Raw genomic sequence first — 41,881 nt, 5'->3', positions numbered from 1 at the left:
TTAATGGCCCGCTTTTTTGTCCGAATCTTAGCGCGGGGGATCAGGTGTCCCTCAGAATCCATATTCAGCAGAGGACAGATGCCGAGCATCGTGCCGATAAAGCCTGAGGTCTTGGAAATCCTTCCTCCGCGGATGTAGGATGTGAGATCTGTGGAGAAAAACCAGTGGTGGATCTTCAGTCTGTTGGAGACAGTCCATTCATACACATCCCGGATGCTGTCCCCGCGGTCTCTCAGATCTGCGGCCATATCTACGAGCAGTCCATAGCCAGAAGATGCGCCCAGAGAATCCACAAGAAGGATTTGACGGTCTGGGTAGATTTCTAATAGTTCCTCTCTGGCAATATTGGCAGAATTAAATGTACCGGAGATTCCGGAAGACAGGCTGATATGCAGGATATCCTGACCATTCTTTAGGAACGGTTCGAAAAATTCGATATATTCTTCTACATTTACCTGGGAGGTGCCTGCCAGAGCACCTTCCTGTATTTTCTTATAGAACTCTTCAAACGAAATACTTTTTCCCAGATCATCCATGTAATCCTTGCCGTCTAAATTAACATGAAAACATACATAAGGAATATTACGCCGTTCAAAATAATTTTTTTCCATATCTGCTGTGGAACAGCAGGTCAAAACAAATGGTTCCATAGTAATCCCTTTTCTCTTTCTTTAAGTCATTTATCTGTTGTTTCCTATTATAAAGGAAATTCCAGAAATTATCAAACCGGTGCCTGTATACAGCGAAAACTTGTCTTGTTAATAAAATATGAATAATTATTACGAAAATATTACAAAATGCTTTACAATATTATTACGACGTGCTATAATTCATAAATGTAAACGAAATGTAATAATTACGTAATATATAGAAAGAAATTGAGTGAGGATACAATGAAAGCAATCGCAAAGAGAACCGCAATGTTTGCAGTTGCATGTTTAATGATAACAGGTACGGCGGCAGCATCGCTTCCGGAAAAAGAAGTGCAGGCAGCCTCGGGTTATACCGGATATATTAAAAGTGCGACTACAAGTTTAAAAAGGAGCAAATCAAAAAAGTCAAAGACATTGGCCAGAATCAAAAAGGGAAAGAAAGTCACCGTTTATTATACAAGCGGCAGCTGGAGGAAGATTTCCTATAAGGGAAAGAAAGGATTTGTCCCGAAAAAACGTGTAAAGATAAGCACAAAAGCACCGAAGCTCAAGGGAAGCAAAAAAACAAAAGGAAAGACAGTGGCAAGTTTCGCCAAAAGGTTTGTAGGAAATCCTTACCGCTGGGGCGGAACAAATTTAAATACAGGAGCAGACTGCTCCGGCTTTACAAAAGCCGTCTACCGTTCTTTTGGATATAATATCCCGAGAACTTCCTCCTCTCAGAGAAGAGCGGGGAAAAAGGTTTCTTATAAGAAGAAACAGCCGGGAGATCTGATCTGCTACAGCGGACATGTAGCCATCTATATCGGAGGCGGAAAGATCGTACATGCAAGTTCCAGAAAGACCGGCATCAAGATCTCACCAAAAGCGAATTACAGGAAAGTCGTCTCTGTACGGCGGATTGTAAGATAAATACCGGGAGATAAATATCAAACCGGCTAAAGAAAAAAAGCCCATGGAATCATTACCCCCTATCCTAAACTTATGATTCCAGGGCTTTTTTTCCATGTTCAGAAAGGGTTAGGCGTAGTAAAATAGAGAAAACATTCGCTAATTTTAAAAATTATACTAATTGTACCGATATAAGTGCAAAAACTGATTTTATGAGATATATACAAAACCGGTGAAGGATATTATGATTAATACATAAGCAAGACGCTTGCTTAACTTCATCGGTTTTATTCATTGAAGGAGGCCTACGAGATGAATAATTTACAGGAAAAAGTAATACGTAGAATGATTGATACGTATGGTTTTTTCACCACTGATGAACTTTCTGAAATGACAGGAGTTTCTGTCAGCAGCATCAAACACTCTTTAAGCGATATCAGCCGTGAGATAGAGAAGTATGAAGCAAAACTATTGACGGCACCGCGAAAAGGACTGTGTTTGGTCGCAACGGAAGAACAGAGGGAAATGATCCTGGATGACCTCAATGAATATGCCAACAAAGATCCGGAATCATTCTACTACCGAAAGAACTACATATTAGATACGTTATTTTACTATCCGGCCAAATATACGATTCAGCTTTTCTCCGAAGAGCTGTGTGTGAGCAGGAATATCATTCAGAAAGATCTGAAGCATATTGAAGACTATTTAAGTGAGTTTAACCTGACACTTACAAAAGTAAGGAATCAGGGGATTCAGATCAAGGGAGATGAATTTGATCTAAGACAGGCAATTGTGGATTCTGAAAACAAAAAGTATTGGAAACACGCCTATATTGAAAAACTGCCTGAAAACTTAGACTACCGAATCAGCAAACGGGCCTACACCTTTTTTACCGACCATTATCCAAAAGAAAACATTATGAAGGTGCAGGACAGCCTCCGGAAGGCAGAGGAGTTTTTAAATCAAATCTTTGTGGATATCTCTTTTTGCCGGCTGACGGAATATTTATTACTGACAATCAACCGTATCGGGGAAGGGAAAATCCTCCAAAACGCGGGAAGCCGAAAGATGACCAAGTTAGATACTTCTTTCCTCGATGCGGCTCGGTTGATATTAGATGAAATTATTCCTCAAGACGGAGACATGTCATTAGAATACCAGTTTCTGGCCGCTAAGCTGATGGTTGCAAAGACCTGCGGACACGGAATACGCCCTAAGGATGAAAAATATGAGAACATCGCACTGGACTATCTTTCCATTGTTCTGGCCGTGATGAAGAAAGAGAATGTATTAAAGAATGAAGTTCTTATCAATGACATCAGTTCATTTTTAGAAAAGATCACAATCAAACGTGATTACAAATTAGTGGAATGGGACGACCTGCACAGAGATGTGCAGCATCAGCTGCAGGATGTATATGCGGCATGTATGACTTATATTTTTGACATTGAAGGTAAGCTTTCTGTGATATTGACCCAGGACGAGATTGCATGGATCGCACTGCTGATCCACAATGCGATGATGGACAGCAGGGAGGGACGTGAGGCGGTGCTTCTTACTGCCACAGATCCTCACACCGCAAGGTACCAGAAGATTAAGATTGAGAATGCAGTTGAAGGGCTTGAGATTATAGACAGCATTCATATACGGGACTTTCACCCGGAAACAATGAAAGGACAATTATTGATTTCTACGGTTCCCCTAAAGGAGCCGAGGGAAAATACAATCGAAGTAACAAAACATATCGATCAGGCGGATATCAATAAAATCGCCGTGAGTCTGGATGAGCTCGATCATGACAAAAAAATGACGGATGCGCTGGAGACGACAAAGAAATCTTTCAGAGAATCTTTGATCTTAACCGACGTTAATGTCATGGAAAAACAGGACGTGATACAGCTCGCAAGCGACCTTTTGTATGAACAGGGTTTCATAGAGAAAGGATTCAGCCAGGAAGTGTGGAAACGGGAATTAAAAAGGCCGTCCACCGTCGGGAGGGGCATCGTAATGCCGCATATTTACAAAGATTATGTGAAGCAGAGCGGCGTTGCGGTCGTAAGGCTGAAATATCCGATTTCATGGACACCCAACGAAAAGGTACGGCTGATGTTCCTGATTGCGATTGATTTTGAAACTTCGGAGGAAATTCTAAGGTTTTTCCAGTATTTCTATGGGATGATCGGCAATAAAGAACTGATCGGACATCTTCTGGATGCGGAGGGACCAAAAGAGTTTTATGAAATTTTAATGAGTGAAGCAGGGTAACAATGGCCGAAAGGCATCTAATTTAAAGGAGGAAGCACTATGTTAGTAAACATGAAAGAAATTTTAGAGATCGCAGAGAAGGAGCAGTATGCAATTCCATGTATCAACACCCCGAACGTGGAAACTATCCGTGCAGTCATTGGTGCGGCAGAAGAATTAAACACACCGATCATCATTGACCATGCACAGGTACATGATCCGCTCATTCCGATCGAGAGAATCGGGCCGGAAATGTTAAAATATGCGAAGGCAGCATCTGTACCGGTTTGTGTACACTTAGACCACGGCAGTGACTATGATTTTGTACTTAGAGCTTTAAAAGTTGGATTCCCGTCTATCATGTATGACTGCAGCGCACTTCCTTACGAAGAAAACTTAAAGAGAGTTAAAGAATTCGTAAAGATCGCTCATCCTGCAGGAATCACAGTAGAGGCTGAACTGGGAGTTATGGCATCTACCGCAGAGGATACTCATGGAGAAGAAGACGCAGAGAGCCGTGTTCTGACAAACGAAGACATCAAAGAATTCTTCACAGAGCCGGAAGAAGCAAAAGCATTTGCTGAAGAGACAGGATGTGATGCACTGGCTGTATGTTTCGGAACGATGCACGGAATTTACGCAGAGCCGCCGGTACTGGACATTGACAGAGTGAAAGCACTCCGCGCAGCGATTCCGGATACATGCCGTGTCGTAATGCATGGGGCTTCAGGAGTAGAATTCTCTCAGGTACAGGAAGCGATCACAGCAGGATGCTCAAAAGTAAATTACTACTCTTACATGGCAAAGGCAGCAACAAAATTCGTAGCTGACCGTGTTGCTGAGACAGACGGCAAGATTGCATACCATGAATTACAGGAAGAAGCTTTCGAATTCATGAAAGGATATGCAAAAGACGTAATCAAGGCGTTTAAAAACGGGAAATAGGATTCCGTAAAGGGAGGGAATACATTTCATGAACAGTGTGGACTTATCCGAAGTGCTGCTCGATGAAATGGTGATCCTTGACCGGGAACCGTTTAAGGACAAAGATGATATGTTCAATGTGATGACCAGACAGTTTGAAACGGCAGGACTCGTTTCAGACGCCGGGGCATTCAAAAAGGCTTTGGATTTTCGGGAGACTTTGGGGCCGACTTACATGGGCAATATGATTGCCATCCCTCACGGGAAATGTAAAGAGGTCCTGACACCCGGAATCGGGTTCTGCAGATGCAGAGAGCCGTTCATTTATGAGTCTGGCGGGGAGTCAGGCGAAGTAAAGTACATCTTTGTTCTGGCGATTTCTGAAAATCAAGAGAATGATTACCATTTAAGAGTGCTGGCAACTTTGGCAGGATTTCTGGCTCACGACGAGTTTTTGGCATTATTAGAAAAGGCTGAAAGTTATGATGACTTGATCAAAGGGATCAAAGAACTCTAGAGAAGGAGGGATGTATCATGAAAGTTGTAGCAGTGACATCGTGCGCGACAGGGATTGCGCACACCTACATGGCGGCAGAGGCGATTCAAAAGATCTGTAAACAGAAAGGATACAAGTGTAAGGTTGAGAAACAAGGTGCACTTGGAATCGAAGACAAGTTGAGGGACCGTGACATCAAAGAAGCTGACCTGATCGTATTTGCGAATGATGTAGGAATTACAAAGGCAGAACGTTTTACACCATACCAAGACAAGATTTTTCAGACAAAACCACATGCAGTGATCAAAGACCCGAGTATTATTTTTAGTGAAGTAGAAGAGTAGTAGAAGAGAGAATTAAAATATGAAGGGATGGATGAAAAATGAGAGACGTAGTAGATGATATTAAAGAAGCGTTTTTAACCGGTGTTTCCTATATGCTGCCGTTTGTAGTGGCAGGAGGTATTTTAGTAGCTTTAGGGTTCCTGCTGGGAGGATACGATATCCCCAATACAGTAGAACCGGGAAGGAATTTTGCATCAACCATTTTCTGGATTGGTAAGATTGGTCTGGGAACTTTCATGGTGCCGATCTTAGGTGCGTATGTAGCATTCTCAATCGCCGACAAACCGGGAATCTGTGTCGGAATGTTCGGTGGCTGGCTGGCAACTGACCCATGGGGAATGGGTTATTCCTCAGGATTTATCGGAGCGCTGATTGCAGGTATTATCGCGGGCTATCTTGTAAATGCGTTAAAGAAGATTCCGCTTCCTAATGCAGTGAGATCCCTGCTTCCAACCTTAATTATTCCGGTTATCGGATGTGCGGGCATTTGTTTATTGATGCACTATGTGATTGGAGGACCTTTAGGAGCATTAACAGGAGCGTTGACAACAATGTTAAACAACCTGGGAACAGGAAACCTGGTGCTCTTAGGAATTGTTCAGGGATGTATGCTGGCATTTGACATGGGAGGCCCATGTAACAAAGTTGCTTACGCATTTGCACTGGCATGTATGGAAACAGGAAACTATGCACCGATGGCAGCAAACTTTATAGCCTGCTGTGCACCACCACTTGCAATGGCATTTGCTATGTTGATTGCACCTAAGAAATTCACTAAGGAAGACAGAACAGGAATCGCAGGATGTTTTGCAGGAGCATTATGCATGATCACAGAGTTTGCGATCCCATATGCTGCAAAGAACTTAAAATACATTCCGTGCTTTATGGTTGGATCCGCAGTCGGATCTGTGATGTCTTACTTATGGGGAATTACAATCCGTGCACCTCACGGCGGAGTCTTCGTAGTATTTGCAATGAACAAAGTGCTTCCATTCTTTATCTGCTTAATTGTGGCAGGAGCTGTTTCAGCTGCACTGATCGTACTTGTTTCTAAAACGAAAACGGAAGAAGAATTAGCAGCAGAGTAAATAAAATTAAAACAAAACAGGAGAAATAAAATGGCAAAGTTATTTGATATTATGGGAAAATTCCCTTTTGCACCAGACGACAAGAAACCGATGTTAATCCGCAAGCAGGATTACTCTACAGCACTGTATCCGCCGGATAATGCATTTACATCCGACAATACATTTACAATGATCACAACGGATACCTTCATGCTTGGTATTTATGAGTTAGGACCGGGCGGAGTATTTGCACCACTTGACATTCATCCTGGAGATGAGTCTTACTACATCTTAAACGGACCGGTTGTTCAGAGAAGCGGAAACGGACAGTTTGCTTACTTAGAGACAGGAGAGGGACTGTTTATGCCGGAAGGTGCTTGGCACTGCTGCCATAACTTCTCAGACCAGAAGGCAAGAATCCTTTACTTCATCACTCCAAAAGCATGGAGCGAGTCCATTCCTCCGGCAGTTATCCCGACAGAGGAAGAGACAAAGTTCTACAAAGGACCGAACAATGATAACCTTCCGGATATGAGAGACAAGATCCAGGATATCTCCCGTCAGGGATGCACCGATGATATCGGATGCTGGCCGGTAGATCCGACAGAAGCAAGAAAAACCGGAGCTGTTTACGCAGTGCGTGATTTTGAGAAATTAAACAACGTACACGGAACAACTCATCCGATGCTTATGAGATTTATCACAAGCAACGATTACGGACACTTCGGCGAGATGATCCTTCCGGCAGGAGGATACGGACCGAGATGTTCAGATCCTGACACACATGCAGGAGACGGAGCACTCTACTGTGTTGACGGACCGGTAACCGTAAACCTGGTTGACGCTCAGGAAAGCTTCGTTATGGAACCGGAAGATACGTTCTTCCTTCCTGCAGGAACGAAATATCAGTTAGTGAACTTTGAAGCAAAACCAGTAAAAGTTGTATTTGCAGTAACTGAATTATAATCCCATCCATGAAATCACGATAAGATATACATAAATCATCCAGGCATAGAACCGCCGCAGTGATTGGTGTATAATTAAGAAGAACACATGGTGATTTGCCTAGAAAGATTCTTTGCGGCATGCCGTGAAGAATCTTTTTGGCAGGAAAGGGGATAAACGATGGGACAATACAAAGGCATAATTTTTGACTTGGACGGGACACTTCTTGATACAATCGGAGATCTTACGGACTCCGTCAATGAGGTGATGGAGAAGTTTGGATTTCCTCTCCACGGGCCGGAAGACTACAAGAAAAAAGTAGGAAATGGGTTTAAAAAGCTTGTGGAGAGAAGCCTTCCTGAGGATGCCAGGGATGAGAAGACCATTGATGACGCAGTGGCTGCCTTTGTAGAAGCCTATGACCGGAGGTATCTGGATAAGACTGCTCCCTATGAAGGAATTTTGGAACTGCTGGCGAAGCTTTGTGAGAAAGGGATCGCCCTCGGAGTCAATTCCAACAAGAGATCGGACTATACCAGTGCACTGATCAAAAAGTATTTCGCACATATTCCGTTTGTGGATGTGTACGGAGAAAGAGAGGGAATACCCAAGAAGCCTGATCCGGCAGGGGCGCTGAAGCTTTTGGAGCTTATGGGTCTTGAAAAGGAAGAGGTGCTTTATATCGGGGATTCCAATACGGATATGCTGACAGGAAAAAACGCAGGCCTCGATACGGTCGGCGTTTCCTGGGGATTCAGGGGAAGAGAAGAACTGGAAGCATATGGGGGAACTTTTGTGGTAGACAGGCCGGAGGAAATACTCGGTCTGCTGGAAAGGAGCGAGCAATGAAAATTTCTTTAGGATGTGACGAGGCAGCATTTGACTTGAAAGAGGCGATTAAAAAGCATCTGGAAGATGCGGGACATGAAGTGGTAGACAACGGCGTGGGACCGGGGGAAGTGGAACTTTACCCGGATGTGGCAGTACGCACCTGTGAAAAGGTAACCAGCAATGAATGCGACAGAGGAATCCTTGTATGCGGAACAGGAATCGGCATGGCGATGACAGCCAACAAGGTGCCGGGCATCCGCGCGGCAGTCTGCCATGATCCATTCTCAACAGAGCGCTCTATCCTGAGCAACGATGGAAATGTGATGTGTATGGGAGCAAGAGTTATCGCACCTCAGCTGGCATTATATTTACTGGATATCTGGATGGGACTTACCTTCAAAGACGGACCGTCCACTGAGAAAGTAGAACGGATTACATATTACGAAAAACAGTTCAGCAAATAAAGCCAAGTACATAAACAAGGAGGGTTTTCTATGAAGTTTAAATTTGGAGTGGATACGTTTATCTGGGCAGAAGCATATGGAGAAGAACATCTCTGGATCATCCCTAAGGCAAAAGAACTGGGATTTGAAGTCATTGACTTTGCGATCTCCAACCCATTCACATTTCCTGTAGAGAAAGTGAAGGCAGAGCTAGAGAGAGTGGGAATCGACTGTGTCTGCACTACCACGCTGACACCCGAGACCAATCCGATCTCTCCGGATGCCGAGATCCGTGCGGCAGGCGTAAAAGCTATGAAAAAATGTGTGGATATCTGCAATGAACTGGGCGCGCCGATCTTAGGCGGTGTAAACTATGCAGGCTGGGGATATCTCACGAAAAAACCAAGGACCGAGGAAGAGTGGAACTGGGGCGTGGAGTGCATGAGGGAAGTTGCCGAGTACGCAAAGGAAACCGGAGATGTTACCATCTGTGTGGAATGTGTCAACCGTTTTGAAACACATTTCTTGAATATTGCAGAAGATGCAGTTGCATTCTGTAAGGATGTTGGAACAGGAAATGTCAAGGTTCATCTCGACTGCTTCCACATGATCAGGGAAGAAAAGAGCTTTGCAGGGGCAGTAAAGACCTGCGGCAAAGAATATCTCGGATACATTCATGTCAATGAAAATGACAGAGGTATTCCTGGAACAGGGCTTGTGCCGTTTAAAGAATTTTTCAATGCATTAGTAGAGATCGGGTATGACGGACCTTTGGTGATCGAATCTTTTGATCCGAGCTTTGAAGAACTGTCCGGCAACTGTGCGATCTGGAGAAAATTTGCCGATACCGGAGAAGAACTTGCGATTGAAGGGCTGAAAAATCTGAAAGCCATCGCTGCTGAGATATAGGAGGGAGAACAGATGAATCGAATTGTAAACAATCCTGATTATGCTGTTGAGGATATGCTGAAAGGATTTGTAAAGACACATAAAGACATTGTGGCACCTACGGAAGATCCTCGTGTCCTGAAATATAAGGATGCACCTGTGGAAGGAAAGGTAGGAATCGTCACCGGGGGAGGCTCCGGGCATAAACCTGCATTCATCGGTTATATCGGTAAGAATATGTGTGATGCAGTAGCCGTGGGAGAAATTTTTTCATCACCGACTGCAAAGGCTTTCTTAGATGCCATGAAAGAGGCTGATTCCGGAAAAGGTGTTGCGTGCCTTTACGGAAACTATGCAGGCGATAACATGAACGTCAAGATGGCTATGAGAAAAGCAAAGAAGCTTGGAATTGAAGTAAAGACTGTTGTGGCAAATGATGACTGTGCGTCTGCACCGAAAGATGAACTGGAAAAACGCCGCGGTGTTGCGGGCGAAGTGCTCATGTGGAAAGTCGGGGGAGCGAAGGCTTCTATGGGTGCTGATCTGGACGGAGTCATCGCAGCGGCACAGAAAGCGATCAACAACACGAGATCCGTAGGAATCGGAACTGCACCGTGTACCATCCCTGCTGTGGGGCATCCGAACTTTGAGATCAAGGACGGAACGATGGAAGTTGGAATCGGACACCACGGGGAGCCGGGAATCAATGTACAGCCATTAAAGACTGCAAGTGAGATCGCAGACGAGATGCTGGATATTATCCTTCCGGACCTGCCGTTTGCAGAGGGAGACGAAGTGGTAGTGCTTCTGTCAGGCCTGGGGGCAACTCCGGTGATGGAACAGTACATCGTCTATGACCGTGTGGAAGAAGTTCTTGCAGAAAAAGGAATCAGTGTTCACAAGGCATATGTGGGTAATTACTTTACTTCCCTTGAGATGATGGGTGTGACACTTACTGTGATGAAGCTTGATGATGAACTGAAAGAATGCATCGACATGCCCTGCGACTCTGTCGGTTTAAAACAGCTGTAAGTCCGGCGTTTTCCATAAATTTGGAGCATCACTGGACCCAAAACAAATTGAAAAGTGTGATCCTTATGTTACAATAAATAACAGAAGGAAGCAGTCTGAGTTTAAAGTGAGGAGAAGAATTATGTCAAGTTTTAAAAATGCAGAAGCAGGAATCATCGTAGATAAGCTCATCAAGACGATTCAGGAGCAGAGAGATTATCTGAGCGAGATTGACGGAAAGATCGGCGATGGTGACCACGGCATTAACATGAATAAAGGTTTTACCATGTGTGAGGAAAAGCTCAAGGGACAGACCTATAATATGAGTGAAGGACTCTGTACTCTCGGTGAGACTTTACTGGAGGATATCGGCGGTTCTATGGGACCTCTTTATGGTCTGTTGTTTGATGAACTCTCTGCGGCAAGCGAAGATAAAGATGAAATCGATGCTGAAGTATTCGGAGAGATGATCAGCGGAGCCGTGGAGGGAATCCAGGAAATCAGTCCGGCAAAGGTCGGCGACAAGACTCTGCTGGATACTCTGATTCCGGCAAAGGATGCTTTTATGGAAGCGAAAGATGCAGGCAAAGACTTTGCTGAGTGTCTGGATGCTATGAACGAAGCGGCAAAAAAGGGATGGGAATCTACCAAGGACCTGGTTGCAAAGATTGGACGTGCAAGCCGCCTTGGAGAACGTTCCAGAGGAGTTCTGGATGCGGGAGCTACAAGCTGTTACTTTATTGTGACCACGCTTGGAACGGCTGCAAAAGAACTGTTGAGTTAATCAGAATTTAAGAAAAATGTGAACTGTTATAGAAAAATGCACTGGATTTTGCCGGTGCATTTTTTGTGCAGAGAGATGTTTTATAATATAGAAAAAGTAAATTTTGAACCTGAATATAATAAAAAAATAGGATATGATTCATGGGAGGTTTTTATACGTTTTTAAATAAGGGTAAAAACAACTGAAGTACTATTTGACTTATGGTTTTTCTCGTGATATGGTAATTAAATGATAGCAATTATCAAAAAAAGGAGGAGCCTATGAGTTTAACAGACGGAGTTATCCTGATTTTAGCGGCGGGAATCGTTCTTTTTGTGCTGTGGAGATTTATTTCACGTATCCGCAGGGGAGAAACGGGGTGCGGCTGCGGATGTGACGGCTGCTCTAAATCCTGTGCATCCAGACAAAAAGAAGACTCAAAGTAAGTGAGTAAAAGGCTGTGAGTATTATCACAGCCTTTTGTAATTTATATCTTGACATGTAAAAATATGTATGATATATTATCAACATAGAAAGCACCATACGGTTTCTCTTTTCTGAACCTCATTCAGCAGGATCTATTTCATCTTTCCTTTGGCATTCGCCAATCATACCCCAGTGATAGACCTTTAGAACCAATAGTCAGTTAAGAAAGCAACGATTCCTTATTTATTTTTCATCAAGAGGAGAGGAATACTGTACCGGGTGCTTTCTTTTTGTGGTATAATATCTATATCTGAGTAAAAATTTATTTTAAAATTCTACTTGTTAGAAAAAATGAGGTGGACTTGTCCGCTTTGCTATTACTTAGGAAAGACCTTGTCACGCTAATGCGTGAAAGTCTTTCCTAAGTAATAACAAACGCTCCGCGGGTTGTACACAGATGCGTAAGGAAATCATTTGACTACGTCAAATCGCATCTGGTACGCAAAGTTGTCAAGCCCCTCAAAGAGTGAGGGGTTGGGGAGCTGAGGTGGGCTTGCCCACTTTGTTCAAATATGATATTATAACATTTTGTAATTATTAGAACTTAGGAGGAAAAATCATGCCAGTAAAATACGTGTTTGTCACCGGCGGTGTTGTTTCAGGTCTTGGAAAAGGAATCACGGCAGCATCTCTGGGACGATTACTGAAAGCGAGGGGTTATCACGTAACCAGCCAGAAGTTTGATCCATACATCAATATTGACCCGGGAACTATGAATCCAATCCAGCACGGAGAAGTTTTTGTGACAGATGACGGAGCGGAGACAGATCTTGATCTGGGACATTATGAGAGATTCATCGACGAAGGGCTGAACAAAAAATCAAACGTGACGACAGGAAAGGTTTACTGGAATATTTTACAGAAGGAACGGCGCGGTGACTACGGCGGGAATACCGTACAGGTGATCCCCCATGTGACCAACGAGATCAAGAGCCGTTTTTATAGAAATGAAGAGGCGACGGAGCAGGAGGTAGCCATCATAGAGATCGGCGGTACGGTGGGAGACATTGAGAGCCAGCCGTTTTTAGAGGCACTGAGGCAGTTTCAGCATGAAGTGGGACATGAGAACTGTATTTTGATCCATGTGACCCTGATCCCTTATTTAAAGAGCTCAGGAGAACTGAAAACAAAGCCGACCCAGGCCAGCGTCAAAGATCTTCAGGGCATGGGAATTCAGCCGGATATTCTTGTGTGCAGATCAGATTATCCTCTGGATGACGGCATTAAGAGAAAGATTGCACAGTTCTGCAACGTGGAAAAAGAGCGTGTCATCCAAAATCTCGATGCAGAAGTTTTATACGAAGTACCTCTGATGATGGAAAATGAACATCTGGCACATGAGGCCTGTGCCTGCCTTCATCTTCCGTGTCCGGAACCGGATCTTTCAGAGTGGCGCAAGATGATCGACAACTGGAAGCATCCAAAGCATAAAATAGAAGTGGCTCTCGTCGGAAAGTATGTATCACTCCACGATGCCTATATCAGCGTGGTAGAATCTCTGGAACATGCGGGTGTTGCCAATTCGGCAGATGTCACCATCCGGTGGGTGGATTCCGAGCGTGTCAGCTCTTACAATGTGGACGAGATGCTGGGCGGTGTCCAGGGTATCATTGTTCCGGGAGGATTTGGAGACAGAGGTATTGAGGGCATGATCTGCTCCATTCAGTACGCAAGGGAACACAAGATTCCTTATCTGGGACTGTGCCTTGGCATGCAGCTTACCATCGTGGAGTTTGCGAGAAACGTCCTTGGCTACGCAGATGCCCACAGTAAAGAGTTTAATGAAAATACGGAACATCCGATGATTCATATCATGGCAGATCAGGATGGAGTGACCAACATCGGGGGTACACTGAGACTCGGATCTTATCCTTGTGTATTGGCAGACGGTTCCAAAGCCGAAGAACTTTACGGAACAAAAGAGATTTCAGAGCGCCACCGCCACCGATACGAGGTAAATAACAAGTACAGGGATGTACTTCAGGAAAACGGTATGATGCTTTCAGGGTGCTCACCGGACGGGCGTATTGTAGAGATGATCGAGATTCCGTCTCATCCGTTCTTTTTGGCAACACAGGCACATCCGGAGTTTAAATCAAGACCAAACAAGGCACATCCTCTGTTCAGAGGATTTATTGAGGCGTCACTGAAAAACGGAGGAATGATCTGAGAAAGGGGTGCGGCAGTATGAAGCATGAAATCATCGGACAGACAGTACCAGCAGTAGAAGTGGAACTTGACAAGGGGGAAGCAATGTTCACCCAGTCAGGAGCTATGGCATGGATGGACCCCTCGATCAAAGGGGAGTCTAAGATGGAGGGTGGATTTTTAAAAGGGATCGGAAGGAAGTTTGCCGGAGAGTCACTCTTCATGGTAACTTACTCTTCTGACAAAGATGGAGCAAAGATTGCTTTTGCATCAACTGTTCCCGGGACGATCCTTCCGCTTCAGTTTCAGGGGACCGGAGGAATGATCTGTCAGAAAAAGGCTTTTCTGTGCGCTCAGAGGAGCGTTTCTCTGGAGACTATTTTTACCAAAAAGCTGTCAGCAGGAGCCTTCGGAGGAGAGGGCTTCATACTGCAGAGACTTTCCGGAGACGGCATGGCATTTCTGGAAGTCGACGGAGATGCGGTGACGAAGGAACTGGCTCCGGGAGAGACCATACTCGTTGATACCGGAAATGTAGTAGCTTTTGAAGACGGTATCAGTTATGAGATTGAGCGGATCAAAGGCGTTAAAAATATCTTTTTCGGGGGCGAGGGATTATTTCTCACAAAGCTCACCGGTCCTGGAAAGATTATATTACAGACACAGAATTTCAATGATTTTGCAGGAAGGATTGCATCGCTGATACCTTCCGGCAGCTGATCAGAGCATACAGAAGACAAAAACTGCCCCGTTAATTTACAGGGCAGTTTTTTTGTGGTTTAAAGGAGCAGCAGTGTGGAAATGGAAAAGTTTTATAATATATTAAAATTGTATTGCTAAATGAAAATAAAAGTGTTATGATATTTTCATAATAAAAAGAAATGAAAACACATGAAAATCTCAAGGAGGGCATTATGCAGGTTAAAGGTGTAAGATTGTACGGAGTAGATGACATCAGATTAGAAGAATTTGAACTGCCGGAGATCAAAGATGACGAGATCTTGGTAAAAGTTGTAAGTGACAGTATCTGTATGTCAACATGGAAGACAGTAAAACAGGGAGCCGGACACAAAAGGGTGCCGAATGACGTAGCAGATCATCCGGTTTTGGTAGGACATGAATTTGCCGGTGATATTGTGAAAGTTGGTAAGAAGTGGCAGGATCAGTTTAAGCCGGGGCAGAAATTTGCTCAGCAGCCGGCGATCCCGGGACAGATGGAGTCTCCCGGATATTCTTATCAGTACTGCGGCGGTGCTGCAACCTACTGTATTTTCCCAAATGATATCATTGAAAAGGGATGTGTATGGACATTTGAAGGAGACAGCTACTTTGATGCTTCCGTGGCAGAGCCGATGTGCTGCGTCATTAGCGGTTACCATACAAATTACCACACGGTTCCGGGAAGCTATGAGCACGTGATGGGTACAAAAGAAGGCGGAAATATCCTGATCCTCGGCGGATGCGGACCTATGGGGCTGGGCGCCGTAAGCTATGCGTTGGCTTTTGAAAATAAACCGAAACGTGTTGTAGTTACAGACATCAGCGATGACCGTGTAGAACGGGCAAAACAGGTGATCTCTATTGAAGACGCAAAGGCAGCAGGCGTAGAACTTCACTATGTGAATACTGCGGCTATGGAAGATCAGGAAAAAGAATTGATGGATATTACAGAAGGGCATGGATATGATGACGTATTCGTATATGTTCCGATCACTGGCGTTGCAGAACTTGGAAATAAGCTGCTCGCTTACGACGGATGCATGAACCTGTTTGCAGGACCGACAGATCCAAAGTTCTCAGCGAACATGAATCTGTATGACTGCCATTACTCCAGAACCAAAATTTTGGGAAGCACCGGAGGAACCATTGAAGATATGAAAGAGGCGATCAACAAGGCGGCATCCAAGGAAATTAAGCCGGCGGTTATGATCACACATATCGGAGGTATCGACGCTGTTGCTGAGACAACCAAGAATCTTCCGGACATCCCAGGAGGAAAGAAACTTACTTATATGCAGTTTGACATGCCGCTCACAGCGATTGATGATTTCAGAAAACTTGGAGAAACAGATCCTCTTTATGCTAAGCTTGCCGATGCATGTGACAAACACAACGGCCTGTGGAATGCAGAAGCAGAGAAGATCTTATTCGATCATTTCGGGGCATAAGAAAAGATATGAGGGGTGCCAATGTTTGCAGAGGAAAGAAGAGAACAGATTCTATTATATTTGAAAAAGCATAAGCGGGCTGAGGTGAAAGAGCTCATCGAAGAGTTTCAGGTTACCGGGGCGACCCTGCGGGCTGACCTGCGGGCGATGGAAGAAGAGGGGTCCATCGTCCGTACCCACGGCGGTGCATTGCTGAAAGAAGATGTTTTACAGAAAGAAGACTTCTTATCACTCAGAAGAGGGCACGAAGAAGAAAAGAAAGCCATTGCCAGAATCGCCAGAGCTTATGTGAAAGAGGGAGACGCGGTTATCTTGGACAGCGGAAGCACTACGCTGGAGCTTGCGCTGCTGTTAAAAGATGTGAAAAACATCAAAGTTATCACCAACGATCTTCAGATTGCGTTGGAACTGCAGGAAAATCCGTGGATTGAACTCTATATTGTCGGGGGAAAAGTGAGAAATAATTTTCGACTGACTCAGGGAGCCATCGGTACTGACTTTCTTAAGAGTATAGCAGTGAATAAAGTATTTTTGTCTCCGAATGCTCTGTCTGTCTTTGAGGGGGCGACTACGAGCAATGAAGAGATGAAAGAGCTTAAGCGGGCTATGATGAAAGCGGCAGGAGAAATCTATATGCTCTGCGACAGCTCAAAGATTGGGCAGAGAGCTTTTTGTAAGTTTGCCAGGCTGAGCGAATTTAAATTAATGCTCACGGATTCCGGAATTTCCAAATTAGATAAAACAGCGATCGAAGAACAGGGACTTGAAGTAAAGATCTGCAAATGAGGGGGAACATTTGCACGGAAATGAAGGAGATGGATATATGAAAAACGCAGTACAAAAATTTGGGAAATTTTTGAGTGCAATGGTGATGCCGAATATCGGTGCATTCATTGCATGGGGACTGATTACAGCACTGTTTATTGAAAAGGGCTGGTTCCCGAACGCAAAACTTGCAACAATGGTCGATCCGATGCTGAAGTACATCCTTCCGGTTCTGATCGGTTATCAAGGCGGTAAGCTTGTGGCCGGAGAACGGGGCGGAGTTATCGCAGTTATCGCTATTTTGGGTGTTATCTGCGGAAGCAACGAAGTTATGTTCATGGGAGCCATGGCTATGGGTCCGTTTGCGGGATGGGTCATTAAAAAGTTTGACAAGGCAGTGGACGGACATATCCCGGCAGGGTTTGAAATGCTGGTCAACAACTTTTCCGTAGGTATCATCGGAATGATATTAGCAATCATCGGATATTACCTGATCGGGCCTGTTATGACAGCGATCCTTACAGTGCTTACAGCCGGTGTTGATTTCCTGATCGGGCACAGCCTGCTGCCACTGGTATCCGTATTTGTGGAACCGGCAAAAGTATTGTTCTTAAACAATGCGATTAATCATGGTATTTTCACTCCGATCGGAGGAGAGCAGGTACAGGCCGCCGGAAAATCCATTATGTATATGATAGAGGCAAACCCTGGAGCAGGACTTGGAGTATTATCCGCATACTGGGCGTTCTCCAAAGACAAGAGGACAAAGGATTCCGCTCCGGGTGCGATCATCATCCACTTTTTCGGGGGAATTCATGAGATTTATTTTCCGTATGTGCTGATGAATCCGGTTGTCATCCTGGCATCTATCGCAGGATCTGCCTGTGCAGTGTTCTATTATTCTTTATTTAACGTCGGGCTTACCGGACCGGCCTCACCGGGATCTATCATCGCTTTCCTTACGATGGCCCCGAAAGGATCTACATTGATGGTACTGCTAGGCGTTGTGATCGCCGCGGTTGTTTCTTTCCTTGTGGCGGCCCCGATCATTAAAATGTCCAACGGAAAAAGTCTGGAGGAGGCTTCAGACAGTGTCCAGAGTATGAAAGCAGCCAGCAAAGGGATTGCAAAGAAAGCAGGAGAGATTAAAAAGATCGTATTCGCCTGTGACGCAGGTATGGGCTCCAGCGCTATGGGAGCAACAAAGTTCAGGAACAGGATCAAGCCTTTGGGACTTGGCATTACCGTGATCAATTCCTCAGTGGATACGGTGCCTGCCGATACGGATGTGGTAGTCTGTCAGGAAGTTCTCGCGGACCGCGCGGCAAAGAGTGCGCCGAACGCACAGCTTGTGACGATCAGAAACTTTCTTCAGGATGAGGCTATTGACGGCCTGTATGACAAACTGGCAGAGAGTCAGGGAGAAGGTGCTGCGCCAGATAAAGAAGCTGCGCCGGAAGCGGAGCAGGTGATCTCAGAGACTAAAGCAAAGCCAACAGTCATGGTAAAAGAAGGAATCAGACTCGGGCAGAAGAGCGTTTCCAAAGAAGAAGCCATTGAGGCAGCAGGAAACTTACTCTATGAACTCGGCTATGTAGAAAAAGATTACATTGAGGCTATGCAGGAGAGAGAGCGGACAGTTAGCACTTACCTTGGAATGGGAGTTGCGATCCCTCACGGAACCGGAGATGCCAAAAATAAGGTTAAGAAAACGGGTATTGTTCTGGTACAGTATCCTGACGGTGTTGATTTTGGAGATGAAAAAGCACAGTTAGTATTCGGAATCGCCGGAGTTGGAAATGAACATCTGGAATTGCTCGGAAAGATCACTCAGGTGATCGACAGTCAGGAGAATCTGGATAAATTAAAGACAGCCGGCAATGTCCAGGACGTCCTGGATATGCTGAAATAAAAAAGAAGGAGCTTCTGTATTTAATGCAGGAGCTCCTATTGCGATGTTTGTTATAAAGTTAAGTGTTCTCTATATTCTGAGAACAGATAATAGAGATATTTGTGCTTGTCTCTTCTGTTGCCGGAAGTTTTCCTTTCTGCAGATAGTCTCTTAAATAAATCATTGGCAGGTATCCCTGTCTGAAAATATCCTGAGAAATCGTAAAATCTATACTTCCGTTCTGGAGCAGGCGTTTTGTATCCTCTGATATATCGTGGCAGATGATCTTTATAGAACCTTTTATGCCGAGAGTACTGACTGCTTCTGTACATCCGGCCACACTCCGGTTCGCCATGTAAATGCCGCAGATATTAGGATTCTGCTGGATTGTCTCAGAAACTTTTCTGAACGTAGTCTGGTAGTCGTTATACGTCTCAATGACCTGTATCTGATCTTTTTGAAATCCAACTTCACCCATTCTTTCAAGAAAACCCTCAAGACGTGTCCGGTGTCCGTCAAACTCCAGGCTGCCCACCGCTGCCAGAATGTTTCCGGAAGACGGGATACACTTGCTTAAAAGTTCGGCGGCGATGCGGCCGCTTTTATTATAGTCCTGGCCGATGAAACACAGCCTTTTGCTGTCCGGAAGATCTGAATTCAGTGTGATGACCGGAAAGTTGTTTTCGGTCAGTGCTGAAACATGCGTTTCGATGGAAGGATTGTTGATGGCACACATGGCGATTCCCTGCACTTCTTCATCCAGCAGTTCATCCAGCAGTTCGATCACTTCTCCGGGAATGTCTGTCTGGCATTCCTTTAAAATGATTTCTACATGAAAATCCTCCAGCTCTGAGCGGGCAGCTTCAATGCCGCGCAGGACCTCTGTTTTGAAATGTCCTGTCCAATTGGGGAGCAGAACTCCCAACTTGATCTTGGGATAGGAAACTTTGGACAGTTTTGTCTGATATGCTTGCCTCGGAGACAAATAACCTGTTTCCTGGATCGCTTTCATGACCCTGTCATGGACGTCCGGACTCACATGGGACCGGTTATTTAATACCCGGTCTACGGTGCCTCTGGAAACACCGGCCTTTTCAGCAACCATCTGTATCGTAGGTTTCTTTTTCATCGGAATGCCTTCTTTCTTTTACGTTCTTTGTGTGCATTTGCATTCTACCATAACAGGGCGCAAGCCGCAATCCCTTGAGTTGGTCATATTTCACAAAAAAATTCAATATAAATCCTGATAAATACGTTGTGTGCAAAAACACAAACAGAATAAAATGCACAAAAATAATTAATATACAGTGATTTTGTTGACATTTCGGCTCGTGAAAACTATACTTATAAGTGCAAAAGCACATAAATGATACAAAAACACAAATCATCAATACAAATAAGAAAGTGAGGTTCATCAAATGAAAGTAGGAATTATCGGAGCAGGAAGAATCGGGAAGGTACATGCAAAAAATATTTCAATGTTCGTGCCGGAGGTTCAGATTAAGACAGTGGCAGATCCGTTTATGAATGGGGAGACAGAAGGATATTTAAAAAAACTTGGAGTCGCGGAAGTGGCAAAAGATGCCGAAGATATTTTAAATGATCCTGAGATTGAGGCAGTCCTGATCTGTTCGTCCACGGATACTCATTCAAAGTATATTATTGAGGCCGCAAAAGCCGGAAAACACATTTTCTGTGAGAAACCTGTGGATTATGATCTGGATAAGGTTCATGAAGCGATTAAAGCAGCAGAAGATGCCAATGTGAAACTTCAGATCGGATTCTGCCGCAGATTTGACCATAATCACCGGGGTGTGTACGATGTGGTGAAATCCGGAAAGATCGGAGATGTCCATATGATCAAGATTAGTTCCAGAGATCCGGAGCCGCCGGCTATCGAATATGTAAAGGTGTCCGGAGGAATTTTCTATGACATGATGATCCATGATTTTGATATGGCAAGATTCTTAGCAGGATCTGAAGTGACAGAAGTCCATGCGGCAGGTTCAGTGCTGGTAGATCCGGAAATTGGAAAAGCAGGGGACGTGGACACTGCTGTAGTGACACTTAAATTTGAAAATGGAGCAATCGCAACGATCGACAACAGCCGTAAAGCGGTATATGGATACGATCAGAGAGTGGAAGTATTCGGTTCCAAGGGATGTGTCAGAAATGAAAATGATGTTCCGAATACCGTCGTTGTATCTGATGAGAACCAGACCAGTTATGAGAATACATATAAGGTCATGTGGGACCGCTATACAGGTGCTTTTGTATCTGAAATTCAGGCGTTTGCAGATGCGGTTCTGAATGACAGGGAAACACCGGTAGGCGGGAAAGACGGATTGTATCCTGTATTGATGGCGGCGGCAGCGACAAAATCTCTGAAAGAGGGAAGACCGGTAAAAATTGCGGAGGTAGAATAAAAATGAGTCTGAATAAATGTGCATGTATTGATACCTTATACACGGAACTGCCCTGGGCAGAGCGTTTTCAGGCAGCAAAAGACGATGGATTTGCTGCAGTGGAATTCTGGGACTGGAGAATCAGAGATCTTGATGAGACAAAAAAAGCGGCGGAGGATGCGGGGATTCAAATCAGCGGATTCAACGGAGATGCTGATTATTCTCTTGTAGACCCTGAGCATAAGCAAAAGTATCTGGAAGACCTCAAAAAATCCATTGAGGCCGCCAAAAAAGTCGGAGCACTCAGTGTCACGATTCATTCTAATGCCTTGGGAGACGGCGGTGTTGTGGTTGACCATTATGATAATCTGTCTGATACAGTGAAACTCTGTTCTATGTATGATACACTTTTAGGGTGTGCAGAGCTTGCAGAAAAAGAAGAGATTAACCTGAATCTTGAGGCACTGAACATTACCACAGACCATGAGGGAAATTTTCTTAAATATACCCAGACAGGAGCAGAAATCTGCCGCCTGATCGGATCTCCCAGGCTGAAATTATTATATGATGTCTATCATATGCAGATCAATGAAGGCTGTATTTGCGACACTATTACAAATTACGGAGATCAGTTCGGACATATCCATGTGGCGGATGCTCCCGGAAGACACGAACCGGGTACCGGGGAGATCAATTATAAGAAAGTTATCCGGCATCTGGAAGCATGTGGATATAACGGATATGTGGGATACGAATTATTCCCGCTGACAGATACCAAGACAGCAGTTAAGGCAATCATGGAAGAGTGCTGATGCATCGAATGTACCGGGATGGGCGATCCCTTCCGGCTTTCATAGAAAAGGACGGATATAAATTATGAAGAAGATAACATTTGGAACAAGAGTTGCATATGGCTGCGGGGATACGGCGTGCAATATTGTTTACGGCATGATTTCTACACTGTTAACTTTATTTTATACAGACTATGCAGGAGTATCACCAATCACCATCGGTATGGTTATGCTGATATCCAGAGTGTTTGACGGAAGCTCGGATCTTATTATGGGCTTTTTAGTGGATCGGACCAAGTCAAGATGGGGAAAATCAAGGCCGTGGCTTTTATGGATGACAGTCCCTTATGCCATAGCGGCTATTTTGATGTTCACCGTGCCTCATACTACGGAGTTTGTAAAAGGCATTTACATATTTGTAACTTATAATCTGACAACAACCGTAATCTATACAGCGATCAATGTTCCGTACGGCTCTCTCTCAACGATGATGACGAGAGACTCATACCAGCAGGATCTGCTCTCTATCTTCCGCATGATCTTATCACCGGTAGGCAGAATCATTTCTGTAACTTTCACGATGCCTTTGGTGAAGGTATTCGGAGATGACCAGGCTGCATGGGTCAAGACGATGTTCATATGGGTGGCGATTGCGGTAGTGCTTCTTTTGTTCTGCTTCTTTCAATGTGAAGAGACAGTAAAAGTTGACGTTAAAAAAGAGAAAAAGGTGTCTGTAAAGAAAAATCTGAAAGCGCTGGTGACAAATAAATATTTCTGGTGTGTTTTGGGACTTTGGTCTATCCAGGTTATCCATCAGACGATCGTAGGTACAGATCTTCCTTATTATTGTAAATATATTTTTAAAAATGACTCATGGATGTACAGCACACTTTATTTCCTGGAAACAGCAATCATGATCCTGGGAGCTATGGCATGTCCATTTCTGATCAAACGATGGGGAAAGAGAAATGTCACACTGGCCGGAAGTGTATTGGCAGTGGTCTCCCACCTGCTGATCCTGGCAAACCCATTCAGCTTTCAGTGGTTCTTTGGCGTGACTCTGATCCGGTCCATAGGCGTATCCCAGCTTTCAGCAACTATTTTCGGTATGCTGGGCGATGTGGTGGAATACGGTTACTGGAAAAACGGGTTCCGTCAGGAAAGTCTGATCTTCGGCGGAGCAAGCCTTGGATTTAAAGTCGGAACCGGTGTTACGAGTGCGCTGATGACAGGCCTGATGACGGCCAGCGGATATATCAGTTCCACCAGCGGAAATGTAGTTCAGCCGGGTTCTGCTGTCACTACGATTGGCAATATTTATAAATTTGGCCCGGTTATCATATGGGCGGCAGCGATCATCCTGCTGCTGATTTATAAACTGGACAAAGAGTATCCGAAAATTTCAAAAGAATTGGCTGAACGTGAAATGAATCAGGCATAGGAAGGGAAGAATATAATGTTAGATAAAAAGAAAGTCAAACTGGGGATCGCGCCGATTGGGTGGACAAACGATGATATGCCGGATCTAGGCAAGGAGAACACATTTGAACAATGTGTCAGCGAGATGGCGCTAGCCGGATTTACTGGATCAGAGATCGGCGGGAAATATCCGAAAGATAAAGAAGTATTAAAAAAAGCGCTGGAACTCAGAGGAATAGAAATCTGTAACTGTTGGTTTTCTACATTTCTGCTTACAAAACCTTATGAAGAAGTTGAGGAAGAATTCCTTAAACAGGCAAGATTTTTAAAAGATATGGGGGCCAGGGTCATCGGTGTATCTGAGCAGAGTTACAGTATTCAAGGGAAAGATGTACCGGTTTTTGAAGAAAAATATGTGATGGATGATGGTGAATGGGACACGCTGACTGAGGGACTTAACAGGCTTGGAAGGGCGGCAAAAGAAATCGGGATGACGCTGACCTATCATCATCATATGGGAACCGTGATCCAGACAGAGGAAGAAATCGACCGCTTTATGCAGTCTGTCGATCCGGAAGCTGTATTTCTTCTTTTTGACAGCGGTCATTGTTCTTTCGCGGGAATTTCTCCTGTAAAGATTTTTGAAAAATATACAGAACGCACAAGGCATATTCACTTAAAAGATCTTCGCTTGGATGTTGTAAAGCGCGCCAAAGCAGAGAAGTGGAGTTTTTTACAGGGAGTCCGGAACGGAACTTTTACAGTTCCCGGAGACGGTGATGTGGATTTTGAACCGATCTTTAATCTCATTGAATCAAAAGGGTATGAGGGTTATGTGGTCGTGGAGGCAGAACAAGATCCTGCGCTGGCAAATCCTTTAGAGTACGCTTTAAAAGCAAGAAAATATATTGCCGAAAAAACAGGACTGTAAGAGAAGTATCATAAATGAGGGGGGACCGTACAATGGCTCCCCCTCTCTTGAAATTTGTGCAGTATTTATTTTGTTGCGCTGACTTTTAATCTCCGAAAAGGCTGAAAGCATGTGCCGTCCAGCTGTATGGCTCTTTTCAGTGAAGCGTCTATAACCTCGTTTCGGAATGCTTCTTTTAATTCTTCGGGTACATACTGCATAAAAGGGACAAGGCTGGGCTGGTCGATCCAGCCAATCATTTCTTCGGCATCAGTGAAAAACCGGTCTGCATTTTCTTCTGTGACCACGATGTTTTTAAAGTCTGTGAGGTTCATTAATCCTTCATATTCAAATTTTGAAGGCATATACCAAGGCCATTGAAAAGATTGAAAATACTTTTTATATGGTTCCGTTTGAATCATATTACGGGTGATTTCAAAAAAATCCGAGCAGTTCCCTTCGCCGGCGAAATTCCATAGGATCTTTCCTCCAGGTTTTAGAGCGGAGTAGGATTGGTTTAAGAGACGAGAATGATCTTTCACCCAATGCAGTGCGGCGTTGGAATAAATGACATCAAATTGATTCATAAAGTTCATGTCTGCCATATCCATATTAAGAAACTGAAGATTCTTTTTTTTACGTTTTTTTGCAGTATCAATCATTCCGATTGAAGCATCGATTCCAATAACACTGCCTTCGGGCACCAGCATGGACAACTGTTCCGTCAAGACCCCGTCCCCGCAGCCCAGATCTAAAATAGATTCATTGCCGTTAAGATGAAGGTCCGAGAAAAGTTTTTGCCCCCATTCTTTTTGATGTCTGGAAGCCTGTTCATATTTTTGACCATTGAATTCATAGGTAGTCACCTGTATTCATCTCCTTTTTAATTAAAGTTAGTTTTTTTCAGTATACCATATACTAAGTTAAAGTTGGTACGTACAAACAAATTGCCTGTTGCCAAATAAGAGAACCCGTGGTATGATATTTGTGAAATGAAAAAAATACGAAATTTTTAAAAAATATTAAAAATTTTTAAAAAGCCAGGAGGGAATTATGAAGGCTAAAGGTGTGAGAATGTATGGGGCAAAGGATATTCGGCTGGAAGAGTTTGAACTGCCGGAGATCAAAGAAGACGAGGTGCTTTTGAAAGTCATGAGTGACAGCATCTGTATGTCTACATGGAAAGAAGTCAAGCTGGGAAGCGGACATATCCGCGTACCGGATGACATAGCAGAACGTCCGGTCATCATCGGCCATGAATTTTCCGGTGTGATCGAGCAGGTCGGAGAAAAGTGGGCAGACGAGTATAAAGTGGGAGAGAGATTTGTAGTACTTCCGGGGATTCCGGATCAGATGGGAGCACCGGGGTATTCCTATGAACACTTCGGAGGCGCAGTGACATACTGCATCGTTCCTAATGATGTGATTGAGAAGGGTTGTCTGCTCCACTATGACGGGGATGCTTTCTATGAAGTATCTGTGTCAGAGCCTATGTACTGTATCATCGGCGGATATATGGCGAACTATCATACGAAGCCGGAGACACACGAACATTTTATCGGCGCAAAAGCGGGAGGGAACATTGCGATCCTCGGAGGATGCGGACCGATGGGACTGGGCGCAATCAGTTATGCACTTGCCATGGAAAACAAACCGAAGACGGTTGTTGTTACGGAGATCAACGACGACCGAATCAACCGGGCCAGAGAAGTGATCTCTGAGGAAGATGCAAAAGCAAGAGGTGTGGAATTACATTATGTAAACACAGCAAAGATGGATGATGAGGTCAAAGAACTGATGGATCTCACCGGAGGAGAGGGATACCATGACGTATTTGTTTACGCTCCGGTAAAAGCGATTGCAGAGACAGGAAACAAGATCCTTGCATTCGACGGCTGCATGAACCTGTTCGCAGGTCCTTCTGACAGTGAATTTTCCGCAGACATGAACCTCTATGACTGCCATTACAGAAATACGAAGCTTCTGGGATCTTCAGGGGGCATTAAGGCAGACCTTCTGGAAGCGCTCGATCTGATCGCCAAGAAAGAGGTCAATCCTGCTGTTATGATCACTCATGTGGGAGGCATTGACGCAATCGTTGATACAACTCTTCATTTACCTGAGATACCGGGGGGAAAGAAACTTACCTATACACAGTTTGATATGCCTCTGACAGCGATTGAAGACTTCAGAAAACTGGGTGAGACCGATCCTCTGTTTGCGAAGCTTGCCGATGCATGCGACAAAAATCAGGGATTGTGGAACAAAGAAGCAGAAGAAATTTTACTGGATCATTTCGGAGTATAACTTATGTTTGCAAGAGAGCGGAAAGAAGAACTGCTGGCTTATATGAGGGTACATAAGAGGGCTGGCATCCATGAACTGTCGGAAGAATTTCATGTGACCGGCGCCACCATAAGGTCCGATTTAAGTGAATTGGAGAAAGAGGGACACCTGATTCGGACCCACGGGGGCGCACTGCTAAAGGAAGAAGAAGTCACAAAGGAGGCATTTCTTGCCTCCAGGTGGAACTTAAATCCCGATAAAAAGAGGATCATTGCACAGGGTGCCAAAGAGTTCGTCAGGGAAGGAGATATTATCCTGATCGACAGCGGTTCTACCATGCTGGAATTTGCAAAGGTTCTGACAGACTTTAATGACCTGAAGGTAGTGACCAATGATCTGAACATCGCTCTTGAACTGCAGAAAAAGCCTTCTATTCAGGTGATACTGATCGGAGGAACTGTGAGGAACCAGTTTGAATGTACCTTTGGTTCCCTGGGGATTGAATTTCTTGAGAGGATTTCCGTGGATAAACTGTTCTTGTCACCAAACGCTTTGTCAGTTTCCAAAGGGCTGACCACGCCCAATGAGGAGACAGCGGCGATGAAGCGTGCGATGATGAGGACCGCAACAGAAGCATATATGCTGTGCGACAGTACGAAGATTGGACGGAAGACCTTTTGCCGGTTTGCGAGGAACAGTGATTTTAAATATCTGATCACTGATGAGGGAATCCAGACTGCCGACAAAAAAGAACTTGAGAAGCAGGGAATCAAGGTCAGGGTGTGTAAGATGAAAGGTCAGGAATAACCTGGAAATTATCTTACCACCGGTTATAATTTAAAAAATTGTCAAGCAAAAAGGGAAGAAAATTTATTGAGAATTTTTCTTCCTTTTTTGCGTTGGATAGAACTGACAAACCGCGTATTTATGCGGTTTATAAGGTTATTAAAAGGAGGAAAATGTAAGAAAATCTTGTCAAAAAATCTTCTGCAAAATTTACCACTGGCAATAGTGGACGTATGGAAATACAATCAATATAATGGAATTATAGATAAACGTTTATCAGATATGAACCATTAACTGCAGCAAAAAATTATACCAAAAAGAGAAGGAAAAAAGGAGGATTATTATGGCAAGTAGTTTCAAAGCTAAAGTCCAAAAAATGGGCGGATTCCTTTCAGGAATGGTAATGCCTAACATTGGTGCCCTGATTGCATGGGGTATTATCACAGCATTATTTATTCCGACAGGATATTTCCCAAATGAAAAGATGAACGAACTCGTAGGCCCGACACTTAAGTTCTTGATCCCGTTGTTATTTGGATACACCGGAGGTCATACAGTATATGGAAGACGTGGTGCCGTTGCAGGTACACTTGCAACAATCGGTGTTGTCATTGGTTCAGAAGCAACCATGATGATCGGTGGTATGGTCATGGGACCTCTCGGTGCATGGATCATCAAGCAGTTTGACAAATTGTTAGAAGGACGTGTAAAACCAGGTCTGGAAATGTTAGTAGACAACTTCTCCATGGGTATCATTGGAGCACTGATGATGATCGCGGGATTCGTTGTAATCACACCGCTTTTTGCAGGTATTACAAGTGTCTTAACAGTCGGTGTTAACTTTGCGATCGATCACAGCATCCTTCCATTCACACCAATCTTCGTTGTACCAGGACAGGTATTGTTCTTAAACAACGCGATCAATCACGGTATCTTTACTCCGCTTGCGATTGAACAGGCTGCAGAGACAGGAAAATCTATTCTGTATCTTGTAGAGGCAAACGGCGGTAACTGGGCAGGACTTGTACTTGCATTTATGTGCTTTGGAAAAGGTATGGCAAAGAAATCTGCACCTGGTGCAGCGATCATTCAGATCATCGGTGGTATCGGTGAAGTATCTTTCCCTTATGCTTTGATTAAACCTGTTACTATTCTTGGACCGATCTGCGGTTCCATCGCAGCGTTATTCTGGTTCCAGATCATGGGCGGTGGTGCCGTTGCAGCAGTATCACCTGGATCAATCATTGCCTTGGCAATTATGTCACCGAAAGGAAAGCTGTTCGTCAATCTGGCCGGATATGTCATAGCTGCGATTGTATCGTTTGTTATCGTTGCATTCTTCCTCAAACGGGATAAGACACCGGACGATGAGGTCGGAGAAGTAGGCGGAATCGACATGAGTCAGTTTGTTGAAAGCCACAGTGCTCCTGGAGAAGAGAAGAAAGCCGTTGCAGCAAACGATGTTGAATTTCCAAAACGCAAGGTTAAAAAAGTAGCATTTGCATGTGACGCGGGAATGGGGTCCAGTGCCATGGGAGCTTCCATGCTGAAGACACAGCTGAATAAGATCGGAATGTCCATAGACGTAAATCATGTGTCCATACATCAGATTCCGGCTGACATCGATGTTATCGTAACGAATGAAAACTTATATGAAGCTGCGAGCAGTGCGGCTCCGGCAGGTGTACCGGTCATTGCGATCGAGAACTTCCTGGATGCGGCTGAACAGGCAGCAATTGCCAAGAAGATTAAAGACATGGCTGAATAAGTCAGACTGCGGCGCCATAATTGAAGAATTATGGCGCCTTCTAAGTAAAGGAGCTGCAAAATTATGCTGATGTCTAATCGTGTAAAAGATATCATACAGATTGTCTTAAGCAGCCGTGGTTTCGTAACCATGAAAGATATTGCCAACAAGATGAATGTCTCAGAGAGGACCGTATACCGGGAAATCCCTGAGGTGACAGAAGTGTTAAGGCAGTATCAGATTACGTTGGAAACGGTGAGCAAAAAAGGAATCCGGGCTGTCGGTCTGCCTGAACCTATTCAGAAACTCCAGACAGAATTAGGGGAACATAAAAAACTCCAGGTAGTAGACCCTAAGGAACGAATGTATTTGGTTCTCTTAGAACTGCTTCATCAGGATGACTTCATGAAGACAGAAGCATTGGCAATCGATATGGGTACATCCCTCCCGACAATCAGGAATGATCTGAAAAAGATTGAGAAAATTCTTCCGGAGTACAATATTAAATTAATCTCAAAAAAGGGAGATGGAATCTGCCTGAGCGGTGAGCAGGTGGCGAGGGATCATCTGATGGTCAATATCATCATGAAAAACACAGATGTGGATGTGATAGTACACTGGCTTGCAGGGAATGTCAGGCAGTTTCATTCTTTTATGCAGAAGCTGGATGAATATGGTTATATGGACCTGTTTCAGACATGTGAAAAAATATTAAGAGATATCAGCCATAAACTGATCCAAAAAAATTATCAGATACTTGACCAGAACTATGCAGAATTAGTCATGCTGGTGTCACTGCTGATCCGCAGACACAAGATCGGAAACAGGAAATACAGTACAGATTTTACTGTGGAACAAGTGGACAAGAACCAGAAGAAGGTTGTCGCCGCATTGATCCGGATGCTGGAAAAGAAATATTCCATTTCCCTGGACGAGGCAGAAAAAGAATATCTTCTGTGGGTTATGGATATCAGTGTCGGAAAAAGGAACAATGAAAATGTGTTTGTCAAAAATTTTGTGCTCAAGCCAAAGATTGAAGAGTTTGTAGAACTGGTGGAAGGGCGTATGGGCATTACTCTGAGCCAGGATACAAAGCTTATGGACGGACTGCTGACGCATATCGATAAAGCCCTGGTGCGGACAAGGAGCGGAATGAGTATCTCGAATCCAATTATCCGCGACATTGAAAAAGATTATTCGCAGCTGTTTTCCATTATAAAAGATACGGTCAGAAAAGTATTTCCGGATGATTATTTTCCGGATGATGAGATAGGGTATCTGGTATTATATTTTGCGGTATCATTGGACAACATTACAAAGAAGACATTCCGGGTGCTGGTGGTATGTTCCAGCGGTATGGGATCTTCCAAGATGCTGGCCAGCCGTCTGGAGAGGGAGATACCCGAGATTTATGTAAGAAAGATTGTATCTTTGGTAGGGCTGGGAGAAGAAGACTTAAACGATTATGACTTGATCCTGTCAACCATCCCGCTGTATTTAAAAGACAGGGAGTATCTGAAAGTTTCTCCGCTCCTGAACGATAATGAGCTGGAGATTGTAAAAGAAAAAATTAGAAGGCATAAGCATCAGACTTTAAGGAAGATTGAGGAACAGGAAAGAAAGGCGGCGGAGTTAGAAAGCAGCAACAGTATTGTATCTTTAAAACAGTTAAAACAATTAACTACGTGGGCAGTAGACTTATTGGCTGAATTCCATGTGTATGAAATTAATAATCTGAAGGATGAAAACCACTTATTTTCAAATTTGGAACACACGATCTGGGAAGCCGGAATCTTTATCGGTGAACAGGAGATTAAGAATTATGTGATCCGGCATGGAAATGAATGCCGTTTTACCATACCGACGACGGAAATCAGTTACTTTGAGTGTTATTTAAAGAAAATAAAAAAACCGCTTCTTTTCGTCTACCATTTAAAAGAGAAACGAATGGTCGATCCTCAGGAGGGTGATGCGGTCAGTAACATTATATTTTTCTTCTATCCAACGGAAATGGAAGAAGTACAGCAGATGTTTCTGCGATATATTACTGAATTGATCATCGAAGACCGGGATGTCATGAAGTTAATAGAGAAGGGCGACGAAGAAGAAATCAGGCAATGCTTTGGACACAGGTTCAGACATTATATAGGAGAATCAATTTAGGAGGTTTCATTATGGCAGATAAGAAGAGTATTTTTAACGAAGACAACATCAGATTGAACGCATCCTTTGCTACGAAGGAAGAGGCTATCCGGGCTGCGGGACAGATCCTTGCAGACAATGGTTACGTAAAAGAAGAATATATAGATGATATGCTGAAGAGGGAAGAAGTGGTCTCTACCTACATCGGCAATCACATTGCGATTCCGCACGGCATCGTAAAATCCGAAGAAAGGATTATGGCTTCAGGAATTTCCTTTATCCAGGTTCCTGAGGGCGTAGACTATGAAGGAAAAACTGCAAATGTCATCATTGGAATTGCAGGTAAGAACAATGAGCATATTGAGATTTTAGGAGATATCGCAGTGGCATGCTCAGATCTTGACAACGTAGAAAAACTTAGAAATGCAAAGACCAAAGAAGAAATACTGAATGTATTTAAAGATGTGGTCCGCTAAAACAGACGGAGGGAATAAAATGAAAGCAGTACACTTTGGGGCTGGCAAGATCGGCCGCGGGTTCATCGCAGACTTGCTGCATGATACAGGATATGAAATCGTATTCGTGGACGTAAATGAGAAAGTCAACGAGGAACTGAACAAATACCATAACTACTACTTATACGTGATCGAGGAGGATTACAGGAGAAAAGAAATCGACAAGGTTTCCGCTCTCTCTCCGATCACAGAAGAAGACAAAGTCGTGGAGGCAATCGTGGAAGCAGACGTAGTCACTACGGCAGTGCTGGCAGACAATTTCCCTAAAATTGCAGGTACTCTCGCAAAAGGGCTGAAAGCCAGATTGGAAGCAGGCAAAGAAAGAGTCAATGTAATTCCTTGTGAGAACGCATTGTTCAACGGAGATCTGCTCTTAAAGGAACTTGTCAAAACTGAAATTGCTTCTGAGGATGACTTCCTAAAAGCAGCGGCATTCCCGAATACGGCAGTAGACCGTATGGTATTCGGTACCGACAAAGACGGCAGAGACGGAATTGACATCGGAAAAGATCACGAGCTGGCAGTGGAAGTGAATAAGCTGGTAGACCCAGAGAAACTTCCGATTGCCGGAGCAGAATATACCGATAATCTTCAGAAGTTCCTGGAGAGAAAACTTTATACAATCAACTGCGGACACGCATGGTCCGGTTATATCGGAAAATTGATGGGATATGAGATCATCCAGGATTACTTCGCGGTGCCGGAAAACATTGAAATGACAAGAGAAGTCATGAGAGAAGTTGCGGCTCTGATGGTTGCAAAACACGGATTTACCGAGAAGGAAATGGAAGACTACATTACGTTTGCATTAAACCGTTTTTGTACTCCTGGTATCAAAGACACGATCACACGTATCTCCAGGGCGCCGATCAGAAAGCTTGCACCGAATGACCGTCTGGTAGGACCGGCTGTACAATGTGAGGAGAGGGGACTCAAAAATACACTTCTCCTGAGAGGTATTGCAGCGACATTCCTGTTCGACGTCAAAGAGGATGAGCAGTCTGTTGAGATGATGCAGTATGTGGCTGACAACGGCATTGAAGATGCAGTGACTCATTTTACAGGTATTGAAGCGGGAACCAGGATGTTTGATGAGATCGTCAAAGATTACAACGAATTAAAGGAAGGAAAATAATATGAAATTACAGTTAGCTTTAGATGAAATGAACCTTGTAGATGCACTGCGTTTCGCTGACAAGGTTGCGGAGCATGTCGATATTATCGAAGTGGGAACTCCTTTCGTTATGGACGAAGGAATGAGGGGTGTGCGTGAATTCCACCGTTTCTTCCCGGACAAAGAGATCCTGGCCGATTTAAAGATCATGGACGGCGGATATCTGGAAGCAAGCTATGCCTATGAGGCAGGTGCTGCTTATGCTACAATCCTGGGTGTTTCTGATAACCTGACCATTGAAGGCGCTTTAAAAGCGGCAAGAGACTATGACAGAAAACTCGTTGTGGATATGATCTGTGTGGAAGATCTTCCGACTAGAATTGCAAAGATGGAAGAAATCGGAGTTGACATCCTGGCAGTTCATACAGGGGCTGACCAGCAGGCAGCAGGCAGAGAGCCGATCCAGGATCTTCAGGTTATGACAGAACATGCAAAGAAGGCTCAGATCGCTGTGGCCGGAGGTATTAACAGTAAGACCATCGATAAATATGTTGCCTTAAAACCGGAGATTATTATTGTAGGATCTGCGATCGGACATGCAGAAGATCCGGTTGCGGAAGCAAAAGCGATCAAAGACGCGATGCTTTAAACCACAAATTGAGACTGGAGGGAAAGATTATGACAGAATGTAAAAATATGATGGCGATTCTCGGAGAATTAACCGACAACGCAAAAGAAGTAGATAATGAACAGATCGAGGCAGTGGAAAAACTGATCACAGAGGCAAAAAGAATCTTTATAAGCGGTGCGGGACGTTCCGGATTTGCTGCCAGAGGATTTTCTAATCGTCTGATGCATCTTGGGTATACCGTATACTTTGTTGGCGAGCCGACCACACCGTCGATTCAGGCAGGAGATCTGCTGATCGTCGGTTCCGGTTCCGGAAATACCGCGAGCCTTGTGTCTAATGCCAAAAAGGCAAAGAGCCAGGGAGCAAAGGTAGCGACCATTACAATGTTCCCTGAGAACACGATCGGATCTATGGCAGATGCGGTAATCACTCTTCCGGGAGTTACGAAGAAGTGTGACAATCATGAGGGTGCGGGAACTGTTCAGGCTGCCGGTTCCGGATTCGAGCAGTTAAGCTGGATTACATATGACTGTATGGTTATGGATCTGATGAGGATTACAAGTCAGTCAGATGACGATCTGTTTGCAAGACATGCAAATATGGAGTAATAACAAATATGATATAAAAGGGGCTCTTTCCGGAGCCCCTTTTATATAACACAATACCAGAAGACATGACAGTAGGGAGGAATTTCAGACTATGAAACAGGTTATGATTGTAGGAGCAGGACGCCTTGGAAAAGGATTTTTTGGAGAAACATTCGATAATGCCGGATGGAAAATCGCTTTTTTAGACAAGGATCCGAGGGTGGTCGAGGAACTAAAGAGGACAGGGAGTTATCACGTGGAAGTCCACAGGGTAGATTCTATTGAGAACCGGACTGTCTCAGGGTATGAGGCTTATGTCTGTGATGAAAATTATTCCTGCATGGATGCGTTTTTGAATACGGATGTTATTATGCTGCCGCTTTATCCAAAAGATTTTAGGGAAGCAGGACATTATTTATCTAAGTGTTTCACTGAGTTTTATAAAAAGCAGCCTGAGAAAAAGCTGACCGCTATCTGTGTGACAAACAAAAATTATCTGATCCCGGAAATTATAGAAAGTTTTAAGGAAAAACTCCCGGATGATGTGAAAGCGTGGTTTGATACGAATGTAGCAGTCAGAGATTCTATTATCCGGAGAGGAACAGATGCACAGACTCACTATGCCACTGAGATAGTGACGATGGCGGTTGCTTCGCTTCTGATTCAGACTCCTGTATATAATGATTTCAGCGATGTTGAATGGCTGGAACTGAATGACCAGATAGAAACTCTGAAGGATTTAAAAGTGTTTGCAATCAATGGACCTCATGCGTCAACTGCTTTCTGGGGTTATCTGAAAGGTTATAAAACGATACCGGATGCCGAAAAAGATGAGGAGATTGCCGGCATTATTTATCAGGCGCATAAAGAGATTCTCGATATGATCATGGAAGAATACGATATTACAAAAGAGGAGCTGGATCATTTGGAAAATCTTCCGACGCCGATGGGAGAGATTCCGGATTCCATCTACAGAGTAGCATTTGATCCGATAAGAAAACTTTCCAGAGGAGACAGGCTTACCGGAGCTGCACAGAGGTGCCTCAAACATGGTCTCCCTTATGAAGCGATTGCAAAAGGTATGGCAGCCGGCTTTGGATATACGGAGCCAGAGGATGAAAATGCGGTAAAGCTTCAGGAGGAAATCAAAGAATTGGGGATCGAAGAGACTGTGTATAAATATACGAAACTTGAAAAAGACAGCCCTATTCTGAGAAAAGTAGTGGAAGAATATGAAGCTCTGGAAGACAGAGGACTGATAAAATAAGAAGAATAATTTTGGCAAAAAAGCTGTGTTCCTTTTCATTGGGGAGACAGCTTTCTTTGTTATTTATCCTGATCCTATGTTACAATAAGTCTGTATTTTATGTTTAACAACAGTGGAAAAATACAGGAAAGGGTGTGTATATTGTGGAAAATAAATTTGACGTCATTATTATAGGAGCAGGGCCTTCGGGGATTTTCTGTGCGTATGAACTCTCACAAAAGAAACCGGATTTAAAGATCTTAATGATAGAGAAGGGAAGAAGGATTGAAGACCGGTCCTGTCCCAAAAGGAAAACAAAAGTGTGTGTGGGCTGTAAGCCATGTTCCATTACGACCGGATTTGCAGGTGCAGGAGCTTTTTCTGACGGAAAGCTTTCCCTCTCTCCGGATGTGGGCGGAAATCTGCCGCAGATCCTTGGATACGAAGAAACAGAGCAGCTTCTGAAAGAATCGGACCAGATCTATTTGAAATTTGGAGCGGACACAAAAGTGTATGGATTGAATGAAGAAAAAGAAATTGCAAGGATCAGAAAAAAGGCAATTAAAGCCAATCTGAAATTAATCGAGTGTCCGATTCGGCATCTTGGCACGGAAGAGGGATATAAGATATACCAAAGGCTTCAGGAGCACCTGCTTGGCGTGGGGGTCAGGATGGAATTTAACACCATGGTTGATAATATTCTGACTGCAAAAGGACGGGTGAGGGGTGTGGTCACCGATAAAGGAGAGACATTCTATGCAGAGGAAGTTGTTGCCGCCGTGGGCAGGGAAGGATCTGAATGGCTCAGCAACCTGTGCCGGGAACACGAGATTGCGACTGAGGTGGGAACCGTAGACGTAGGCGTCAGAGTGGAGGTTCGGGATGAAATCATGGAAGAACTGAACAAGAGCCTGTACGAGGCAAAGCTGGTATATTATACGCCGACCTTTGACGATAAAGTCCGCGTGTTCTGTACCAACCCTTCAGGAGAAGTGGCCACAGAATATTATGAGGACGGACTTGCAGTAGTAAACGGCCATGCATATAAGGCAGAAAAATATAAGACAAAGAATACTAATTTTGCAATTCTTGTATCGAAAAATTTTACGAAGCCGTTTAAAGAGCCCATCCAGTATGGAAAACATATCGCGCAGCTCAGCAATATGCTCTGCGACGGAAAGATCCTTGTCCAGAGGTTCGGAGATTTTGTCCGGGGACGCAGAACGACAGAGGAACGCCTTCTCAGAAACAACATCACGCCGACGTTAAGGGATGCGGTGCCGGGGGATCTGTCATTGGTATTTCCTTACAGAATTATGAAAGCGATTGAAGAGATGATCTATGCACTGGATCAGGTGACGCCGGGGATGGCCAGTGATGAAACGCTGCTCTATGGAGTGGAAGTGAAATTTTATTCCAATAAAGTCGTCACAGACCAGGCGTTTGAAACCAACATCAAAGGCCTTCGGGCAATCGGTGACGGAGCCTCAGTCACAAGGGGCCTTCAGCAGGCATCGGCTAACGGGCTGAGCGCAGCCAGGAGTATTTTAACTGCGAAAGGAGTATCTATATGAGATATATATGTACCGTCTTATCCGTATCGGACATTAAGAAATCCAGAAAGTTTTATGAGAATTTATTCGGATTGGAGCTTTACCAGGATTATGGCATCAATATATCCTTTACTTGCGGACTTGCACTGCAGCAGGACTTTGACTGGCTGGTGAACATACCAAAAGAGGCAGTTCTGAAAAAAACAAATAACATCGAGATCTGCTTTGAAGAAGAGGACTTCGATGGATTCTTGAAAAAACTGAAAACTTATCCGGATGCTGAGCATTTGGGAGATGTGATCGAGCACAGCTGGGGACAGCGTGTCATCAGGTTTTATGATCCGGACGGGCATCTCATCGAAGTGGGAGAGTCAATGAAAATGGTAATTACCCGTTTTCTGGATTCGGGACTTACTATGGAAGAAGTTTCCAGCAAGATGGATGCCTCGGCAGAAGATCTGCAAAAACTTTTAGATAAGGAAGAATGATCCTTTGAGTTCTATGGATAAAATAGGATCATATATAAGACGACAGTATCGTTTCCGGTGTTGCGGTAAGAGTGAGCAGTATCTCCCGGAAATCGTATACTTTCGTCTTTTGTTAAGGTAAATTTGTGATAATCAGCGCATATTTCAAGATCTCCGTGAAATACAGTGATAAATTCTGTCGTTCCTTTCAGATGTGCTTCGGACTCCCAGCGGCTGTATGGTTCCAACTTCAGATAGTATACGGCGAATTTCCTGTCGGCGTCATCCGGAAAAAGCGGATAATTTTTAACCCTTCCCGAATCTTCCAGCAGCGGTTCTATGTCTGCTGTCTTAATGATTTCGTATGGAGTTTTTGGACGGACAGTCAAGGCATCAAAGGGTACCTTCATGCCATTTGATATTTTCCACAAGGTTGATATCGTTGGGTTCCCGTCCCCGCGCTCAATTTGGGCCAGCATACTTTTACTGACACCGCTTAATTTTGAAAGTGCCTCCATGCTGAGTTTCTGCTTTTCACGGAGACGTTTAATGTTTTTGGCAACAATTAAATTCATTGTATCCAAAGAAAGACTCCTTTCTATTGACAATATATTGTACAAATTGTATTATTATATCATACGAGTGCAATATAATAACTGTTTTGTATTATTATATTATTTTGAAACGGGATTGTAAATAGAAAAGGAGGTTTCATTTGCTGCATCTATATGATTTTGTAATTTATTGTTTTATAACTGCTTATACTCCGGGGGCAAATAATCTGCTCTCTATGAGCAATGCCATACGCCTTGGATTTCGCCGCAGCGTACGTTTTAATCTTGGGATCTTGGCCGGCTTTACGGCAGTTATGACAATTTGTACGGTTTTCAGTACGGCACTTTATTCTTCTCTTCCAAAAATTAGATTTGTCATGCAGTTTCTTGGGGCTGCCTATATGCTGTTCCTGGCATGGAAATTGTGGAAGAGTTCCAATGATATGACTTCAGACGGAGGAAGTGAAGCCAGCTTTCTCTCGGGAATGATCTTACAGTTTGCTAATCCTAAAATATACATTTATGCTATAACAGCCATGTCACTTTATATTCTTCCCGCCTATCAGTCGACAGGCGCTTTAGCAGCATTTACGATTATGTTATCATTGATCGGTGCGTCAGGATCTTTTGTATGGGCATTGTTTGGGTCGGCTTTTTGCAATTTTTTCTCAAAACATTTCCGTGCGGTCAATCTGGTGATGGTTCTTCTGCTGATCTACTGTGCAGTCTCACTATTTATGTAAATTCACAAAAAAACAAAGATTCATTCAGCTGTTTTTGGGCAAATGGGCAAAAAATAAAAAAAGACTTATGAAGCTTTGAATGACCCTGCTATACTAAATATTAGAAAATAAATATATGACAGAAATGAAAATGGTAGCGAGATTATAAGACTCTAATCGCAGCGAAAGTTACAGTCTTATAGTCCCGCTATTTTTTTCTGTATGAATCAATGAAAAGTTTGGAGGAATTTATGGAAAAGAATCATTTTATGGAACGGGAGAGTATTGGGAAACTCATGCTGAAATTTTCTGTTCCGTGTATTATGTCACTGCTGGTGTCATCTCTTTATAATATTGTAGACCAGATCTTTATCGGGCAGGGGATCGGATATCTGGGAAATGGAGCTACCAACGTGGTGTTCCCGGTTACGATCATTGCACTCGCGATGGCACTGATGGTTGGAGACGGATGTGCAGCAAACTTAAGTATCTGCCAGGGGTGCAAAGATCAGGACAGAGCCAGAAAGAGCGTAGGAAATGCGATTGTGCTGCTTGTGGCAGCAGGTGTGGTTTTTACTGTTTTACTTTTTCTGTTTAAGGATCAGTTTCTGAAGGCTTTTGGCGCGACAGAGAATAACTTTGCATATGCCAGGGAATATTTTGTGTATATCATGATTGGAATTCCGTTTTTTATGTTTTCCAATGGCATGAACTCTATTATCAGGGCAGACGGCAGCCCTCAGTTTGCAATGATATCTACTTTGATTGGTGCAGTTATCAATGTGATCCTGGATCCGATTATGATTTTTGTATTTCATTGGGGAATGATGGGTGCAGCCCTGGCTACGATTACCGGTCAGATTGTGTCAGCGATTCTGGCAGTTTATTATCTTTGCCATATGAAATCTATAAAGATGGAAACAGAATGTTTTCGAGTGGACCCCATAATTTCTAAAAAGGTGCTTTCTCTGGGGATCAGCAGCTTTCTGACACAGATTTCGATCGTAGCCATTATGGCGGCAATGAACAATATGCTCGTGATTTACGGAGCACAGTCCAGGTTTGGGTCTGATATTCCGCTGACAGTGGTGGGAATTGTTATGAAAGTATTCCAGATTGTGATTGCTTTTTCTGTAGGCATCGCAGCAGGCTCCCAGCCAGTGATCGGGTTTAACTACGGAGCAGGACTGAACCACAGAGTGAAGAAGATATTTAAGCTGATGATGGCGGCGGAAGCCTGCGTAGGTGTGTTTTCCATGATCATATTCGAATGTTTTCCTATGGAGATCATCAAACTATTTGGAAATGAGAGTGCACTTTACAATGAGTTTGCGGTTCTTGCTTTCAGAACTTATCTTTGTACCATAGTATTATGCTGTATCCAAAAATCAGTCAGTATTTTTCTGCAGGCATTGGGGAAGCCAATTCTCTCAATGGGGCTCTCCCTGCTCAGAGACTTTATTTTAAGTGTACCGCTGGTTCTATTTCTTCCAAAATTATTGGGGATAAAAGGGACTCTTTATTCTGCGCCGGCGGCAGATATGATCTCATTCATCGCTGTGATTGCCGTAACCCGGTATCTTTTCGGACATTTAAAAAAAGATGAAAAGGAGGAGAGAGAAACAGCTTTTAACAGAGGAGAAGAAACAATAAATCTGGTGTCAGAGTAGATTATGAAATGTCTGAAGCAGGGTCCCTTTATTCCGGGATTCCTGCTTCTTTTTCGTCTGCAGTATCAGCATCATCATGTCTGGAGGAGTGCAGATAGGATTCATTTGCTTCTTTGCCTGCAGCTATGAGACGTTCCAGCCCCTCTTCAGGGCACAGAAAAGAGCCGATCGGATAAGGTGTCTTAGTATATATACCATGGAAATCCGTGCCGCCGGTCATAAATAAATCATGTTCTTTGGCCAGAGATCTGACATGGTCCTTTGTGCGCTCATCATTTCTCGGATGATTCAGTTCGATACCGTCGATGAGTTTTTCTTCAATGAGCATCTCCATGAGCATGGGATTTTTATATTCTCCCGGGTGGGCAAGGACTACGACACCGCCGCAGGATCGGATCAGGCCGACTGCTTCGTGTGTTGTCAGATCCTTCTGGGTCAGTTTGTATTTAGAACCGGAAGAAAAAAGCTCTTGGTGGAGTTCACCGATAGGGGTACCTGTATATCCCAGAGAAGCCAGGACCTGCATCATATGTACTTCATACAGGGTAGTACTTTCCCGGGCAGCCTCAAAGAGCTGTTCTTTCGTGATCGGATAATCTTCCATGAGCTTTTCGTACATGGCAAGCTTCGTCTGCCGCTGATATTCCAGATAACGGTCAAGCTTTCTCTGAAGCTTCTTTACATCGGCAGGATAGTAGCAGAGAAGATGAGGTTTTGTATCGGAAGCCTCGTGAACAGAGTTGATCTCGACCCCAGGGATGACATTGATCCCAAGTTCTTTTCCTAGAGCAAGTACAGCGGGAATAGAGTGGGTGGAATTGTGGTCTGTTACGGCGATATAATCCAGGCCGACGCGTTTTGCCTGGGAGATCAGCTGGTCGACGTTTAAAGCGCCGTCGGACAGCACAGTATGTGAGTGAAGATCTGCTTTCATTTTTAAATTCCTCCTAGTAATTTGGCTGATTATATTATATCATGAAGATAAGCGGATTTAACAGAAATACTTATTAAAATAAAAGACTGATCAGACAGAAAAAGGGGGCTATCGATATGAATTTAGAAGACTTTTATAGAGGAAGAGGCGAAGATTATCCGGTTATCATCGGAAGGTTTATGGGAAATGAAAATCTTTTAAAGAAGTTTGTCAAGAATTTTCCGGATGACCCGACCTATGGACGGCTTTGCGAAGCGATGGAGGCAAAAGACTGGCCGCAGGTGGAAATGTCGGCGCATACATTGAAGGGGGTAGCGGCGAATCTGAGTTTTTCAAAACTATTTCAGGCATCGGCGGACCTGGTCAGCGTCATAAGAGAACAAGAGACAGAGAAGGCAGATGGATTATTTTCAGAAGTGCAGAAAGCTTACAAAGAGGTAG

Annotated in this window: 41 protein-coding genes; 36 read left to right on the top strand and 5 right to left on the bottom strand. The window is 43.9% G+C overall.

Going from position 1 to position 41,881, the window contains the following annotated elements:
• Positions 1-650, bottom strand: a 650-nt coding sequence (locus QVP35_RS07125; protein ID WP_288187790.1) for a DegV family protein, incomplete at its 3' end; no start/stop codon positions are given.
• A gap of 243 nt (positions 651-893) precedes the next feature.
• Here QVP35_RS07125 and QVP35_RS07120 point away from each other — a divergent pair.
• From QVP35_RS07120 to QVP35_RS07035, 18 genes are all read left to right on the top strand, one after another.
• Positions 894-1,565 (top strand): C40 family peptidase, encoded by a 672-nt coding sequence (locus tag QVP35_RS07120; RefSeq protein WP_009290908.1) that lies wholly within the window; start codon positions 894-896, stop codon positions 1,563-1,565.
• Between the two features lie 291 nt (positions 1,566-1,856).
• Positions 1,857-3,812 (top strand): BglG family transcription antiterminator, encoded by a 1,956-nt coding sequence (locus QVP35_RS07115; RefSeq protein ID WP_009290909.1) that lies wholly within the window; start codon positions 1,857-1,859, stop codon positions 3,810-3,812.
• Positions 3,813-3,851: 39 nt separating this feature from the next.
• Complete coding sequence (locus tag QVP35_RS07110; RefSeq protein ID WP_006566387.1) at positions 3,852-4,736, top strand: class II fructose-bisphosphate aldolase; 885 nt, start codon at positions 3,852-3,854, stop codon at positions 4,734-4,736.
• 28 nt (positions 4,737-4,764) lie between these two features.
• Complete coding sequence (locus QVP35_RS07105; protein WP_009290910.1) at positions 4,765-5,232, top strand: PTS sugar transporter subunit IIA; 468 nt, start codon at positions 4,765-4,767, stop codon at positions 5,230-5,232.
• Between the two features lie 17 nt (positions 5,233-5,249).
• Positions 5,250-5,555, top strand: coding sequence for a PTS fructose transporter subunit IIB (locus QVP35_RS07100; protein ID WP_006566385.1), 306 nt, complete (start codon positions 5,250-5,252; stop codon positions 5,553-5,555).
• A gap of 38 nt (positions 5,556-5,593) precedes the next feature.
• On the top strand, positions 5,594-6,643 hold the full coding sequence (locus QVP35_RS07095) for a PTS fructose transporter subunit IIC (RefSeq protein ID WP_009290911.1): 1,050 nt from the start codon (positions 5,594-5,596) through the stop codon (positions 6,641-6,643).
• Positions 6,644-6,673: 30 nt separating this feature from the next.
• Complete coding sequence (locus tag QVP35_RS07090) at positions 6,674-7,588, top strand: cupin domain-containing protein (RefSeq protein WP_006566383.1); 915 nt, start codon at positions 6,674-6,676, stop codon at positions 7,586-7,588.
• A gap of 159 nt (positions 7,589-7,747) precedes the next feature.
• The gene (locus QVP35_RS07085; protein ID WP_009290912.1) at positions 7,748-8,416 is read left to right on the top strand and encodes an HAD family hydrolase; all 669 of its coding nucleotides are present in this window, start codon (positions 7,748-7,750) and stop codon (positions 8,414-8,416) included.
• Positions 8,413-8,862, top strand: coding sequence for a ribose 5-phosphate isomerase B (gene rpiB / locus QVP35_RS07080; protein ID WP_006566381.1), 450 nt, complete (start codon positions 8,413-8,415; stop codon positions 8,860-8,862). The genes QVP35_RS07085 and rpiB overlap by 4 nt, the downstream gene beginning before the upstream one ends.
• A gap of 30 nt (positions 8,863-8,892) precedes the next feature.
• Entirely contained in the window at positions 8,893-9,750 is an 858-nt protein-coding gene (locus QVP35_RS07075) for a sugar phosphate isomerase/epimerase family protein (RefSeq protein ID WP_009290913.1), read from the top strand.
• 12 nt (positions 9,751-9,762) lie between these two features.
• Positions 9,763-10,761, top strand: coding sequence for a dihydroxyacetone kinase subunit DhaK (locus tag QVP35_RS07070; RefSeq protein WP_022260957.1), 999 nt, complete (start codon positions 9,763-9,765; stop codon positions 10,759-10,761).
• Positions 10,762-10,882: 121 nt separating this feature from the next.
• Complete coding sequence (dhaL, locus tag QVP35_RS07065; protein ID WP_009290916.1) at positions 10,883-11,524, top strand: dihydroxyacetone kinase subunit DhaL; 642 nt, start codon at positions 10,883-10,885, stop codon at positions 11,522-11,524.
• Positions 11,525-11,784: 260 nt separating this feature from the next.
• On the top strand, positions 11,785-11,949 hold the full coding sequence (locus tag QVP35_RS07060; protein ID WP_006566377.1) for a FeoB-associated Cys-rich membrane protein: 165 nt from the start codon (positions 11,785-11,787) through the stop codon (positions 11,947-11,949).
• A gap of 599 nt (positions 11,950-12,548) precedes the next feature.
• A complete protein-coding gene (locus QVP35_RS07055) occupies positions 12,549-14,159 on the top strand; it encodes a CTP synthase (protein WP_006566375.1) in 1,611 nt (536 codons plus the stop codon).
• A gap of 17 nt (positions 14,160-14,176) precedes the next feature.
• Positions 14,177-14,857, top strand: coding sequence for a TIGR00266 family protein (locus QVP35_RS07050; RefSeq protein WP_009290917.1), 681 nt, complete (start codon positions 14,177-14,179; stop codon positions 14,855-14,857).
• A gap of 194 nt (positions 14,858-15,051) precedes the next feature.
• A complete protein-coding gene (locus QVP35_RS07045) occupies positions 15,052-16,305 on the top strand; it encodes a zinc-binding dehydrogenase (protein ID WP_009290918.1) in 1,254 nt (417 codons plus the stop codon).
• Between the two features lie 21 nt (positions 16,306-16,326).
• Positions 16,327-17,091: a DeoR/GlpR family DNA-binding transcription regulator gene (locus QVP35_RS07040; RefSeq protein ID WP_009290919.1), complete on the top strand. Its 765-nt coding sequence runs from the start codon at positions 16,327-16,329 to the stop codon at positions 17,089-17,091.
• A 37-nt stretch (positions 17,092-17,128) separates the two neighbouring features.
• Entirely contained in the window at positions 17,129-18,982 is a 1,854-nt protein-coding gene (locus QVP35_RS07035) for a PTS mannitol transporter subunit IICBA (RefSeq protein ID WP_022260956.1), read from the top strand.
• 58 nt (positions 18,983-19,040) lie between these two features.
• Here the strand turns inward: QVP35_RS07035 and QVP35_RS07030 are convergent, their stop codons facing one another.
• Complete coding sequence (locus QVP35_RS07030; protein WP_009290921.1) at positions 19,041-20,090, bottom strand: LacI family DNA-binding transcriptional regulator; 1,050 nt, start codon at positions 20,088-20,090, stop codon at positions 19,041-19,043.
• Between the two features lie 289 nt (positions 20,091-20,379).
• On the opposite strand from QVP35_RS07030, the gene iolG reads away from it, so the two are divergent.
• The 4 genes from iolG to iolE all read left to right on the top strand — a co-directional run bounded on the left by iolG (position 20,380) and on the right by iolE (position 24,507).
• Positions 20,380-21,387, top strand: coding sequence for an inositol 2-dehydrogenase (gene iolG, locus QVP35_RS07025; protein ID WP_022260955.1), 1,008 nt, complete (start codon positions 20,380-20,382; stop codon positions 21,385-21,387).
• Between the two features lie 2 nt (positions 21,388-21,389).
• Positions 21,390-22,178, top strand: coding sequence for a hydroxypyruvate isomerase family protein (locus QVP35_RS07020; RefSeq protein ID WP_009290923.1), 789 nt, complete (start codon positions 21,390-21,392; stop codon positions 22,176-22,178).
• A gap of 64 nt (positions 22,179-22,242) precedes the next feature.
• The gene (locus QVP35_RS07015) at positions 22,243-23,598 is read left to right on the top strand and encodes an MFS transporter (protein WP_009290924.1); all 1,356 of its coding nucleotides are present in this window, start codon (positions 22,243-22,245) and stop codon (positions 23,596-23,598) included.
• A gap of 15 nt (positions 23,599-23,613) precedes the next feature.
• The gene (iolE, locus tag QVP35_RS07010; protein WP_022260954.1) at positions 23,614-24,507 is read left to right on the top strand and encodes a myo-inosose-2 dehydratase; all 894 of its coding nucleotides are present in this window, start codon (positions 23,614-23,616) and stop codon (positions 24,505-24,507) included.
• Positions 24,508-24,572: 65 nt separating this feature from the next.
• Here iolE and QVP35_RS07005 read toward each other — a convergent pair whose 3' ends face one another.
• Complete coding sequence (locus QVP35_RS07005) at positions 24,573-25,352, bottom strand: class I SAM-dependent methyltransferase (RefSeq protein WP_022260953.1); 780 nt, start codon at positions 25,350-25,352, stop codon at positions 24,573-24,575.
• A gap of 187 nt (positions 25,353-25,539) precedes the next feature.
• Here QVP35_RS07005 and QVP35_RS07000 point away from each other — a divergent pair, with 187 nt between their 5' ends.
• The 11 genes from QVP35_RS07000 to QVP35_RS06950 all read left to right on the top strand — a co-directional run bounded on the left by QVP35_RS07000 (position 25,540) and on the right by QVP35_RS06950 (position 37,581).
• Complete coding sequence (locus QVP35_RS07000; protein WP_006566369.1) at positions 25,540-26,793, top strand: zinc-binding dehydrogenase; 1,254 nt, start codon at positions 25,540-25,542, stop codon at positions 26,791-26,793.
• A gap of 3 nt (positions 26,794-26,796) precedes the next feature.
• A complete protein-coding gene (locus QVP35_RS06995; protein WP_006566368.1) occupies positions 26,797-27,579 on the top strand; it encodes a DeoR/GlpR family DNA-binding transcription regulator in 783 nt (260 codons plus the stop codon).
• Positions 27,580-27,901: 322 nt separating this feature from the next.
• Positions 27,902-29,326, top strand: coding sequence for a PTS mannitol transporter subunit IICB (locus tag QVP35_RS06990; protein WP_009290927.1), 1,425 nt, complete (start codon positions 27,902-27,904; stop codon positions 29,324-29,326).
• Between the two features lie 63 nt (positions 29,327-29,389).
• Positions 29,390-31,468, top strand: a complete 2,079-nt coding sequence (locus tag QVP35_RS06985) for a BglG family transcription antiterminator (protein ID WP_022260952.1) — start codon at positions 29,390-29,392, stop codon at positions 31,466-31,468.
• An 11-nt stretch (positions 31,469-31,479) separates the two neighbouring features.
• Complete coding sequence (locus tag QVP35_RS06980; protein WP_006566364.1) at positions 31,480-31,923, top strand: PTS sugar transporter subunit IIA; 444 nt, start codon at positions 31,480-31,482, stop codon at positions 31,921-31,923.
• Between the two features lie 19 nt (positions 31,924-31,942).
• Positions 31,943-33,097, top strand: coding sequence for a mannitol-1-phosphate 5-dehydrogenase (locus QVP35_RS06975; protein WP_009290929.1), 1,155 nt, complete (start codon positions 31,943-31,945; stop codon positions 33,095-33,097).
• A 1-nt stretch (position 33,098) separates the two neighbouring features.
• The gene (hxlA, locus tag QVP35_RS06970) at positions 33,099-33,725 is read left to right on the top strand and encodes a 3-hexulose-6-phosphate synthase (protein ID WP_006566362.1); all 627 of its coding nucleotides are present in this window, start codon (positions 33,099-33,101) and stop codon (positions 33,723-33,725) included.
• A gap of 29 nt (positions 33,726-33,754) precedes the next feature.
• Complete coding sequence (hxlB, locus tag QVP35_RS06965; protein WP_006566361.1) at positions 33,755-34,315, top strand: 6-phospho-3-hexuloisomerase; 561 nt, start codon at positions 33,755-33,757, stop codon at positions 34,313-34,315.
• Positions 34,316-34,406: 91 nt separating this feature from the next.
• Complete coding sequence (locus QVP35_RS06960) at positions 34,407-35,561, top strand: mannitol dehydrogenase (RefSeq protein ID WP_022260951.1); 1,155 nt, start codon at positions 34,407-34,409, stop codon at positions 35,559-35,561.
• A 134-nt stretch (positions 35,562-35,695) separates the two neighbouring features.
• A complete protein-coding gene (locus QVP35_RS06955; RefSeq protein ID WP_009290931.1) occupies positions 35,696-37,114 on the top strand; it encodes an NAD(P)/FAD-dependent oxidoreductase in 1,419 nt (472 codons plus the stop codon).
• A complete protein-coding gene (locus QVP35_RS06950) occupies positions 37,111-37,581 on the top strand; it encodes a VOC family protein (RefSeq protein WP_006566358.1) in 471 nt (156 codons plus the stop codon). The genes QVP35_RS06955 and QVP35_RS06950 overlap by 4 nt, the downstream gene beginning before the upstream one ends.
• Before the next feature lie 11 nt (positions 37,582-37,592).
• On the opposite strand, the gene QVP35_RS06945 is transcribed toward QVP35_RS06950, so the two are convergent.
• A complete protein-coding gene (locus QVP35_RS06945; protein ID WP_009290932.1) occupies positions 37,593-38,135 on the bottom strand; it encodes a helix-turn-helix domain-containing protein in 543 nt (180 codons plus the stop codon).
• Between the two features lie 140 nt (positions 38,136-38,275).
• Here QVP35_RS06945 and QVP35_RS06940 point away from each other — a divergent pair, with 140 nt between their 5' ends.
• Positions 38,276-38,857: a LysE family transporter gene (locus QVP35_RS06940; protein ID WP_009290933.1), complete on the top strand. Its 582-nt coding sequence runs from the start codon at positions 38,276-38,278 to the stop codon at positions 38,855-38,857.
• A gap of 230 nt (positions 38,858-39,087) precedes the next feature.
• Entirely contained in the window at positions 39,088-40,506 is a 1,419-nt protein-coding gene (locus tag QVP35_RS06935; protein WP_009290934.1) for an MATE family efflux transporter, read from the top strand.
• A gap of 28 nt (positions 40,507-40,534) precedes the next feature.
• Here the strand turns inward: QVP35_RS06935 and QVP35_RS06930 are convergent, their stop codons facing one another.
• Positions 40,535-41,440 carry a PHP domain-containing protein gene (locus QVP35_RS06930; protein WP_009290935.1) on the bottom strand — a complete coding sequence of 302 codons (906 nt, stop codon included), beginning with the start codon at positions 41,438-41,440 and terminating at the stop codon, positions 40,535-40,537.
• A gap of 116 nt (positions 41,441-41,556) precedes the next feature.
• Here QVP35_RS06930 and QVP35_RS06925 point away from each other — a divergent pair.
• Positions 41,557-41,881, top strand: a 325-nt coding sequence (locus QVP35_RS06925; RefSeq protein ID WP_288187789.1) for an Hpt domain-containing protein, incomplete at its 3' end; no start/stop codon positions are given.

Origin of the sequence: Anaerostipes sp. CAG:276 (assembly GCF_000432215.1) — a bacterium.
GTDB lineage: Bacteria > Bacillota > Clostridia > Lachnospirales > Lachnospiraceae > Anaerostipes > Anaerostipes caccae.
This window is presented reverse-complemented; position numbering and strand designations above follow the sequence as displayed.

Coding starts and splice junctions, on each gene's coding strand:
- QVP35_RS07120 (WP_009290908.1), top strand. CDS start 894: ATGAAAGCAATCGCAAAGAGAACCGCAATGTTTGCAGTTGCATGTTTA.
- QVP35_RS07115 (WP_009290909.1), top strand. CDS start 1,857: ATGAATAATTTACAGGAAAAAGTAATACGTAGAATGATTGATACGTAT.
- QVP35_RS07110 (WP_006566387.1), top strand. CDS start 3,852: ATGTTAGTAAACATGAAAGAAATTTTAGAGATCGCAGAGAAGGAGCAG.
- QVP35_RS07105 (WP_009290910.1), top strand. CDS start 4,765: ATGAACAGTGTGGACTTATCCGAAGTGCTGCTCGATGAAATGGTGATC.
- QVP35_RS07100 (WP_006566385.1), top strand. CDS start 5,250: ATGAAAGTTGTAGCAGTGACATCGTGCGCGACAGGGATTGCGCACACC.
- QVP35_RS07095 (WP_009290911.1), top strand. CDS start 5,594: ATGAGAGACGTAGTAGATGATATTAAAGAAGCGTTTTTAACCGGTGTT.
- QVP35_RS07090 (WP_006566383.1), top strand. CDS start 6,674: ATGGCAAAGTTATTTGATATTATGGGAAAATTCCCTTTTGCACCAGAC.
- QVP35_RS07085 (WP_009290912.1), top strand. CDS start 7,748: ATGGGACAATACAAAGGCATAATTTTTGACTTGGACGGGACACTTCTT.
- rpiB (WP_006566381.1), top strand. CDS start 8,413: ATGAAAATTTCTTTAGGATGTGACGAGGCAGCATTTGACTTGAAAGAG.
- QVP35_RS07075 (WP_009290913.1), top strand. CDS start 8,893: ATGAAGTTTAAATTTGGAGTGGATACGTTTATCTGGGCAGAAGCATAT.
- QVP35_RS07070 (WP_022260957.1), top strand. CDS start 9,763: ATGAATCGAATTGTAAACAATCCTGATTATGCTGTTGAGGATATGCTG.
- dhaL (WP_009290916.1), top strand. CDS start 10,883: ATGTCAAGTTTTAAAAATGCAGAAGCAGGAATCATCGTAGATAAGCTC.
- QVP35_RS07060 (WP_006566377.1), top strand. CDS start 11,785: ATGAGTTTAACAGACGGAGTTATCCTGATTTTAGCGGCGGGAATCGTT.
- QVP35_RS07055 (WP_006566375.1), top strand. CDS start 12,549: ATGCCAGTAAAATACGTGTTTGTCACCGGCGGTGTTGTTTCAGGTCTT.
- QVP35_RS07050 (WP_009290917.1), top strand. CDS start 14,177: ATGAAGCATGAAATCATCGGACAGACAGTACCAGCAGTAGAAGTGGAA.
- QVP35_RS07045 (WP_009290918.1), top strand. CDS start 15,052: ATGCAGGTTAAAGGTGTAAGATTGTACGGAGTAGATGACATCAGATTA.
- QVP35_RS07040 (WP_009290919.1), top strand. CDS start 16,327: ATGTTTGCAGAGGAAAGAAGAGAACAGATTCTATTATATTTGAAAAAG.
- QVP35_RS07035 (WP_022260956.1), top strand. CDS start 17,129: ATGAAAAACGCAGTACAAAAATTTGGGAAATTTTTGAGTGCAATGGTG.
- QVP35_RS07030 (WP_009290921.1), bottom strand. CDS start 20,090: ATGAAAAAGAAACCTACGATACAGATGGTTGCTGAAAAGGCCGGTGTT.
- iolG (WP_022260955.1), top strand. CDS start 20,380: ATGAAAGTAGGAATTATCGGAGCAGGAAGAATCGGGAAGGTACATGCA.
- QVP35_RS07020 (WP_009290923.1), top strand. CDS start 21,390: ATGAGTCTGAATAAATGTGCATGTATTGATACCTTATACACGGAACTG.
- QVP35_RS07015 (WP_009290924.1), top strand. CDS start 22,243: ATGAAGAAGATAACATTTGGAACAAGAGTTGCATATGGCTGCGGGGAT.
- iolE (WP_022260954.1), top strand. CDS start 23,614: ATGTTAGATAAAAAGAAAGTCAAACTGGGGATCGCGCCGATTGGGTGG.
- QVP35_RS07000 (WP_006566369.1), top strand. CDS start 25,540: ATGAAGGCTAAAGGTGTGAGAATGTATGGGGCAAAGGATATTCGGCTG.
- QVP35_RS06995 (WP_006566368.1), top strand. CDS start 26,797: ATGTTTGCAAGAGAGCGGAAAGAAGAACTGCTGGCTTATATGAGGGTA.
- QVP35_RS06990 (WP_009290927.1), top strand. CDS start 27,902: ATGGCAAGTAGTTTCAAAGCTAAAGTCCAAAAAATGGGCGGATTCCTT.
- QVP35_RS06985 (WP_022260952.1), top strand. CDS start 29,390: ATGCTGATGTCTAATCGTGTAAAAGATATCATACAGATTGTCTTAAGC.
- QVP35_RS06980 (WP_006566364.1), top strand. CDS start 31,480: ATGGCAGATAAGAAGAGTATTTTTAACGAAGACAACATCAGATTGAAC.
- QVP35_RS06975 (WP_009290929.1), top strand. CDS start 31,943: ATGAAAGCAGTACACTTTGGGGCTGGCAAGATCGGCCGCGGGTTCATC.
- hxlA (WP_006566362.1), top strand. CDS start 33,099: ATGAAATTACAGTTAGCTTTAGATGAAATGAACCTTGTAGATGCACTG.
- hxlB (WP_006566361.1), top strand. CDS start 33,755: ATGACAGAATGTAAAAATATGATGGCGATTCTCGGAGAATTAACCGAC.
- QVP35_RS06960 (WP_022260951.1), top strand. CDS start 34,407: ATGAAACAGGTTATGATTGTAGGAGCAGGACGCCTTGGAAAAGGATTT.
- QVP35_RS06950 (WP_006566358.1), top strand. CDS start 37,111: ATGAGATATATATGTACCGTCTTATCCGTATCGGACATTAAGAAATCC.
- QVP35_RS06945 (WP_009290932.1), bottom strand. CDS start 38,135: ATGAATTTAATTGTTGCCAAAAACATTAAACGTCTCCGTGAAAAGCAG.
- QVP35_RS06935 (WP_009290934.1), top strand. CDS start 39,088: ATGGAAAAGAATCATTTTATGGAACGGGAGAGTATTGGGAAACTCATG.
- QVP35_RS06930 (WP_009290935.1), bottom strand. CDS start 41,440: ATGAAAGCAGATCTTCACTCACATACTGTGCTGTCCGACGGCGCTTTA.